This is a genomic window from Nitrobacter winogradskyi Nb-255 (genome assembly GCF_000012725.1).
Taxonomy (GTDB): Bacteria; Pseudomonadota; Alphaproteobacteria; order Rhizobiales; family Xanthobacteraceae; genus Nitrobacter; species Nitrobacter winogradskyi.
The window spans coordinates 1,505,215-1,561,117 of the sequence record NC_007406.1; the positions used below are offsets into that span (position 1 = coordinate 1,505,215).

At 61.2% G+C, this 55,903-nt stretch carries 59 protein-coding genes, 1 tRNA gene and 2 pseudogenes (2 of these 62 running past the window's edge); 47 read left to right on the forward strand and 15 right to left on the reverse strand.

The features are described 5' to 3' along the window. The 17 genes and pseudogenes from rplN to NWI_RS07205 form a co-directional block, all read left to right on the forward strand. Nucleotides 1-188, forward strand: partial view of a 50S ribosomal protein L14 gene (gene rplN, locus NWI_RS07125; RefSeq protein WP_009797128.1) — the 3' portion only. It extends 181 nt beyond the left edge of the window; the window shows 188 of its 369 coding nt (coding positions 182-369); its start codon lies beyond the left edge, outside the window; the stop codon is at nt 186-188. Beyond that, on the forward strand, nt 188-502 hold the full coding sequence (gene rplX, locus NWI_RS07130; protein WP_011314649.1) for a 50S ribosomal protein L24: 315 nt from the start codon (nt 188-190) through the stop codon (nt 500-502). Before rplN ends, rplX begins: the two co-directional genes overlap by 1 nt. Continuing rightward, a complete protein-coding gene (gene rplE / locus NWI_RS07135; RefSeq protein WP_011314650.1) occupies nt 495-1,052 on the forward strand; it encodes a 50S ribosomal protein L5 in 558 nt (185 codons plus the stop codon). Before rplX ends, rplE begins: the two co-directional genes overlap by 8 nt. Before the next feature lie 43 nt (nt 1,053-1,095). Then, complete coding sequence (gene rpsN / locus NWI_RS07140) at nt 1,096-1,401, forward strand: 30S ribosomal protein S14 (protein WP_011314651.1); 306 nt, start codon at nt 1,096-1,098, stop codon at nt 1,399-1,401. Between the two features lie 13 nt (nt 1,402-1,414). Continuing rightward, entirely contained in the window at nt 1,415-1,813 is a 399-nt protein-coding gene (gene rpsH, locus NWI_RS07145; protein ID WP_011314652.1) for a 30S ribosomal protein S8, read from the forward strand. Nucleotides 1,814-1,884: 71 nt separating this feature from the next. After that, a complete protein-coding gene (rplF, locus tag NWI_RS07150; RefSeq protein ID WP_011314653.1) occupies nt 1,885-2,418 on the forward strand; it encodes a 50S ribosomal protein L6 in 534 nt (177 codons plus the stop codon). An 11-nt stretch (nt 2,419-2,429) separates the two neighbouring features. Next, a complete protein-coding gene (gene rplR / locus NWI_RS07155; RefSeq protein ID WP_011314654.1) occupies nt 2,430-2,792 on the forward strand; it encodes a 50S ribosomal protein L18 in 363 nt (120 codons plus the stop codon). Nucleotides 2,793-2,850: 58 nt separating this feature from the next. After that, nucleotides 2,851-3,426, forward strand: a complete 576-nt coding sequence (rpsE, locus tag NWI_RS07160) for a 30S ribosomal protein S5 (protein WP_011314655.1) — start codon at nt 2,851-2,853, stop codon at nt 3,424-3,426. A 78-nt stretch (nt 3,427-3,504) separates the two neighbouring features. Then, entirely contained in the window at nt 3,505-3,699 is a 195-nt protein-coding gene (gene rpmD, locus NWI_RS07165; protein ID WP_011314656.1) for a 50S ribosomal protein L30, read from the forward strand. 119 nt (nt 3,700-3,818) lie between these two features. Then, nucleotides 3,819-4,304: a 50S ribosomal protein L15 gene (gene rplO, locus NWI_RS07170; RefSeq protein WP_011314657.1), complete on the forward strand. Its 486-nt coding sequence runs from the start codon at nt 3,819-3,821 to the stop codon at nt 4,302-4,304. A 148-nt stretch (nt 4,305-4,452) separates the two neighbouring features. After that, nucleotides 4,453-5,784, forward strand: a complete 1,332-nt coding sequence (secY, locus tag NWI_RS07175) for a preprotein translocase subunit SecY (protein ID WP_011314658.1) — start codon at nt 4,453-4,455, stop codon at nt 5,782-5,784. A 456-nt stretch (nt 5,785-6,240) separates the two neighbouring features. Beyond that, nucleotides 6,241-6,825, forward strand: a pseudogene (locus NWI_RS07180) (adenylate kinase); the annotation flags it as partial. Nucleotides 6,826-7,111: 286 nt separating this feature from the next. Then, entirely contained in the window at nt 7,112-7,480 is a 369-nt protein-coding gene (gene rpsM / locus NWI_RS07185) for a 30S ribosomal protein S13 (RefSeq protein WP_009797115.1), read from the forward strand. Between the two features lie 109 nt (nt 7,481-7,589). Then, nucleotides 7,590-7,982 (forward strand): 30S ribosomal protein S11, encoded by a 393-nt coding sequence (gene rpsK / locus NWI_RS07190; RefSeq protein WP_009797114.1) that lies wholly within the window; start codon nt 7,590-7,592, stop codon nt 7,980-7,982. Between the two features lie 96 nt (nt 7,983-8,078). Next, on the forward strand, nt 8,079-9,110 hold the full coding sequence (locus NWI_RS07195) for a DNA-directed RNA polymerase subunit alpha (protein ID WP_041344888.1): 1,032 nt from the start codon (nt 8,079-8,081) through the stop codon (nt 9,108-9,110). A 116-nt stretch (nt 9,111-9,226) separates the two neighbouring features. Further along, nucleotides 9,227-9,643, forward strand: a complete 417-nt coding sequence (gene rplQ, locus NWI_RS07200; protein ID WP_011314661.1) for a 50S ribosomal protein L17 — start codon at nt 9,227-9,229, stop codon at nt 9,641-9,643. Between the two features lie 397 nt (nt 9,644-10,040). Next, nucleotides 10,041-10,310 carry a hypothetical protein gene (locus tag NWI_RS07205; RefSeq protein WP_011314662.1) on the forward strand — a complete coding sequence of 90 codons (270 nt, stop codon included), beginning with the start codon at nt 10,041-10,043 and terminating at the stop codon, nt 10,308-10,310. A 31-nt stretch (nt 10,311-10,341) separates the two neighbouring features. Here NWI_RS07205 and NWI_RS17565 read toward each other — a convergent pair whose 3' ends face one another. Then, nucleotides 10,342-10,581, reverse strand: coding sequence for a hypothetical protein (locus tag NWI_RS17565; RefSeq protein WP_148203801.1), 240 nt, complete (start codon nt 10,579-10,581; stop codon nt 10,342-10,344). A gap of 161 nt (nt 10,582-10,742) precedes the next feature. On the opposite strand from NWI_RS17565, the gene NWI_RS07210 reads away from it, so the two are divergent. The 11 genes and pseudogenes from NWI_RS07210 to NWI_RS07270 all read left to right on the forward strand — a co-directional run bounded on the left by NWI_RS07210 (nt 10,743) and on the right by NWI_RS07270 (nt 23,367). After that, nucleotides 10,743-12,137 carry a DegQ family serine endoprotease gene (locus tag NWI_RS07210; protein WP_041345492.1) on the forward strand — a complete coding sequence of 465 codons (1,395 nt, stop codon included), beginning with the start codon at nt 10,743-10,745 and terminating at the stop codon, nt 12,135-12,137. Next, on the forward strand, nt 12,134-13,465 hold the full coding sequence (locus NWI_RS07215) for a replication-associated recombination protein A (protein ID WP_011314664.1): 1,332 nt from the start codon (nt 12,134-12,136) through the stop codon (nt 13,463-13,465). The genes NWI_RS07210 and NWI_RS07215 overlap by 4 nt, the downstream gene beginning before the upstream one ends. A 152-nt stretch (nt 13,466-13,617) precedes the next feature. After that, on the forward strand, nt 13,618-14,301 hold the full coding sequence (locus tag NWI_RS07220; RefSeq protein WP_244375000.1) for a tetratricopeptide repeat protein: 684 nt from the start codon (nt 13,618-13,620) through the stop codon (nt 14,299-14,301). A 222-nt stretch (nt 14,302-14,523) separates the two neighbouring features. Beyond that, a complete protein-coding gene (locus NWI_RS07225) occupies nt 14,524-15,762 on the forward strand; it encodes an RluA family pseudouridine synthase (protein WP_011314666.1) in 1,239 nt (412 codons plus the stop codon). 212 nt (nt 15,763-15,974) lie between these two features. Beyond that, nucleotides 15,975-16,918 (forward strand): IS630 family transposase gene (locus NWI_RS16875; protein ID WP_187147962.1). Its coding sequence is split into 2 segments (ribosomal slippage): nt 15,975-16,310 and nt 16,313-16,918, totalling 942 coding nucleotides; the frame shifts between segments, so codons are not numbered across the junction. A gap of 187 nt (nt 16,919-17,105) precedes the next feature. Continuing rightward, a pseudogene (locus NWI_RS16880) lies at nt 17,106-17,875 on the forward strand (IS5 family transposase). A 173-nt stretch (nt 17,876-18,048) separates the two neighbouring features. Beyond that, nucleotides 18,049-18,831, forward strand: a complete 783-nt coding sequence (locus NWI_RS07250; RefSeq protein WP_011314668.1) for an ATP12 family chaperone protein — start codon at nt 18,049-18,051, stop codon at nt 18,829-18,831. Between the two features lie 48 nt (nt 18,832-18,879). Continuing rightward, nucleotides 18,880-20,532: a flagellar hook-length control protein FliK gene (locus tag NWI_RS07255; protein WP_011314669.1), complete on the forward strand. Its 1,653-nt coding sequence runs from the start codon at nt 18,880-18,882 to the stop codon at nt 20,530-20,532. Then, nucleotides 20,529-20,798 carry an EscU/YscU/HrcU family type III secretion system export apparatus switch protein gene (locus NWI_RS07260; protein ID WP_011314670.1) on the forward strand — a complete coding sequence of 90 codons (270 nt, stop codon included), beginning with the start codon at nt 20,529-20,531 and terminating at the stop codon, nt 20,796-20,798. Before NWI_RS07255 ends, NWI_RS07260 begins: the two co-directional genes overlap by 4 nt. 101 nt (nt 20,799-20,899) lie before the next feature. Next, complete coding sequence (locus tag NWI_RS07265; protein WP_011314671.1) at nt 20,900-22,432, forward strand: acyl-CoA carboxylase subunit beta; 1,533 nt, start codon at nt 20,900-20,902, stop codon at nt 22,430-22,432. An 11-nt stretch (nt 22,433-22,443) separates the two neighbouring features. Further along, complete coding sequence (locus tag NWI_RS07270) at nt 22,444-23,367, forward strand: HAD family hydrolase (RefSeq protein WP_011314672.1); 924 nt, start codon at nt 22,444-22,446, stop codon at nt 23,365-23,367. Between the two features lie 88 nt (nt 23,368-23,455). On the opposite strand, the gene NWI_RS07275 is transcribed toward NWI_RS07270, so the two are convergent. Next, entirely contained in the window at nt 23,456-23,929 is a 474-nt protein-coding gene (locus NWI_RS07275; protein WP_430691783.1) for an outer membrane protein assembly factor BamE, read from the reverse strand. Nucleotides 23,930-24,036: 107 nt separating this feature from the next. Here NWI_RS07275 and NWI_RS07280 point away from each other — a divergent pair, with 107 nt between their 5' ends. The 8 genes from NWI_RS07280 (at nt 24,037) to NWI_RS07315 (ending at nt 30,161) form a co-directional block, all read left to right on the forward strand. Then, nucleotides 24,037-24,606, forward strand: coding sequence for a ubiquinol-cytochrome C chaperone family protein (locus tag NWI_RS07280; RefSeq protein ID WP_041344890.1), 570 nt, complete (start codon nt 24,037-24,039; stop codon nt 24,604-24,606). Beyond that, entirely contained in the window at nt 24,603-25,193 is a 591-nt protein-coding gene (locus tag NWI_RS07285; protein WP_011314675.1) for a YceD family protein, read from the forward strand. The genes NWI_RS07280 and NWI_RS07285 overlap by 4 nt, the downstream gene beginning before the upstream one ends. A gap of 242 nt (nt 25,194-25,435) precedes the next feature. Further along, a complete protein-coding gene (plsX, locus tag NWI_RS07290) occupies nt 25,436-26,497 on the forward strand; it encodes a phosphate acyltransferase PlsX (protein WP_011314676.1) in 1,062 nt (353 codons plus the stop codon). Next, entirely contained in the window at nt 26,494-27,471 is a 978-nt protein-coding gene (locus NWI_RS07295) for a beta-ketoacyl-ACP synthase III (RefSeq protein ID WP_011314677.1), read from the forward strand. Before plsX ends, NWI_RS07295 begins: the two co-directional genes overlap by 4 nt. Before the next feature lie 127 nt (nt 27,472-27,598). After that, the gene (locus tag NWI_RS07300; protein ID WP_011314678.1) at nt 27,599-27,919 is read left to right on the forward strand and encodes an integration host factor subunit alpha; all 321 of its coding nucleotides are present in this window, start codon (nt 27,599-27,601) and stop codon (nt 27,917-27,919) included. 36 nt (nt 27,920-27,955) lie between these two features. Further along, nucleotides 27,956-28,558, forward strand: coding sequence for a MerR family transcriptional regulator (locus tag NWI_RS07305; RefSeq protein ID WP_041344891.1), 603 nt, complete (start codon nt 27,956-27,958; stop codon nt 28,556-28,558). A gap of 82 nt (nt 28,559-28,640) precedes the next feature. Beyond that, a tRNA-Pro gene (locus NWI_RS07310) sits at nt 28,641-28,718 on the forward strand. A 261-nt stretch (nt 28,719-28,979) separates the two neighbouring features. Next, a complete protein-coding gene (locus NWI_RS07315) occupies nt 28,980-30,161 on the forward strand; it encodes a saccharopine dehydrogenase family protein (RefSeq protein ID WP_011314680.1) in 1,182 nt (393 codons plus the stop codon). 50 nt (nt 30,162-30,211) lie between these two features. Here the strand turns inward: NWI_RS07315 and NWI_RS07320 are convergent, their stop codons facing one another. From NWI_RS07320 to NWI_RS07335, 4 genes are all read right to left on the reverse strand, one after another. Beyond that, nucleotides 30,212-31,474 (reverse strand): O-antigen ligase family protein, encoded by a 1,263-nt coding sequence (locus NWI_RS07320; RefSeq protein WP_011314681.1) that lies wholly within the window; start codon nt 31,472-31,474, stop codon nt 30,212-30,214. A 33-nt stretch (nt 31,475-31,507) separates the two neighbouring features. Next, nucleotides 31,508-33,040 carry an undecaprenyl-phosphate glucose phosphotransferase gene (locus NWI_RS07325; protein ID WP_011314682.1) on the reverse strand — a complete coding sequence of 511 codons (1,533 nt, stop codon included), beginning with the start codon at nt 33,038-33,040 and terminating at the stop codon, nt 31,508-31,510. Between the two features lie 107 nt (nt 33,041-33,147). Beyond that, nucleotides 33,148-34,281 (reverse strand): glycosyltransferase, encoded by a 1,134-nt coding sequence (locus NWI_RS07330; RefSeq protein ID WP_011314683.1) that lies wholly within the window; start codon nt 34,279-34,281, stop codon nt 33,148-33,150. A 3-nt stretch (nt 34,282-34,284) separates the two neighbouring features. Beyond that, on the reverse strand, nt 34,285-34,989 hold the full coding sequence (locus tag NWI_RS07335; RefSeq protein WP_011314684.1) for a polysaccharide biosynthesis/export family protein: 705 nt from the start codon (nt 34,987-34,989) through the stop codon (nt 34,285-34,287). A gap of 247 nt (nt 34,990-35,236) precedes the next feature. Between NWI_RS07335 and NWI_RS07340 the strand changes: the two genes are divergently transcribed. Next, on the forward strand, nt 35,237-37,384 hold the full coding sequence (locus tag NWI_RS07340) for a GumC family protein (RefSeq protein WP_011314685.1): 2,148 nt from the start codon (nt 35,237-35,239) through the stop codon (nt 37,382-37,384). A gap of 22 nt (nt 37,385-37,406) precedes the next feature. On the opposite strand, the gene NWI_RS07345 is transcribed toward NWI_RS07340, so the two are convergent. Together NWI_RS07345 and NWI_RS07350 are read right to left on the reverse strand one after the other, a co-directional pair. Beyond that, nucleotides 37,407-38,600, reverse strand: coding sequence for a GNAT family N-acetyltransferase (locus NWI_RS07345; protein WP_041344892.1), 1,194 nt, complete (start codon nt 38,598-38,600; stop codon nt 37,407-37,409). Between the two features lie 121 nt (nt 38,601-38,721). Next, nucleotides 38,722-38,928, reverse strand: coding sequence for a DUF2842 domain-containing protein (locus tag NWI_RS07350; protein WP_011314687.1), 207 nt, complete (start codon nt 38,926-38,928; stop codon nt 38,722-38,724). A 97-nt stretch (nt 38,929-39,025) separates the two neighbouring features. Here NWI_RS07350 and NWI_RS07355 point away from each other — a divergent pair, with 97 nt between their 5' ends. Together NWI_RS07355 and NWI_RS07360 are read left to right on the forward strand one after the other, a co-directional pair. Next, on the forward strand, nt 39,026-40,108 hold the full coding sequence (locus tag NWI_RS07355) for a COX15/CtaA family protein (protein WP_011314688.1): 1,083 nt from the start codon (nt 39,026-39,028) through the stop codon (nt 40,106-40,108). 259 nt (nt 40,109-40,367) lie between these two features. Next, entirely contained in the window at nt 40,368-41,624 is a 1,257-nt protein-coding gene (locus tag NWI_RS07360) for an MFS transporter (RefSeq protein WP_011314689.1), read from the forward strand. Nucleotides 41,625-41,965: 341 nt separating this feature from the next. Here the strand turns inward: NWI_RS07360 and NWI_RS07365 are convergent, their stop codons facing one another. Continuing rightward, nucleotides 41,966-43,243 carry an O-acetylhomoserine aminocarboxypropyltransferase gene (locus NWI_RS07365; protein WP_011314690.1) on the reverse strand — a complete coding sequence of 426 codons (1,278 nt, stop codon included), beginning with the start codon at nt 43,241-43,243 and terminating at the stop codon, nt 41,966-41,968. A gap of 377 nt (nt 43,244-43,620) precedes the next feature. Here NWI_RS07365 and rplM point away from each other — a divergent pair, with 377 nt between their 5' ends. From rplM to tsaA, 4 genes are all read left to right on the forward strand, one after another. Beyond that, complete coding sequence (rplM, locus tag NWI_RS07370; RefSeq protein ID WP_011314691.1) at nt 43,621-44,085, forward strand: 50S ribosomal protein L13; 465 nt, start codon at nt 43,621-43,623, stop codon at nt 44,083-44,085. Nucleotides 44,086-44,087: 2 nt separating this feature from the next. Further along, nucleotides 44,088-44,564, forward strand: a complete 477-nt coding sequence (gene rpsI, locus NWI_RS07375) for a 30S ribosomal protein S9 (protein WP_011314692.1) — start codon at nt 44,088-44,090, stop codon at nt 44,562-44,564. 127 nt (nt 44,565-44,691) lie between these two features. Then, nucleotides 44,692-45,834 (forward strand): lytic transglycosylase domain-containing protein, encoded by a 1,143-nt coding sequence (locus NWI_RS07380; protein ID WP_011314693.1) that lies wholly within the window; start codon nt 44,692-44,694, stop codon nt 45,832-45,834. An 83-nt stretch (nt 45,835-45,917) separates the two neighbouring features. Continuing rightward, a complete protein-coding gene (gene tsaA / locus NWI_RS07385) occupies nt 45,918-46,400 on the forward strand; it encodes a tRNA (N6-threonylcarbamoyladenosine(37)-N6)-methyltransferase TrmO (protein WP_041345499.1) in 483 nt (160 codons plus the stop codon). Between the two features lie 14 nt (nt 46,401-46,414). Here the strand turns inward: tsaA and NWI_RS07390 are convergent, their stop codons facing one another. From NWI_RS07390 to NWI_RS07400, 3 genes are all read right to left on the reverse strand, one after another. Then, on the reverse strand, nt 46,415-47,659 hold the full coding sequence (locus tag NWI_RS07390; RefSeq protein ID WP_011314695.1) for a GNAT family N-acetyltransferase: 1,245 nt from the start codon (nt 47,657-47,659) through the stop codon (nt 46,415-46,417). 131 nt (nt 47,660-47,790) lie between these two features. Further along, the gene (locus tag NWI_RS07395; protein ID WP_011314696.1) at nt 47,791-48,543 is read right to left on the reverse strand and encodes a glycerophosphodiester phosphodiesterase; all 753 of its coding nucleotides are present in this window, start codon (nt 48,541-48,543) and stop codon (nt 47,791-47,793) included. A 6-nt stretch (nt 48,544-48,549) separates the two neighbouring features. Next, entirely contained in the window at nt 48,550-49,017 is a 468-nt protein-coding gene (locus NWI_RS07400; RefSeq protein ID WP_011314697.1) for a RidA family protein, read from the reverse strand. A 334-nt stretch (nt 49,018-49,351) separates the two neighbouring features. On the opposite strand from NWI_RS07400, the gene NWI_RS07405 reads away from it, so the two are divergent. Next, complete coding sequence (locus tag NWI_RS07405) at nt 49,352-50,239, forward strand: cell envelope integrity EipB family protein (protein WP_011314698.1); 888 nt, start codon at nt 49,352-49,354, stop codon at nt 50,237-50,239. A 50-nt stretch (nt 50,240-50,289) separates the two neighbouring features. On the opposite strand, the gene NWI_RS07410 is transcribed toward NWI_RS07405, so the two are convergent. Next, the gene (locus NWI_RS07410) at nt 50,290-51,579 is read right to left on the reverse strand and encodes a DNA polymerase IV (protein WP_011314699.1); all 1,290 of its coding nucleotides are present in this window, start codon (nt 51,577-51,579) and stop codon (nt 50,290-50,292) included. Beyond that, complete coding sequence (locus NWI_RS07415; protein WP_041345503.1) at nt 51,576-51,875, reverse strand: DUF3572 domain-containing protein; 300 nt, start codon at nt 51,873-51,875, stop codon at nt 51,576-51,578. Before NWI_RS07415 ends, NWI_RS07410 begins: the two co-directional genes overlap by 4 nt. A gap of 227 nt (nt 51,876-52,102) precedes the next feature. Here NWI_RS07415 and NWI_RS07420 point away from each other — a divergent pair, with 227 nt between their 5' ends. Continuing rightward, nucleotides 52,103-52,468, forward strand: coding sequence for a response regulator (locus tag NWI_RS07420; protein WP_011314701.1), 366 nt, complete (start codon nt 52,103-52,105; stop codon nt 52,466-52,468). Nucleotides 52,469-52,478: 10 nt separating this feature from the next. Continuing rightward, entirely contained in the window at nt 52,479-53,852 is a 1,374-nt protein-coding gene (locus NWI_RS07425; protein ID WP_011314702.1) for a PleD family two-component system response regulator, read from the forward strand. Nucleotides 53,853-54,212: 360 nt separating this feature from the next. Here NWI_RS07425 and rpmG read toward each other — a convergent pair whose 3' ends face one another. Beyond that, nucleotides 54,213-54,380 (reverse strand): 50S ribosomal protein L33, encoded by a 168-nt coding sequence (gene rpmG, locus NWI_RS07430; RefSeq protein ID WP_006611239.1) that lies wholly within the window; start codon nt 54,378-54,380, stop codon nt 54,213-54,215. A gap of 736 nt (nt 54,381-55,116) precedes the next feature. Between rpmG and NWI_RS07435 the strand changes: the two genes are divergently transcribed. Then, nucleotides 55,117-55,903 carry the 5' portion of a TolC family outer membrane protein gene (locus tag NWI_RS07435; protein WP_081431766.1) on the forward strand. Its footprint extends 623 nt past the window's final position, so the window shows 787 of its 1,410 coding nt (coding positions 1-787); the start codon lies at nt 55,117-55,119; the stop codon falls past the right edge of the window.

The window sequence follows — 55,903 nt, forward strand, 5'->3', positions numbered from 1 at the left end:
TGGTGGTGCGGGTTTCCAAGGATATCCGCCGCGCGGACGGTTCGGTGATCCGTTTCGACCGCAATGCGGCCGTTCTGATCAATAATCAGTCCGAGCCTGTCGGCACCCGTATTTTCGGGCCGGTGCCGCGTGAGCTGCGCGCCAAGAACCACATGAAGATCATATCGCTGGCGCCGGAGGTGCTGTGATGGCTGCCAAGATCCGGAAGGGTGACAAGGTTATTGTATTGTCGGGCCGCGACAAGGGTCGCACCGGCGAGGTGTTCGAGGTGCGCCCCGCGGAAGGCAGGGCGCTGGTGCGCGGCGTCAATATCGTGAAGCGCCACCAGAAGCAGACCCAGAACCAGGAAGGCGGCATTCTCTCGAAAGAGTCGCCGATCGACCTGTCCAACATCGCGATCGTCGGCAAGGACGGAAAGCCGACTCGCGTCGGTTTCAAGATTCAGGCAGACGGCACCAAGGTGCGTGTCGCCAAGCGCTCGGGAGCGGAGATCGATGGCTGAGACGGCTTACGTGCCGCGCCTGCGCGCGGAGTATGACAAGAGCATCCGGTCCCGGCTGACCGAGCAGTTCGGCTATGTCAACGTCATGCAGGTGCCTCGCCTCGACAAGGTGGTTCTCAACATGGGAATCGGCGAGGCCGTGAACGATCGTAAAAAGGCCGAGGCGGCGGCGGGCGACCTGTCTTTGATCGCGGGCCAGAAGGCGGTCGTGACTTACTCGCGTGTCGCCATTTCGACCTTCAAGTTGCGTGAGAACCAGCCGATTGGCTGCAAGGTGACGCTGCGCAAGACGAAGATGTACGAATTCATCGATCGTCTCGTGAACGTTGCGCTGCCGCGCGTCCGCGACTTCCGTGGTCTCAATCCGAAGAGCTTCGACGGTCGCGGCAATTACTCGCTCGGCATCAAGGAACACATCATTTTCCCGGAGATCGATTTCGACAAGGTCGGGGAAAGCTGGGGCATGGACGTCACGGTCTGCACGACCGCGCAGACGGACGACGAGGCCCGGGCGCTGCTGACAGCATTCAATTTTCCGTTCCGGCAGTGAGACGCTGAAAGGCGCTCAGACGCGGAAAGGTAAGGAGCCAAGCATGGCAAAGAAGAGTTCGATCGAGAAGAACAACCGGCGCAGGCGGATGAACCGCAACGCGGCTGCGAAGCGCGCGCGGCTGAAGGCCATCATCGGCGACAAGACCAAGCCGATGGAAGAACGCTTCGCCGCGACGCTGAAGCTTGCTGAGATGCCGCGCAACTCGTCCGCGACACGCATACGCAACCGCTGCGAGCTGACCGGGCGTCCGCGTTCGAACTATCGCAAGAACAAGCTGAGCCGCATCGCTTTGCGCGACCTCGGCTCCAGAGGCCTGGTTCCTGGCCTTGTGAAGTCGAGCTGGTAAGGAGGGTCGCCAGATGTCCACGCACGATCCGATCAGCGATCTCATCACCCGCATTCGCAACGCGCAGATGCGCAGCAAGCCCAAGGTTTCGACTCCGGGCTCGAAGATGCGCGCCAACGTGCTCGAGGTTCTCAAAAGCGAAGGCTATATCCGTGGTTATGCCAGTGTCGAGCATTCCTCGGGACGCAGCGAGCTTGAGATCGAGTTGAAGTATTTCGACGGGGAGCCCGTGATTCGCGAGATCGAGCGCGTTTCCAGGCCCGGCCGTCGCGTTTACGCCTCGGTGAAAAATCTACCCCGCGTCAACAACGGGTTGGGAATCTCGGTGCTGTCGACGCCGAAGGGGATCATGGCTGACCACGAGGCGCGCGACGCCAATGTGGGCGGTGAAGTTCTCTTTACGGTGTTCTAGCGCGCGTATCGCGAAAGCGGAAACCGATTTTGCGACAGGAATGCGCGCAGACTAAGATGAAGGATTGAGCCATGTCACGCATTGGCAAGAGGCCAGTCACGGTGCCGTCCGGTGTGACCGCGACCGTCGAAGGGCAGACCGTCAAGATGAAGGGGCCGAAAGGCGAGCTTCGATTTGTTGTCCATGATGACGTCGAGGTGAAGCTTGAGGACGGTGCGGTGAAGGTCGCGCCACGATACGAGACCAAGCGGGCGCAGGCGCTGTATGGCACCGCGCGCGCGCAGGTCGCGAATCTCGTCGCCGGCGTCACCAAGGGGTTCGAGAAGAAGCTCGAGATCATCGGCGTCGGCTATCGCGCGGCGTTGCAGGGCAAGTCGTTGCAGCTCGCGCTCGGCTACAGTCACGATGTCAATTACGCCGTCCCGGAGGGGATCACGATCGCTGTGCCGAAGCCGACCGAAATCACGATCACGGGCAATGACGCGCAGCGCGTCGGTCAGGTCGCGGCCGAAATCCGTGGCTATCGTCCGCCGGAGCCCTACAAGGGCAAGGGCGTGAAGTACGCCGACGAAACGATCTTCCGCAAGGAAGGCAAGAAGAAATAACGGAGCCGGTCATGTCGAAACTGAAGATTACGAATGCCCGGCGCAAGCAACGCGTGAGGCTGTCGTTGCGTCGGATTGCAAATGGCCGTCCGCGGCTGTCGGTGTTCCGCTCGTCGAAGCACATCTATGCCCAGGTCATTGACGACCTGAAAGGCGAGACGCTGGCCTCGGCATCCTCGCTGGAGAAGGCGATGCGCGACGCAGGGAACACGGGCGCCGACATCGATGCGGCCAAGGCCGTCGGCAAGCTTGTGGCGGAGCGGGCGGTGAAGAACGGCGTCAAGGAAGTTGTTTTCGATCGCGGCGGCTATCTCTATCACGGTCGCGTCAAGGCGCTGGCCGATGCCGCTCGCGAGAGCGGATTGAGCTTCTAAGCGGTATATCGAACGAGTAGGACAGGGGCGAGAGCCTCACAAGGATCGGAAAAACACCATGGCAGGTGAACGCGAACGCGGCGGACGCGAACGGAGCAGGGATCGCGAGGAGCGCGACAGCGAGTTCGTCGACAAGCTCGTCCACATCAACCGCGTGGCGAAAGTCGTCAAGGGCGGTAAGCGCTTCGGTTTCGCGGCGCTGGTCGTGATCGGCGATCAGAAGGGCCGCGTCGGATTCGGGCATGGCAAGGCGCGTGAGGTTCCGGAAGCGATCCGCAAGGCGACGGAATCGGCGAAGCGCAATCTGACGCGTGTTCCGCTGCGCGAAGGCAGGACGCTGCATCACGACATCGCAGGCCGCCACGGCGCAGGCCGCGTCTATCTGCGCGCGGCGCCGGCCGGCACGGGCATCATCGCCGGTGGCCCGATGCGCGCGGTGTTCGAGACGCTCGGCATCCAGGACGTGGTGGCGAAGTCGGTCGGCTCGTCCAACCCTTATAACATGGTCCGCGCGACCTTCGATGCGCTGAAGCATCAGGATTCACCGCGCTCGGTTTCGGCCCGCCGCAACATCAAGGTCTCCACGCTGCAATCGCGTCGTGTGGGTGGTGATGCGGAGGCTGTTGCCGAATAGGGCGGTTCGAAGTGGGGCCTGGCGGTGCGGCCGGCCTATCCGAGACCCGCAGGCGAGACAGGATTTGGAGTGACGACGATGGCCAAGGCCGCAAAAACAATCAAGGTCGAGCAGACCGGCAGCGCAATCCGCCGCCATCATTCGCAGCGCTCGACGTTGGTCGGGCTCAAGCTCAACAAGATCGGCCGGACTTCGGAGTTGCAGGATACGCCTGAAATTCGCGGCATGATCGCGAAGGTTCGGCACATCGTCCGCGTCATCGACGAGACGTAACAATTTGCTGTTTGTACCCGGCCTGCGCCGGGAAGCCACGGCTTCGAACACGAGCGGTTCGGCAAAAGACGTGGAGGCCGGGACGCCCCCGGCGTGAGGAACACGATGAGGACGCGACCATGAAACTCAGCGATATCGCCGACAACGCAGGCTCGCGCAAGAAGCGCATGCGGATCGGCCGGGGTATCGGCTCCGGCAAGGGCAAGACCGGCGGCCGTGGCGGCAAGGGACAGACCGCTCGCTCCGGTGTGCGCATCAACGGCTTCGAGGGCGGCCAGATGCCGCTGCATCGGCGGTTGCCGAAGCGCGGCTTCAACAACATCTTCCGCGTCGAGTTCGCCGAGATCAATCTCGATCGGCTTCAGGACGCGATCGATGCCGGTTCGATCGATGCCAACACGACTATCAACGCCGAGTCGCTGGTGAAATCAGGCGTGGTGCGTCGCGCCAAGGGCGGCGTCCGCCTGCTTGGCCGCGGCGAGATCAAGGCGAAGCTGACCGTTGAGGTTCATGGCGCCTCGAAGTCCGCGATCGCGGCGGTTGAGAAGGCGGGCGGCACCGTGAAAATCCTCGCGCCGAAGAAGGACGAAGGTGAGGCGGCGTAACGTTCGCGTCATCGCCCGCTTTGATGCGACAGGGGACTTGCGGATGTTGGATTCATCAAGGATCGAACATCATGAGAGGTCCGGCGGCTGCCGGCCGGCCCGTTCTGGCGGAGCGTGACGGCGCCTTTGGCGCGGGAGAGGGCTGAATATGGTCTCAGCAGCGGAACAACTGGCGGCTAACCTTAACTTCTCGGCGTTTTCAAAAGCCGACGAACTGAAGAAGCGCATCTGGTTCACGCTCGGCGCGTTGCTCGTCTATCGGCTGGGTACCTACATCCCGCTGCCGGGCATCGACCCTACGGTCTGGCAGAAGGTGTTCAATTCCCAGGCTGGCGGCATCCTCGGGATGTTCAATATGTTCTCCGGCGGTGGCATCGACCGCATGGCGATTTTCGCCTTGAACATCATGCCGTACATTTCGGCCGCGATCATCCTCCAACTCTTGACCTCCGTATCGCCCAAGCTCGAGGCTCTCAAGAAGGAGGGCGAAGCCGGCCGCAAGGTCATCAATCAATATACCCGGTATCTCACGGTGGTGCTGGCGTTCTTCCAGTCCTACGGCATCGCGGTCGGCCTCCAGGGCGCGGGCAATGTCGTCACCAATCCCGGCATGTTTTTCCTGCTCTCCACCGCGATCACATTGACCGGCGGCACCATGTTTTTGATGTGGCTCGGCGAGCAGATCACGTCACGGGGCATCGGCAACGGCATTTCCCTCATCATCATGGCGGGTATCGTCGCCGAGTTGCCGTCCGCGCTCGCCAGCATGCTCGAACTCGGCCGCCAAGGCGCGCTGTCCACGGGGATCATCCTGATCGTTCTGATCATGGTCGTCGCGGTGATTGCCTTTATCGTATTCATGGAGCGCGCCCAGCGCAGGCTGCTGATCCAGTATCCGAAGCGTCAGGTCGGCAATAAGATGTTTGATGGGCAGTCTTCCCATCTGCCGCTGAAGCTCAACACCTCGGGTGTGATTCCGCCGATCTTCGCGTCGTCGCTGTTGCTGTTGCCGACGACAGTCGCGAACTTCAACGCGGGTAGCGGGCCGGAGTGGTTCCAGTGGATCAATACCCAGCTCGGTCACGGCCGGCCGATGTTTTTGATCCTGTACATCGCGCTGATCGTGTTCTTCACCTTCTTCTACACCGCGATCGTCTTCAATCCGACCGAGACAGCCGACAATCTCAAGAAGCACGGCGGCTTTATTCCGGGCATCAGGCCGGGCGAGCGGACGGCCGAGTACATCGACTACGTTCTCTCGCGCATCACGGTGCCGGGGGCGGTCTACCTCGCGGTTGTCTGCCTTATCCCTGAGATACTGATTTCCTACGCGGCGGTACCCTTCTATTTTGGGGGCACCTCACTGCTGATCGTGGTCAGCGTCACGATGGATACGGTGTCGCAGGTGCAGGGATATCTGCTGGCCCACCAGTATGAAGGTCTGATCAAGAAATCCAAGCTGAGAGGCCGCCGTCGGTGACGGCGTTTTCTCACTGATCGCAGCGGTCAGTGATTCAGTCAGACAGGTGGCGTGTATTCAGGTTGCGATGACTTTTGCGGAAGACGTGTCACACCGGTAAGGCGCTTCGTTTTCCCGCTGGGTCATTCTTCGTGTGGAATCCTAGGCGATATCCGCCTTCACGGACGGTGTTCCGTCGCGATAGAGTATGATCCCGACCCGAAGGGCCGCGCCTGCGCAAAGTGGAAACCGGTTTTCGGATAAGATCATGCTCAAACAAGAAGATAAGCGACGAGTCTGATTCCAAGTAGTTGAATCGGGTTCAACGTAGTTGAAACAGCCTCTAGCTCGAGGCATTGATCGTCTGCGGCGGGGTGCCGTAAGTGTTGCCGGTAGGGCGCAGACCGTGTCTTGGCTGTGCCTATATCGAAGCGCGGGTGTGCGGCTGCTCGCTCACCCGGCGATGGGGCAATGTTCATGAGACTGATTCTTCTGGGGCCGCCTGGGGCGGGAAAAGGAACGCAGGCGCAACGTCTGGTTCATCATTACGGAATCATTCAGCTTTCAACAGGCGACATGCTGCGCGCCGCCGTCGCCGCCGGCACGCCGGTCGGTCTCAAGGCCAAGGACATCATGGCGAGCGGGGGGCTGGTCCCGGATGATGTCGTTATCGGCATCATTTCCGATCGGCTGGAACAGGCGGACGCGAAGGACGGTTTCATTCTCGACGGCTTTCCGCGCACCGTTCCGCAGGCCGAGGCGCTGGATATTCTGCTCCAATCCAAGAATCTTGCACTTGATGCCGTGATCGAGCTGCGCGTCGATGAAAGCGCATTGCTGCAACGTGTAGAAAACCGCGTCGCGGAGACGACCGCGCGGGGCGAGCAGGTAAGGGCCGATGACAACCCGGAGGTGCTCTCGCAGCGGTTGGCCAGCTATCGCGCGCTGACCGAGCCGCTGATTCGCTACTATTCGGAGCGCGGCAGGCTGCTGACAGTTGACGGCATGATGGCGATCGATGATGTGACACGGGATATCCGCCGGGTTCTGAGGCGATCGGGAGTTCCGATGTCGAAGTTCGGGGTCCGCAGGTGGTAAGCAGGCCGGAATCCCCGCAATAGGGCGAGAAATGACGGCCCAAAAGTCACGAAAAAGCGAGCGAAAGCGGAGGAGCGGTTGACGGAATGCCGCCGAGTCCTTAATAAACCATCATCCAGCGGATCGTTTCAGACGATGCCGGACCCCAAGCTTACGGAGGGTCGGGCGTCGTTCTTGTGGTTGAGGATACCCGCCTGAAATATCGAAGGAACAGCCGGCTCGGCGCGAGTCGGCAACAGGAGAGAAGTCTGTGGCCCGTATTGCCGGCGTGAATATCCCGACCAACAAGCGCGTCGTTATCGCGCTTCAGTATATCCATGGCATTGGTCAAAAGAATGCCGCCGAGATCATCGAAAAGGTCAAGATTCCGGCTGATCGCCGGGTTTCGCAACTGACCGATCAGGAAGTGCTTCAGATCCGGGAAGTGATCGACCGCGATTATCTCGTCGAAGGCGATCTTCGTCGTGAAGTCGGCATCAATATCAAGCGGCTGATGGATCTCGGCTGCTATCGCGGTCTGCGTCATCGCCGCGGACTGCCGGTGCGCGGCCAGCGCACCCACACCAATGCGCGCACCCGCAAGGGGCCGGCCAAGTCGATCGCCGGCAAGAAGAAGTAAGAGCGCGGACCAGCAAACGGCGCGTAGCGGATAGATTCGGGTCGCTGCTCGCTTCGTCGGTGTAGCCGCTGGCATTACGGCGGCGTTGAGATCACAGGAAAGGCTGACAATGGGTAAGGAAGCTACGACACGCGTTCGCCGCCGCGAGCGCAAGAACATCGCGTCCGGCATCGCGCATGTGAATTCGTCGTTCAACAACACCACCATCACCATCACCGATGCGCAGGGCAATACGATCGCCTGGTCATCGGCGGGGACGATGGGTTTCAAGGGCTCGCGCAAGTCGACGCCTTATGCCGCTCAGGTGGCGGCGGAAGACGTTTCCAAAAAGGCGCAGGAGCACGGTATGCGTACCCTCGAAGTCGAGGTGGCCGGCCCGGGTTCGGGTCGCGAATCGGCGCTGCGCGCGCTGCAGGCCGCGGGTTTTACCGTTACCTCGATCCGCGATGTGACCGCGATTCCTCATAATGGTTGCCGTCCGCGCAAGCGCCGGCGCGTCTGATATTCGACAGCGGTGGTTCGTTGTTCCGCCGACTGCGATTTTTTATCTGACTGCGCGGATTGATCCGCGTCCTCCAACGCCAACGATGTTGATGGCATGGGTGAAACAGTGACGATCCAGAAAAATTGGCAAGAGCTTATCCGGCCGAACAAGCTGCAGGTCGTTCCCGGCAGCGATCCCTCGCGCTTTGCGACCCTGATAGCCGAGCCGCTTGAACGGGGTTTCGGCCAGACGCTCGGCAACGCGTTGCGCCGCATCCTGCTGTCCTCGCTGCAAGGCGCGGCGGTGCAGTCGGTGCACATCGATGGCGTCCTGCACGAATTCTCCTCCATCGCGGGCGTTCGCGAGGACGTCACCGACATCGTGCTGAACATCAAGGACATCGCGATCAGGATGCAGGGCGAAGGCCCCAAGCGCATGGTCGTGAAGAAGCAGGGTCCCGGCACCGTCACCGCGGGCGATATCCAGACCGTCGGCGACGTCGTGGTGCTCAACCCCGACCTTCAGATCTGCACCCTCGACGATGGCGCTGAAATTCGCATGGAGTTCACCGTCGCTTCCGGCAAGGGCTATGTCGCCGCCGAGCGTAATCGGCCGGAGGATGCGCCGATCGGATTGATCCCGGTCGACAGCCTGTATTCGCCGGTGCGAAAGGTTTCGTACAAGGTCGAAAACACGCGTGAGGGTCAGATTCTCGACTACGACAAGCTTACCATGACCATCGAAACCAATGGCGGGGTGACGCCCGAGGATGCCGTGGCTTTCGCCGCGCGCATTCTTCAGGACCAGCTCAACGTTTTCGTCAACTTCGAGGAACCGCGCAAGGAAGTCACCACCGAGATCATTCCGGACCTGGCGTTCAATCCGGCTTTCCTCAAGAAGGTCGACGAACTGGAATTGTCGGTACGCTCCGCGAACTGCCTGAAGAACGACAACATCGTTTATATCGGCGATCTGGTGCAGAAGTCGGAAGCGGAGATGCTGCGCACCCCGAACTTCGGACGCAAGTCGCTGAACGAGATCAAGGAAGTGCTGGCCCAGATGGGGTTGCACCTCGGCATGGAAGTGCCGGGCTGGCCGCCGGAAAATATCGACGAACTGGCGAAGCGTTTCGAGGACCATTACTGAGCTTTGATTTCCTCCCCGGAGGAGACGGGGAACCAGAGCGGGGCGAACGCAGGCAGCCCACCTGAGCAGCGCGACCGGCGATCGGTCGGTGTCGGACAAGACTGAGGATCACATCTATGCGTCATGGCAAGGTTCACCGGAAGCTCAATCGCACTGCTGAGCACCGCAAGGCGATGTTCGCCAACATGTCGGCATCGCTTATCAAGCACGAGCAGATCGTCACCACGTTGCCGAAGGCAAAAGAACTGCGTCCGATCGTCGAAAAATTGGTGACCCTGGGCAAGAAGGGCGGTCTCGCCAAGCGCCGCCAGGCGATCAGCGAGATGCGTGACATCGATCAGGTGAAGAAGCTGTTCGACGTGCTGGCGCCGCGCTACAAGGACCGTCATGGCGGATATACCCGCATCATCAAGGCTGGTTTTCGCTATGGCGACAACGCGCCGATGGCCGTGATCGAGTTTGTCGATCGCGACGTGGAGGCCAAGGGTCAGGACTCCGGGCCGGTGCAGAATGAGGCCTCGGAAGCCGCCTGAGCGTGATATCTTTGAAGCTGAAAAAGGCGGCGCCGCGGAGCGCCGCCTTTTTTGTTGCTTCAAGTTCGCGCTGTAAGGTGCTTCAAACGAAGCATATCCTCGGAGTTCGCGTTCGAGGAATGAAATCCGGGTTCACTTGAGAAACCGCGTCAGATCAATTCATGGGAGCCAATATCTGGCCTGAAGATGCTATCGCCTGCTGATTGCAAGGGAGCTTATAGCGTTTTCGAGCGAAGTGGATACCGGTTCGCGTGAAGAAAACGCGTCAAAACAAGATCATAGAGCCTCGCTTCTGATTCCATCAAAAGCGAAAAGGCTCTAAACGGGTGCAGGTCTTGTACCTCGTGGTTTTTCCGCAGAGTTCTTCGGTGACATTCCTTCCCTGGAGATTGGAAAAATGAACTTTGAGATGGTTTTTGCCGCCGCCTTGCTGACCGACGACATACTTGCCGCCATTCATGATCTGCACGCCTACTCAAACGGGGGTGGCACGGCCATTAGTCGAGAGAAGCTCCGCGAAATTGTCGACAAGTATGTGACGTTCGACGAGAAGGATTTTCCCGAGCTTCGCAGCGATGTGGACTGGAGCGCTGTTGTGGCGTATTGGCGCGAAGCGGTTGAGGATATGGAAGAAGCCATCAAGGGAGAAGTTCCCGTTTACAAGTAGGATCAGGAGCAACTCGGAAGCGACAGACAGTTCACGGATTCGAAGCCGTAGCTGGAATGCGATAGCGGCCATCGCTAGCGATAGGGACGCCGTTTACTTCTCGAAATTGGCTGCTGACGATATTGAGCGCGTCCTGTCCTTCATTCGTGTGACGGTTGGTTCTGACTGCAAATTTTGAAGTGATGCGGTCAGGCAAGAGGCAGGCTGCGCGCACGGGCAACCAAGCTGCGCGGGAGAATCCGGAAACAGCCCGGTAATCGTCAAAAGCCAAGTCTTTCGCTTCTCCTGGAGGTTCGCGAAACCAGAGCCTCGCTTCTGATTCAGACGCGGGACTCTATGAGTTTGTTTTGGCGCGTTTTCTTCACGCGAGCCGGTATCCACTTCGCTCCAAAACACTATATATCTGCGATCCTGATCCCGGGAATCAAATTCATGACGCTGCTCCGCCTGTCCGCCGCTCTGCTCCTCTCTCTGACGATGCTGGCGCCTGCTCATGCCCAGGACCGTCGCGTCCCGGCCTCCCAGGCCGAACTGCGGCTTTCCTATGCGCCGATCGTGCAGCGGGTGGTCCCGGCCGTGGTCAACGTCTACGCCGCTAAAATGATTCAGCATCGCCATCCGCTGCTGGATGATCCGATATTTCGTCGTTTCTTCGGCGTTCCGGGCGGGCAGCCGGAACAGATGCAGCGCTCGCTCGGCTCCGGCGTGATGGTCGATCCGTCCGGCCTCGTCGTGACGAACAATCATGTGATCGAGGGCGCGGATCAGGTCAAGATCGCGCTGCCGGACAAGCGTGAGTTCGAGGCGGAGATCGTGCTCAAGGATACGCGCACTGATCTTGCGGTCCTGCGGTTGAAGAATGTGCATGAGAAGTTTCCGACGCTCGATTTCGCGAATTCGGATGAGTTGCAGGTCGGCGATGTCGTCATGGCGATCGGAAATCCGTTCGGCGTCGGGCAGACGGTGACGCAAGGCATCGTTTCGGCGCTGGCGCGCACGCAGGTCGGGATTACGGATTATCAATTCTTCATCCAGACCGATGCGGCGATCAATCCCGGAAACTCGGGCGGGGCGCTGGTTGACATGACGGGCCATCTCGTCGGCATCAACACCGCGATTTTCTCGCGCACCGGCGGGTCGCTTGGCATCGGCTTCGCCATTCCGGCCAACATGGTGCGGGTGGTGGTGGCGTCGGCCAAGAGCGGCGGCAAGGCGGTGCGCCGGCCCTGGCTCGGAGCCCGGCTGCAGGCGGTAACCCCGGAGATTGCCGAAACCATTGGCCTCAAGGCGCCGGCCGGTGCGCTGGTGGCCAGCGTTGCGGCTGGAAGTCCGGCGGCGCGCGCCGGTCTCAAACTGTCCGACCTGATCGTCTCGATCGACGGTCAGCCTGTCGATGACCCCAATGCGTTTGACTATCGGTTCGCAACGCGTCCGCTCGGCGGGACCTCGCAGCTGGAAGTCCAGCGCAACGGAAAGCCGCTCAAGCTCACTGTTCCGCTCGAAACAGCGCCGGATACCAGTCGCGACGAGGTCGTGATTACCGCACCATCACCGTTCCAGGGCGCCAAGGTGGTGAATGTCTCGCCGGGGCTGGCCGATGAGCTTCATCTCGATTACGGCGCCGAAGGGGTCGTGATCGTCGCATTGGCGGAGAGTGGAATGGCCGCGAATGTCGGGTTCAGGAAGGGCGACATCATCCTCGCGGTCAACAACAAGAAGATTGTCAAGACCACCGATCTCGAACAAGCCGTTCGCGAAGCGAGGCGGCTCTGGCGGATCACGCTGATGCGCAGCGGCCAGCAGATTCAAGTCATGCTGGGCGGATGAGCCCGAAGCGCCAGCACGACTCCAGGAGCCTGTTCGCCGCGGCGGGCCTGGAGCGTGATGCGCCGCATCCGCTGCCGGACAGGCTGCGGCCGCAGATGCTTTCGGACGTCGTCGGGCAGGATCACATTCTGGGGCCGGACGGCGCGCTGACCCGGATGCTGGAAACCCGCACGCTGGGCTCGCTCATCTTCTGGGGACCGCCGGGGACCGGCAAGACCACGGTGGCGCGGCTGCTGGCGGACGCGACCGCGCTGCATTTCGAGCAACTGTCGGCGGTGTTCTCCGGCGTCAATGATCTGAAGAAGGCATTCGAGGCCGCCCGCGCGCGCCGCGAGTCGGGGACGGGTACGCTTCTGTTTGTCGACGAGGTGCATCGCTTCAATCGCGCGCAACAGGATTCGTTTCTGCCTGTCATGGAGGACGGAACCGTCGTTCTGGTTGGCGCGACCACCGAGAACCCGTCGTTCGAACTCAACGCGGCGCTGTTGTCGCGGGCGCGCGTGCTGGTGTTTCGTTCGCTTGACGCGCTGGCGGTCGAGAAATTGTTCGTCCGCGCCGAAGAGGTCGAGGGCAAGCCGCTGCCGCTTGATGCAGAAGCGCGCGCGGCGCTGGTGCGCATGGCCGACGGGGATGGGCGAGCGGCGCTCACGCTGGTCGAGGAAGTCTGGCGGTCGGCGCGCGAGGGCGAGGTCTTCGATGCCGGTCAGTTACAGGGCGTGCTGCAACGCCGCGCGCCGATCTACGACAAATCCGCCGACGGCCACTACAACCTGATTTCCGCCTTGCACAAGTCGGTGCGGGGCTCCGATCCCGATGCGGCGCTGTACTATCTGGCGCGGATGATCGAGGCGGGCGAGGACCCGTTGTTTCTCGCGCGCCGCGTGGTGCGGATGGCGGTGGAGGATATCGGGCTTGCGGATCCTCAGGCGCTGGTGATCTGCAACGCGGCCAAGGATGCCTATGATTTCCTCGGCTCGCCGGAAGGCGAACTCGCAATCGCGCAGGCGGTGATCTATCTCGCGACCGCGCCGAAGTCCAACGCCGCCTACAAGGCGTTCGGCGCGGCGATGCGCGTCGCGAAGGACGCCGGCTCTCTCTTGCCGCCGAAGCACATCCTGAACGCGCCGACCAAACTGATGAAATCCGAAGGTTATGGCGGCGGCTATCAATACGATCACGATATGCCGGACGCGTTTTCCGGACAGGATTACTTTCCGGAGACGCTCGGCCGCCAGACCTTTTATGATCCGCCGGATCGTGGGTTCGAGCGCGAAATCCGCAAGCGAATGGATTACTGGGCGAAACTGCGGCGGGAGCGCGCGTCATGACGGGCTTGATCGACGCCATGGTCAGACTGCCGATCCACGATCCCGACAAATTTGCGCGACGGCGTACGTTCAAGGACTGTTTCAGGACGGAGCGGCTTATGATGCTCCGGCAAGGAGCGAGGCGTAATCAGGTGCAGACGATGCGAAGACATATGACCCGATGGCTGTTGGCGCTGGCGCTGCTTGGCATCACGAACGCCGCGCGCGCGGAGATGGCGGAAGTTGCTCCGGGCGTGACCGTCACGAAGAAGACGTTCCAGGCGCGGATGGATGAACAGCCGTTCTACGGTTTCGCGGAAAAAACGGCCGAACAACAAAAGGCCGATACCGACTTTCTGGCGGCGGCGGACAGGAAGGGCACGCGCGAGGCGGTTTCCGCCGCAGCCATTGAGCGCGGATGGGGGCATCTGGATCGCGGTAACTTTCCGGAAGCGATCAAACGGTTCAATCAGGCGTGGCTGCTGGCTCCGGAGCGGAGCGCGATCTACCAGGGTTTCGCGGTGGTCACCGCGGCGCGCTTCGGCGATCTCGATTATGCCGAAGAACTGTTCAAGGTTGCATTGCGGCAGCCGAAGCAGCGGCGAACGCTGAAAGCTGATTACGGACGCCTGCTGCTGAAAGCCAAGCGTCCGGCCGAGGCAAAGACGATTCTGGAGGAAGGCGTGCGCGAGGCGCCGGACTTCGCCGACGGGTGGGTCAGCCTTGGGCTTGCACGGTTGCAGACGGATGACGCCGCGGGCGCATGCGCGGCCGCGACCGAAGCCAACAAGCTCAAGCTTTCGCGCGGAGCGATGATCGACCTGTTGTTGCTGAAAAGGCAGGGGGCTTGCCCTTAGGATCGGATGTCTTCGGGCTGCCTGATATCATCTGCACGCTTGCCTGGAGAGCCTCTCCGCTTCCGATAGATCGGAAGCGGGGCTCCCACGAATTGATTGACGCGTTTTCTTCACGCGAAACGGCATCCATCCTGGGCCAAACCCAGAGGACATGCTCCACTCGAAAACGCTATAGGGTTTGAAGTTGGGTCTACGACGAAGAACTGAATTCCAGGGGAACCGATGAGCCGGCGCGACAAGCGATCTTCTGCGGAATCCGGCAGCCGCGGGAGCGAGCGTCATACAAATGCCGTGGCCAAAGCAGCCCGTCCCGGAAAAGCGGCACGTTCGAAAGGCCGTGGGGAGGTGGAGCGATCAGCGGGCGAGCGGTGGCAGGGGGTTCGGCCTGGCAGGCCGCAGCGCGCGGGTGCTCCCCGCAACTCCGTCCATTCCGCCGAAAAGCCCCCCGAGCCCGTGCCGGCGCCGCTGCCGACGAAGGTGCAGACCGTCGCGGTGACGGCGGATGAAGCCAACATGCGAGTCGATCGCTTTCTTGAAGCACGCTTTCCCGGCCTGTCGTTTTCCCACATTCAGCGCGTCGTCCGCAAAGGCGAGTTGCGCGTGAACGGCAGGCGCGCCGACAGCAAGGATCGCGTAAGCGAAGGCGACAAGGTCCGCATTCCGCCGCTCAAGCTCGACACGCCTAAGGCTGCGGTCGGTCTCTCGGACGCCGAGACGAAAATCCGCGACGAATTGCGGAAGATGGTGCTGTTCGAGGACGCGGACGTCATGGTGCTGAACAAGCCGGCGGGCCTTGCGGTGCAGGGCGGCTCCGGCCTGTCCCGGCACATCGATGGAATGCTGGAAACAATGCGCGACGCCAAAGGGCAGCGGCCGCGCCTCGTGCATCGGCTGGATCGCGAGACGGCGGGCTGCCTGCTGATCGCCAAGACGCGTTTCGCCGCCACGGCGCTGACGGGCGCGTTCCGCCATCGTTCGGCGCGCAAGATTTACTGGGCGCTGGTCGCAGGGGTGCCGAAGCCGAAGCAGGGCCGCATCTCGACCTATCTCGCCAAGGAAGAGAATGAAGAGGAGTCGATCATGCGGATCGCCGCGCATGGCGACGAGGGGGCCAGTCACGCCGTGACCTACTATGCGGTGGTGGAGACCTCCGCCCAGAAGCTGGCGTGGGTGTCGCTGAAGCCGGTGACGGGGCGAACGCATCAACTGCGCGCGCACATGGCGCATATCGGTCATGCCATCATTGGCGATCCCAAGTATTTCAACAAGGAAAACTGGCAGTTGCCTGGAGGTCTTCAGAATCGTCTGCATCTGCTGGCGCGCCGTATCGTGATTCCGCATCCGCGCGGCGGCGTTATCGATGCGAGCGCGCCGCTGCCGCCGCATATGCTGCAGTCCTGGAATCTGCTCGGCCTTGAAGCGGACCGTTTCGATCCCATCGAAAACGCGCCGGAAGAATAGCTTGGCGACATAACATCAGAAATTGCTTTATAGCGTTTTCGAGCGAAGCATGCCCTCGGGCTTGACCCGAGGATGGATGACCTGTTCGCGTGAAGAAAACGCGTTAAATCAAAAAGATTCTAGAGCGGGATGGGTTTATTTTGAATCGATTGAGATTCCCAAATCAGAATTCATCTGATTCAACATGCTGACTGGGAAGGAGGCCAGCATGGATGGGACGAGCCTATTCGAACGACCTTCGTGAGCGGGTAGTGCGTGCTGTCGTTAAAGGCGGCCTGTCGCGGCATCAGGCTGCGGCCCAGTTTGGGGTGGGCATCAGCACGGCGATCAACTGGGTACAACGCTTCCACGAGACCGGCAGCGTCGCGCCAAGCCAGATCGGCGGCTATAGGCCAAAGAAGATTGCGGGGCCGCACCGCGAATGGCTGCTGCAACGGTGCCGAAAGGACTTTACCGTGCGCGGGCTGGTGGCCGAACTTGCCGAGCGTGGCCTTAAGGTCGATTACCGCACGATGTGGGAGTTCGTTCACGCTGTGAAGCTCAGTTACAAAAAAAGACGCTGATTGCTGCAGAGCAGGATCGTCCCGATGTCGCCCGTCGGCGAGCGCAATGGACCAAGTATCGAGATCGGATTGATCCCACTCGGCTGGTGTTCATCGATGAGACCTGGACCAAAACCAATATGGCGCCGCTGCGGGGCTGGGCGCCGCGCGGTCAACGCATCAGAGCCAAGGTGCCGCATGGCCGCTGGCAGACCATGACCTTTATGGCCGCTCTGCGCCACGATCGCATCACCGCGCCGTGGTTCATCGAGGGGCCGATCAACGGCGAAGCCTTCCTTCTCTACATCGAGAAGGTTCTGGTCCCGACCCTGCGGCACGGCGACATCGTCATTATGGACAACCTCGGCTCGCACAAGGCCAGCGCCGTGCGTCGCGTCATCCGTGCCGCCGGTGCCCGGCTCTTCTACCTGCCGAAATACTCGCCTGATCTGAACCCGATCGAGCAGTTCTTTGCCAAGTTCAAACACTGGCTACGCAAAGCCGCGCAGCGGACCACCGAGGCCGTCTACAATGCTATCGCTCCGATCCTCGAAACCGTTGCACCGGCTGAATGCGCCAACTACTTCGTCAATGCAGGATACAACCAAATCTAAACTCATCATGCTCTAGAGCTTCGCTTCTGATGTGATCAGAAGCGAGGCTCTATATTGTTGTTTTGACGCGTTTTCTTCACGCGAACCGGTATCCACTTCGCCGGAAAATGCTCTAGGTCACGAACCCATAAACGGGATTCCGTTTGGACGGGATGCGTGATTCAATCTCCAGAGGTGGGAGGATTGAATGGCACGTTTTGATCTGACGGATTTCGAATGGTCTGTGATCCAGCCGCTGTTGCCGAAAAAGTCGCGCGGCGTTGCACGGGTGGATGATCGGCGGGTGCTGAACGGGATTTTCTGGCGGCTGCGCACCGGTGCGCCGTGGGCGGACATTCCAGCGCGCTACGGCCCGCACACCACTTGCGTGAACCGCTTCAACCGGTGGCGCAAGGCAGGCGTGTGGGATCGCATTCTGTCGGCTGTTTCAAAGGCTTACGATGGCGGCATCCAAATGATCGATTCGTCGTCGATCCGCGTGCATCAACATGCGGCCAACGGTCAAAAAAACAGACGCGATCCCGTTGCATGGGTCGCTCGCGCGGCGGGCTGACCACCAAAATCCACGCGCTGGTGGATGCCTGCGGCCTGCCGATCGTCCTCAAGATCACCGAAGGCCAGGCCCATGACGGGCGTAGCGCGCAGGACATGATCGACACCGTCGAACGCGGCGACGTGCTGCTGGCCGACCGGGCCTACGACTCCAACGCCCTGCGTCAAACGCTGGCCGCGCGCGGCGCGAGAGCCAATGTGAAGCCGATGCCAAATCGCGTTGCGGCCTTGCAATTCAACAGACGGCTCTATCGCAAGCGCAATCTGGTCGAACGCTTCTTCAACAAAATCAAGCACTATCGCGCCGTCGCCACCAGATATGACAAACGTGACGACAACTTCCTCACCTCCATCAAGCTCGCCTCAATCCGCATCTGGTTGCGATTTAATGAGTCGATGACCTAGATCGCGATGGTTTTGGATCGAATCGATCCAAAACCATAAACGTGATCGATTCCATTATTTTAGAGCGGATGCGGGCGGAAAACCGCTACACACTTTTCCTCATCCCGCTCTAGGGGCTCAGCCGCTGTCGGCGAGCAAGATCGTCATAAGCAAGAGTGTCATAAGAGTGCGCCATGCGTGAATCAGATGAAGGCTCCGGCAAGGCGACGCCGGACCGGGAGGAAACGGCGCGCAGCTCCGCGCCGGCCGGGCCGCGCAAGCGCTTCTATGCCCGCGTGGGCGTCAACGAGACGCCGGAAGGATTCGCTATCCTGCTCGACGACAGGCCGGTTCGCACGCCGTCGCGTAACGTGCTGGCGGCGCCTGTACGCGAGATTGCCGAGACCATCGCAGCGGAATGGGACGCGCAACATGACCTCATCAACCCCATGACCATGCCGCTGACGCGGCTCGCCAACAGCATCATCGATGGCGTGACCGTTCGCGTCGACGCCGTTGTCGAGGACATCGCCAAGTATCTCGAAACGGACCTCCTGTTCTATCGCGCCAGCCATCCCGATGCGCTGGTGGCCCGCGAAGCCACGCAATGGGACCCCGTGCTGCAATGGGCCGCTGAAGCGCTGGGAGCGCGGTTCATCCCGGCCGAGGGCATCGTGCATGTCCGTCAGCCGGATCAGGCCGTTACGGCCGTCCGCAAGGCACTGCCGACGGACCCTTGGGTGGTGGGGGCGCTGCATGTCGTGACGACGCTGACCGGCTCCGCGCTGCTTGCGATCGCTTTGATGCGCGGACGGCTGGATGCGGACGAAGTCTGGGCGGCTGCCTGCGTCGATGAGGATTGGAACAGCGAGCAATGGGGGGTCGATGAAGAGGCGGCCGTCCAGAGGGCGGTACGCCTGGTCGATTTCCGGGCAGCGGCCACCGTCCTCCGGGCGCGGGTTGAACCAGCCGGTTAAGGAGAGGTTTAGATACCGAAGTTAGCCTGACGGGTGAAACGAGGCTTCATGGCGATCTCGATCAACCCGATTTTCCCGGTTATCGCGGCGCAGGACGCTGCGTCCGAAGCCGTGCTGCAACCCGGCAGAGTGGTCGATGCGAAGGTTCAGGGAATCCTTGCCGACAACCTTGTCCGTATCGCCATCGCCAATCTGACGATCGAGGCGTTGTCGGAAATTCCGGTTCAGGTCGGCCAGAGCCTGCGGCTTGCGGTCTCGCAGACCGGGCAAGGAATTCGGCTTGCGGTTGTGGGGGCGGGCTCTTCGGGTACGCTTGCCGCCGGGCCGGCGGATGCGCTGACGCTGACGCCGGATATCGCGCTGGCTATGACAAGCGCCAGGGCTGCTCCGGCTCCCGTTTTGACGGCGTTGGAGGCTCTCTCCGTTTCGGTCGCGGCGCAAGCGGCGGCGGCCCGGCAAGGCAGCCTCTCGCCGCTCTATGCCAATATGCTGGTCGCCGCCGGGTCCGGTAGTCTGCCCCCCGACGTGCGACAGGCCCTGCACCGGCTGCTGGCTCTGCGGCCCGGTCTCGATCCGGGCCTTTCAGGAAGCGATATCAAGACCGCGTTCCGGACTTCCGGCCTCTTTCTCGAAGCCTCGCTGGCGGCCGGCTTAGAGACGGGGCAGCCCGCGGCATCGGCCAATAGGCAACTTCCCGATATGAAGGCCGCGCTGCTCGTGCTTCGCGAGGCGCTTTCGATCTCGGTCGGGGACGTCTCTCGCGCCGCGCCGCCTGCCGCGAGCGCGGGATCGCAGCAGACGGCTTCGCCGATAGCGACGGGCGCGCCGCCGTTGTCACCGGATATCGACGCACAGGATGTCTATCTGCTGCAGGCGCGACCGGCCGGGATCGATGATCCGGATTTGCCTGCGAACCAGACATTGTTTCCCCGAGCATCAGATGCAGGGCTTCGGGCCGCCGTCACCGGCGCGGCCCTGAACGCCTTGCAGGAGGTGCTTCAGAACAGAGGCAATAACGGACTCGGCGCGGAATCCGGACAAGGCGGAGATCCGGACGCCGCTCCGCCGCTCAGGACCGGGCCGGCGAGCGGACCCGCCGGGGACAATGTTTTTATCGTGCGCACCAGCACGCCGCCGCCGCCCTTTGGCGGGGCGCTGCCGGCCGCGCAGCCCGTGGCACTGCCGGGCCTGTCACCGGCTGCATCGCCGGAGGAGATCGCGCGGCGATTGCTTGATGATACGGGCGCGGCGATTTCCCGTCAGGTGTTGTTACAGATCGCCTCGCTTCCGGATCGCGCCGATGCCATGGGAACGCGGTTCGATCAGATGATGCCGCGCTGGAATTTCGAGATTCCGTTTGTTGTCCCGGCCGGCACGGCCGTTGCGCAGTTCGAGATTTCGCGCGATGCCGCCGGCCACGATACAGAGACAGTCACGCGAGTCTGGCGCGCTCGTTTTTCAATCGATGTCGAACCTGCCGGGCCCGTCCACGCGCTGGTGTCGCTGACCGGCGATACCGCGGCGGTGCGGCTCTGGGCCGAGCGGCCCTCCACCGCGAGCCGGTTGCGCGCCGGCGCTTCGCAGCTCACTCAGGCATTGAGCCGCGCCGAATTGCAGCCGGGAGATATCATCATCGGCGAGGGCGCGCCGCCGCAGCCGATTCCCGCGCCTGCCGGCCACTTTCTGGATCGCGCCCTATGAGTGTGGAGACCAGGGATCAGGTCGCCGTCGCCCTCCACTATGACAAGGGCAGCGGCGCACCGCGCGTGGTCGCCAAGGGCAGGGGATCACTCGGCGCGAAGATCATCGAGGTGGCCAACGAGCACGACATCCCGATCGAGCAGAACGAGGTGCTGGCCGACGCGCTGTCGCATGTCGAGCTTGGCGATGAGATTCCGGCCGAGCTGTACAAGGCCGTCGCGGAGGTATTGGTGTTCGTGCTGCGGATGTCGGGGCGCGCGCCCTGATCAGGTGACGGCGCCGCCTCCGCGCCGCGCCTGTTGGTGACAGCCTCAAAAACGGCGGTTAGGGTCTAATCCAAGTTCATTGAACCAGACCAGGCACGGCCATGAAGAACATTCGCGAAGCGCTCGATGCCCGGCGGGCGGCCGCGAAGCTTGGCGGCGGCGAGAAGCGCATCGAGGCGCAGCACAGGCGCGGCAAGCTGACCGCTCGCGAACGCATCGAGATCCTGCTCGACAAAGGTTCGTTCGAGGAGTTCGACATGTTCGTCGAGCATCGCTCGGTCGAATTCGGCATGGAAAAATCGAAGGTGCCGGGCGACGGCGTGGTGACCGGATGGGGCACCGTCAACGGTCGCACGATTTTCGTCTTCGCGAAGGACTTCACCGTGTTCGGCGGTTCGCTGTCGGAAACGCATGCGTTGAAGATCACGAAAATCCAGGACCTGGCGCTGAAGGCGAGGGCGCCGATCATCGGTCTCTATGATGCCGGCGGCGCGCGCATTCAGGAAGGCGTGGCGGCGCTGGCCGGTTACTCCTATGTCTTCCGCCGCAACGTGCAGGCCTCGGGCGTGATCCCGCAGATCAGCGTCATCATGGGGCCGTGCGCCGGCGGCGATGTCTATTCGCCCGCGATGACCGATTTCATCTTCATGGTGAAGAACACGAGCTACATGTTCGTCACCGGGCCCGACGTGGTGAAAACCGTCACAGGCGAGGCGGTGACTTCGGAAGAACTCGGCGGCGCCAGCGTGCACACGACGAAATCGTCGATTGCCGACGGCGCGTTCGAAAACGATGTCGAGGCGCTCTTGCAGATGCGTCGCCTGATCGACTTCCTGCCGGGCAACAACACAGATGGCGTGCCGGAATGGCCGAGCTTCGATGAGGTCGAGCGGACCGATGACTCGCTCGACACGCTGGTGCCGGACAATCCCAACAAGCCCTACGATATTAAGGAACTGATCCTGAAGGTCGTGGACGAAGGCGATTTCTTCGAGATCGCGGAAACGTTCGCTAAGAACATCGTCACCGGCTTCGGCCGCATCGCCGGACGCACCGTCGGTTTCGTCGCCAACCAGCCGATGGTGCTGGCCGGCGTGCTCGACTCCGATGCGTCACGCAAGGCAGCGCGCTTCGTTCGCTTTTGCGACGCCTTCAACATTCCGATTGTCACCTTCGTGGACGTGCCGGGCTTCTTGCCGGGCACAGCGCAGGAATATGGCGGGCTGATCAAGCATGGCGCGAAGCTCCTGTTCGCGTATTCGCAATGCACGGTGCCGCTTGTGACCGTCATCACGCGCAAGGCCTATGGCGGCGCGTTCGACGTGATGGCGTCCAAGGAGATTGGCGCGGATATCAATTACGCCTGGCCGACGGCGCAGATCGCGGTGATGGGCGCGAAGGGCGCGGTGGAGATCATCTTTCGCAACGATATCGGCGACGAGGAGAAGATCGCCGCGCGCACCAGGGAATACGAGGATCGTTTCCTGTCACCGTTCGTCGCCGCCGAACGCGGCTACATCGACGACGTTATTTTGCCGTCCTCGACGCGTCGGCGCATTGCGAGAGCACTTGCGATGTTGAGGGACAAGCATGTAGAGGTGTTAGCAAAAAAACACGACAATTTGCCGTTGTGAGATATGCCAGTATGTCGAGGGATTTAGCTCAAACTCCGGGACGAAAATCCGCAGCATTTCGTGCATATAGGGAGTATCCGCATCGTACAATCGCGATAATTTATGACTTTGACGGTACGCTATCGCCGTTGTCTATGCAGGAGTATACGGTATTTCCAGAGCTTAGTATTGATCCAAGAACATTTTGGTCCGAGGTCAAGCGCGTCACTAAGGAGAATGAAGCTTCGGAAGTTCTAACGTATATGCGGATGATGGCTGAGAGGATTGTGCAGGGAAAACTAGCAATCAATCGAGAAAGGTTGGGTGCCCTTGGATCGCATATTGAATATTTCCCAGGGGTCGAAACTTGGTTTGATAGAATGAATGGCTTCGTCCGAAATCAGACGCTCGGATACGTGAGGTTAAATCACTACATTGTTTCATCAGGACTTCGAGAAATTCTTCAAGGTACGTCGATTGCTAAACACTTTCGTTCAATTTTTGCTTCTCAGTACCATTATGATTCGTTTGGAAGACCGGTATTCGTAGACCGAGTGATCACGGACGTTTCAAAGACGCAGTACATTTTCAGAATCAACAAGGGCGTTGAGAATCTAGCGGAGTCCGTCAATGATCATATGGCTGAGGATGAAAGACCGATTCCCTTCTCCAATATGATTTATCTAGGAGATGGAGATACTGACGTGCCCTCGATGGCTGTTACGAGAAAAAATGGCGGCCATGCGTTTGCAGTATACTCCCGCGGGGAGGATCCCCAAAAGTGTGAAATCCTGTTCAAGGCAAATCGTGTAGACGCTTATTTTGAGGCAAACTATTCTCCCAATAGTCGATTGGAAATTTTCGTAAAGAACCTGCTTAAAAAGATGATTGCAGAGATTCGCTATAAGGCGATGCTTCATCTCTTTAAGGAGGAAAGATCGACACAAGGCCTTTGATCATACCTTTCCGTCCGTATGCTGTTTTTTCCAGCGTCCAGGCCATTTGTGGCAGTCCCGCATGCTGCCTGAACGAAGCTTGTAGCAACTACTTCGCGCTCAATAGCTTGAACAGCGGCTGGAGATAGCTGATCTCCTGGCCCGATGTCGGCGTGGTGCGGCTGATGAAATCGAAGATCTTGCCGTCCTTCAATCCGTAGTTGGCGAGCCGGGTCACCTGGCGGTTATTGTCGAAGTAAATCGCGATCACGCGCTGATCGATGACCTTCTGTGGCATGAAGGCGACCTTCCGCTCCGCGCGCTGCGAGATGTAATAAAACACCTCGCCGTTCAGCGTCGCGACGGTGGACGGGGTGCCCATCACGATCAGCACCTGATCCTGGCTTGCGCCGATCTGGATCTGCTCAAGCGCGCCGGGGGGCAGGATATAACCTTTCTGGAAGGTCTCGCCGGTGCAGCCGGCCATCACCGCGCACACCAGCGTGGCGGCGAGCGCCGCGCGCAGGCGATGCCGTCGCGTCGCGGGGTTTCCGGGCGCCTTGTTAAGGACCGATACTGTCATTCGCGGGCCGCCTTCATCCTCTTGCATCGCGCGCGCGGTTGACGTACCCGGCAATGATCCCCGAGTGCAACAACGGATCGCCCTTGCGGGTTGTCTTCGGTACCCACATGCGCTGGCCGTTCAATCGCTTCAAAAAACAGTCCCCCGCTCCGTCGCGCCGCACCATTGAAGCGATCTATGGCATGATCGTGACGCAAGCGCGAGAGCCCGCGTTTTACCAGGTCTACGGGGTGCCGGACACCGTGGACGGACGATTCGATATGGTCCTGCTGCATCTGTGGATGGTCCTTCGGCGGTTGAGATCGGGGCCGGACAAAGCGCTTCCGCAGGCGCTGTTCGATCATTTCTGCAGCGACATGGATGCCAACCTGCGCGAGATGGGCGTCGGTGATCTGAGCGTTCCAAAGCGCATGCAGGCGTTCGGAGAGGCCTTCTACGGTCGCTCGGCCGCCTACGATCGTGCCCTGGACGAGGGTCTTGAGCCGCTGGCGCGGGCGCTTGACAAGAATATTTACAATGGCGGGAACGCCGAAAGCGCGCGACGGCTTGCAGACTATGCGACGGAGGCGCTCGCTGCGCTCGCCTGTGACGATCGCGCCGGGCCGACGGAAGACTTAACCTTTGGAAGGTTTGCTTTTCCAGACCTCGCGCAACGGGAGCAAAAGAGCGGGCCATGACTGCCAAGGACAGGCCGGACACGATTCCAAATCCCTGGATCTCGCGGGCCGTGGTCGCGCAGATTCCGGAAACCGGCCTTCATCGCGATATCGAGGCCGATGAGGGCGTGCTAATGGCGCTGGCGGAAATCGCCGGCGTGCGCGGCATCGCTTACGCCCGCGCATCCTTCGATCTGATGCCAGGGCGTGACGACCGCGTGCATGTGCGGGGCAGGGTATCGGCGCGCGTCGCACAAACCTGCGTGGTGTCCCTCGATCCGATCGAGAATGATGTTCTCGAGGACATCGATCTCGTCTTCGTGCCGGAAGGCCGGATTCGGGAGTTCGTCGTGCCTATCAATGACGAAGGCGGTGTCGGCGGGGAAGTGCCGGAGGCCCCGGAACCCATCGTCAACGGTGTCATTGACCTTGGACGGCTCGCCACCGACGTGCTGTTCCTGGGAATTGATCCGTATCCGCGAAAGCCCAACGCGGTGTTCGCCCCGCCTGCGAGCGCGACCGATCCGGAGGATCATCCTTTCGCCGCCCTTAAGGACCTGAAAGTCCATCCGAGCCCGCCGGAAAAGAAGAAACCGGGGCGAGATTGAGGATAACATATTGAACTTAATCAATAGAAAATGTCGACAAGGTGTTGATACCAGAAGAATTTTGACTGATAGACCATGTTGCCTTATCTCATCCCGGATCGGCCTCGATCGGGGGCTCGGATATTGTATCAAGGCGGGGACACGTTATTGTCGCGGCTGCACTGATAGAAGCAATGTGCTCAGCCGCCATATCTTGTGGCCGTGCGCTTGAGGATTTCACACAATCAAGGTTTCCGGGACTTATGCCGCAGAAGGTTCGAATCGCGCTTGACGCCATGGGTGGCGATGTCGGCGCATCGGTGGTCATTCCCGGAGCCGCGATTTCACTGAACCGTCATCCCGACACCGAGTTTCTGCTCTACGGTAACGGCGCTTTGATCGAAGCGCAGCTCGCCGCTCATCCGGCGATGAAAGCGGTGTCCCGGGTGATCCACACCGACGTCGCCGTCGGCATGGACGACAAGCCGAGCCAGGCATTGCGTCGCGGCCGCAAGACGTCGTCGATGTGGCTTGCGATCGATGCGGTGAAGAAAGGCGAAGCCGATGTCGCGGTGTCGGCCGGCAATACCGGCGCACTGATGGCGATGGCGCGGTTCAACCTGCGGACGCTACCGGGAATCGATCGTCCCGCGATCGCGGCCGTATGGCCCACCTTGCGCGGCGATTCCGTTGTGCTCGATCTTGGCGCGACGATCGGCGGAGACGCACATCACCTCGCGGCTCTCGCCATCATGGGCAGCGCGATGGCGCGTGTCCTGTTTGATCTGGAACGGCCGACTGTCGGCCTTCTCAACATCGGCGTCGAGGAGGTCAAGGGCGGAGAGGAAATCCGCGAGGCGGCGGAATTGTTGCGGTCGTTAAATCTGCCGCAGCTCGACTTCATCGGTTTCGTCGAGGGCGACGGGATCGGCAGGGGGGCCGCCGACGTCATCGTCACCGAGGGCTTCAGCGGCAATATCGCGCTGAAGGCGGCCGAGGGAACCGCGCGCCAGATCGCCGAATATCTGCGCAGCGCGATGTCGCGGACCCTTCTGTCGCGGATCGGGTATCTGTTTGCGCGGGGCGCTTTCAATGCGCTGCGCGGCAAGATGGATCCTCGGAAGTCCAATGGAGGCGTATTCCTCGGACTGAACGGTATCGTGGTCAAAAGCCACGGCGGAACCGATGCCGAAGGCTTTGCCTACGCGGTCGATGTTGGCTATGACATGGTTCGATACGATCTCCTCACCAAGATCAACCAAACGCTCAACCGCCACGGCCACACCCTAGCTCCGGCGTCGGCAGTGCAGGAGGCTCTCTCTTGACTGCGATACGTTCGGTCGTGCTCGGCTGCGGCTCCTATCTTCCGCAAAGGGTGCTGACGAATTCCGAGCTGGCGACCAAAGTCGATACCTCTGACGAGTGGATCGTCCAGCGCACCGGTATTCGTCAGCGCCACATTGCCGCGGAAGGAGAGTTCACGTCGCATCTCGCCATCCATGCGGCGAATGCGGCTCTTGCGCATGCCGGTATTGATGCGCAGTCGATCGACCTGATCGTGGTGGCGACCTCGACGCCGGACCACACGTTTCCGGCGACGGCGGTTGCGGTTCAGAACGGACTCGGCATCCATCACGGCGCCGCCTTTGATCTTCAGGCGGTTTGTTCAGGCTTCGTGTTTGCTTTGGCCACCGCTGACAATTTTCTTCGTTCCGGGGCCTTCAAGCGCGCGCTGGTGATCGGCGCCGAAACCTTCTCGCGCATTCTGGACTGGACGGACCGCTCGACCTGCGTGCTGTTCGGCGACGGGGCCGGCGCGGTCGTGCTGGAAGCCCAGGAGCAGCCCGGCACGCCCCTGGATCGCGGAATTCTGACGACACACCTGCGTTCCGACGGTCGTCATCAGTCAAAGCTTTACGTCGATGGCGGGCCGTCTTCCACAAGGACCGTCGGTCATCTCCGGATGGAAGGCCGCGAAGTATTCAAGCACGCGGTTGGCATGATTACGGACGTCATTGTCGACGCATTCAATGCATCCGGCACCAACGCAAACGATATCAAGTGGTTCGTGCCACATCAGGCCAACAAGCGAATCATTGATGCGTCAGCCCATAAGCTGCATATCGCGCCGGAAAAAGTGGTGCTGACCGTCGATCGGCACGGCAACACTTCCGCGGCTTCAATCCCGCTGGCATTGTCGGTCGCGGTCGCGGACGGGCGCATCAAAAGCGGCGATCTGGTCCTGCTCGAAGCGATGGGCGGCGGCTTCACCTGGGGGTCGGCTCTCGTCCGCTGGTGAGATCTGAATCAAATGCGCGGCCGCTTGCCGTCGCCTATCATCCGAAAGCATCATGTGATAGGTTGACCCTGGGCCGTTAAACTCTTAATTTCAGTTACAAATTGTTGCCGGGAGCTTGGGGCAGGCGATGACCGGAACCGGAAAAACAGTTACTCGCGTCGATCTCTGCGAAGCGGTCTACAAAAAAGTAGGACTGTCGCGCACGGAGTCGTCCGCGTTTGTAGAACTCGTTCTGAAGGAGATCACCGACTGCCTTGAGAAAGGCGAGACGGTGAAGTTGTCATCCTTCGGATCGTTCATGGTGCGCAAGAAAGGCCAGCGTATCGGCCGAAATCCCAAGACCGGCACCGAGGTGCCGATCTCTCCGCGTCGCGTGATGGTCTTCAAGCCATCGGCTATTCTGAAGCAGCGGATCAACAGCAACGGCGCCGGCGGCAAAACCGACTGATCCGGTGTCGCCGCGCGATTGGCACAGGAGCGGCATTTGGACAAGGCACCGGATGCTTTTCGGACGATTAGCGAGGTCGCCGCCGACCTCGATATTCCTCAGCATGTCCTGCGGTTCTGGGAGACCCGGTTTTCGCAGATCAAGCCGATGAAGCGCAGCGGTGGCCGGCGCTACTATCGCCCGGATGACGTCGATCTGCTCCGCGGCATTCGCCATCTGTTGTACAGCGAGGGTTACACGATCCGCGGCGTGCAACGGATTCTGAAAGAGCACGGCATCAAATCGGTCCAGGGTCTGACCGAGGGATCGTCCGCCGCCGCGTTCGGCGCGATCGAGGATGACATCCGCAACACTCTCGGCGAAATCGATGAGGAAGAGTCCGGCTATGAGACCGAGGACACGGAGGACGATGAGGATGACGGCGACGACGGCGACAACGGGCCTCGCGAGCGGGAGCCGGGCGTGCATCGGCCGCTGCGGCACGACCTCGACGAGGTGCTCTGGTCCGGCCCGGACAGTGGTGCGATACCGGGGGTGGCCGCCGCTGCGATCGATCTTACGAAACTGAAGGATGTGCTGGCTGAGCTTGTCGCGTGCAAGCAACTGCTGGACGAGGCGCTTCGTGATGGCGAACCGTAGCTTTCACTTGGTGCATTTTCTTTGCAGGAACCCGTATCGCTTCGCTTGAAAACGCTATAATGGAAACGGGGCCGTAACGGCTCGGAGCGTAGCGCAGCCCGGTTAGCGCACTAGTCTGGGAGACTAGGGGTCGGAGGTTCAAATCCTCTCGCTCCGACCAAAAACCATCAATATAATCAACATTTAACGTCTATAAGCCCCTTGACCGCGAATGGCGGGTTGAGAACGAAACGGCGTCAAAGTGCAGGGATCGGCACGAAAAGTCCCGAAAAAGTCCCGAACTACGTTTCAGGATCATGCCTGTAGCGGTTTCAAGAAGTGGAACCGGTTCGCGTGAAGAAGTTACGTCAGATCAAAGTGATAGAGTCCGTTTCTCCGTGAAACGGTGAAGGACTCTCAGCAGGACATTCTCGGGAAGGTCATGACATCGTCGCCAGCGGAGTTCGATATCGTTGTCTATGGTGCCAGCGGATTCACCGGCCGGCTGGTCGCCGAATACCTAGCCGCCAGATATGGTGGCGGCGACCTGAAGTGGGCCATCGCGGGACGCGATCTCGACAAACTGGCGTCGGTGCGCGAGGCCATCGGCGCGCCCCGTGATCTCCCGCTGGTCGCCGCCGACGCCGGAAACCCGGCGTCGCTCAGGTCCATGGCCGCACGGACGGCCTCGGTGCTGAGCACGGTTGGACCTTATCAACTCTACGGCTCCGATCTCATCGCCGTCTGCGCGGCGAGTGGCACGGACTATCTTGATCTCTGCGGCGAGCCGATATGGATGCGGCAGATGATCGACGCGCACGAGGCGGAGGCGCGCAGGAGCGGCGCGCGGATCGTGTTCTCCTGCGGCTACGATTCGCTTCCGTTTGAACTCGGTGTGTTCTTTCTTCAGCAGGCGGCAAAGGACAGGTTCGGATCGGCCCTCTCTCGGGTCAAGGGCCGCGTGCGCAAGATGAAGGGTACGTTTTCCGGCGGCACCGCCGCGAGCATGAAGGCGATCTTTTCCGCGGCCGCCAACGATCCCAGTCTGTTGCCCAAACTACGCGATTCCTTCGTGCTGACGCCGGGGTTTGAAGGGCCGAAACAGCCGCCGGGCAACAAGCCGTTGTTCGATGAAGACCTCGGGATGTGGGTGGCGCCGTTCGTGATGGCGAACATCAACACCCGCAACGTGCACCGGTCGAATTTCCTGCTCGGTTTCCCTTACGGCCAGGATTTCGTCTATGACGAGATGGTGGTCGCGGGGCCGAAGGAGACGGGTGAGGCGACCGCGAAGGCGATCATCGCCGCCAACAACAAGCTCGGTGCGCAGGGCGGGCCCAAACCAGGCGAGGGACCGTCGAAGGAAGAGCGCGAGAGCGGGCATTACGATCTTCTGTTCCTCGGCATTGGTTCCGACGGGCGGCAGTTGAAGGCAATCGTAACCGGCGATCGCGATCCCGGCTATGGATCGACTTCGAAGATGATCGCGGAATGCGCAATCTGCCTGCGTCACGACACGCCGGACGTCGCCGGCGGTTTCTGGACGCCGGGCGCTGCGATGAAGGACGCGCTGATCAAGCGGCTCACCAACCACGCCGGGTTGACGTTCACGATCGAGCCGTAACCAAGCATTGTCCCGGCGCTCGGAAAATTTCCGGAACGGCAGGTCAGATTCTAGCGCGCTGGCTGATCCGGAGCGTGCCGCAGGTCGGCCCTGTACTGGTGGGTTGCCGCGAACATGCCCCACATCATTCCGAGCATCAGCCAGAAATGGCGCCAGTGATCGGTGTCGATGACGAAGCTCTCGCCCACGGTCCCCAGAAAGGCCGCGAAGACTGCCAGGTAGGTGCGCTGCCAGGGAACGCGCACGAAAATGTAGCGGAAGCCCAGGATCACGGTGGTGAAAATCAGCACGGGATAGGAAATCCCGGAAATCCACCCGCCCGACATAAAGGCGTTCAGATACGAATTGTGGGTATCTTCCGGAAAGAACCGCGTGAACTGTAGCGGGCCGATCCCGAGCGGCTGTTCCAGCGCCATCTGAAAGCCGAGGATGTGTCGGCCGAAGCGGCCAAAGCGGCCCCCGTCGTAGCTCTGGTCAAAACTAGCGCGTTCCTTGAACAGGCTCTCGACCGAGTCGAGGGACAGCAGAACGGCCAGCAGCAATGCGATCGCGGCGGCTGCGATCACGGCGGTGAGAACCAGCCGCGACCGCTGTTTGCCTGACGGGCTGGTCAGGAACATCAGGACCAGCACGAAAGCCGACGTGAGCACGAACTGGCCCCAGGCCGCGCGCGAAAACGCCAGCAGCACGGCAAGACTGATGATCCCGAGTGCGAGTGCGCTGCGAAAAGCCTTTCCGAAACGATCCGTGACGACGCTTTGCAGCACGAACAATCCGGGCAGGATCAGAAAGGCGGAGAGCACGTTCGGGTCCTTGAAGGTTCCCCGCGCGCGGCCATAAAGGGTCAGCACGTCATGCTCGCCGGGCACCAGGTGGAAATAGCCGGCGACGCCGGCCACCGACGCGATGACGGCTCCGACGATCAGGCCCCGGCGCATCAGGTCCAGCCGCGTCTCGGTATCTTCCGAGAATACCAGCGCGAAGAAAATGACCGTCACCGCCATGTACCATGAGGTCATGATCCAGTTCACGATCTGGGTCTTGTCCATCAGGTGCACGGCGCCAATTGTATAGCCGAAGTTGATGAGAAACAGTAGCAGGAGCAGGGGAACGAAGGCGAGCCGCATTCGCAAGCCGGTCGCGAAGAACACGACGATTGCCGCCAGCGTCGCAAACTCATAGGGGCTGGGCTCGATGTAGACGATCGCGCCGCCGGCCCCCACCGCCCACAGCAGCGCGCGCTGGAGCGCGGCAATGCCCGGTGCCTGCGTCGATGGCCGGAGCCAGCTGTCAACTGCTGCGGGATACGCCATTACACACTTTCGCAGTCTCAACGCCCAGGCTGATCAATAAGCGTTTTCGGATTTCAGCAGCGCCAGCGGCGTCCTGAACAGGATATAAAGATCGAACAGCACCGACCAGTTCTCGATGTAGTAAAGGTCGAACTCGACACGCTTCTGGATCTTCTCCTCGTTGTCGATCTCCCCCCGCCAGCCATTGATCTGGGCCCAGCCCGTGATGCCAGGCTTCACGCGGTGACGTGCGAAATAGCCGTCGACCGCTTCATCGAACAGCCGGGTTTGCAGTTTACCCTGCACGGCGTGAGGACGTGGCCCAACGAGGGAGAGGTTGCCCTTGAAGACGACGTTGAATAGTTGCGGCAACTCGTCGAGGCTGGTTTTGCGGATGAATCGTCCGACCCGCGTGACACGACTGTCATTCTTGGTCACGACCTTCGCGGCCATGGGATCGGCCTGATCGTGAAACAGCGAGCGGAACTTGAAGACCTCGATGCGCTCGTTGTTGAAGCCGAAGCGTTTCTGGCGAAACAGCACCGGGCCTGGACTGTCGAGCTTGATCGCGAGTGCGACCAGCGCCATCACCGGCGAGGCGAGCAGCAGAATGACACCGCCGAAGATCCTGTCGAACAGCCATTTCATCACCAGATCCCAGTCGGTGATCGGGGCTTCGACGACGTCGATCGTCGGAACTTTGCCGAGATAGGAATAGGCGCGGGGACGAAAGCGCAACTGGTTGGTATGCGCGGACAACCGGATATCGACCGGCAGCACCCACAGCTTCTTCAACATCGAGAGGATCCGCGTTTCCGCCGAGATCGGAAGAGCGAACAGCACCAGATCGAGCCGGGTACGCCGCGCGAATTCGAGCACGTCGTCGACCTTGCCGAGCTTGGGGGTTCCGGCGCAGGTGTCGAGCGCGCGGGAGTCGTTGCGGTCATCGAACACGCCGAGAATTTCGATGTCGGAGTCTTCCTGCGCTTTCAACGCGTTGATAAGGTTTTCTCCGTTCTTGTCCGAGCCAATGATAACGGTGCGGCGTTCCAGCCGGCCGTCCCGCGCCCAGCGGCGGATCATCGCGCGCAGCAGAACCCGCCCGGCAATGAGACCGGCCAGGCCAACAAAGAAGAACGAGGCCAGCCAGAGCCGCGAGACGGAATTGCCGAGCTTGACGAAAAACGAGACGCAAATGAACAGCAGGAAGACGAACGCCCAGGATGAAATCATCCGCGTCATCTGCCGCAACGGGCCGCGGAAAACCTGGATGTCATAAATGTCCGCAGCCTGGAAACACACGACCGCGCTGGCGGATACCGCAAGGATCGCCGCGATGTAGCTCAGGCTAAATCCGTCGATGCGGGCGACGTATCCGAGGTAAAGCGCGACGCCGACCAGGCTCAGCAGCAGGAAGTCCGCGGCACGGACGATACCCATGATGACGACGGGCGAGTAGGCCGGTTGTACCTTTTGATTGGTGACGGCAAGCGCCGCGGGCGACAGCCGTCGGCGACGCTCAACGGGTACCACGGGGCTGCTGCTCGCCGCCGCATCAGTTCTTGAGCGAGCGTTGATAGGGTCCATGTCCTCAAGTCCACATCGCGCGGCATCACCAGGGGCGTTTTCAGTTCGACTTAAGGTCTAAATCGGGAAGATTTGGTTTCGCGCAACTCCCGGCATTTCAAAAATGGTTAACTTCGCGCAAACGTCTCGCGATAGCCCGCCATGATGCCTTCGACCATCGCGGTCTGCGAGAAATGCATGAGAATGCGCTCGCGTAACGATTTTGCGCGCGCGGCTGCCGCCGCAGGGTCATCCAACGCGGCCGCGACGGCGTCCGCCAGGGCCGTGACGTTACCGGGAACGAACAACGCGTCGGTGTGCTGGTCGAAAATTTCCGGGATACCGCCGACGTTCGCCGCGATCATGGGAACACCCGCCGCCGCCGCTTCGATCACGACATATGGCATGGAGTCGCCGCGCGACGGCACGATGAGCAACCGGCCTTTCGAGAATCCGTGGCGCGCCTTGACGTGCCCGATGAAGCGGACACTCTCTCCAAGGCTGAGGCGCTGGACCTGCGCTTTCAGCGCTTCTGTTTCCTCGCCGTCGCCCGCGAGCGTGAGCGTGAGATGCCGACCGCCTTCCCGCAATCGCGCCATCGCGTCGATCAGAAGGTCGGCGCCCTTGATGTGCCTGAACTCGCCGACATAGACGACGTCGGTGGCATCGGCGGCGAGCGGAACAGGATCGAATTCGCCCGCCGTCACGCCGTTGAAGACGCATTTCACCAGCCCGGCCGGATTGCCGACGATTCGCTGATAGGTATTCCGCGCGAATGCGCTCTCGAACAGGAACAGGTCGGTGCGGTTCATCAGCGCGCGTTCGAGGCGGCTGTAGAACATGCCCTTCATTGTCGTCGGCGGAAAGTGCAGGGATCCGCCGTGCGGTGTGTAGACGCGGATCCTGTCTTTCGATGAGGTCTTGAGCCGCACGAAGGCGCCGGCCTTGGCGCCGTGTCCGTGAAGGACCTGCGGCTTCAGCTTCCCGACCAGCGCAGCGAACCGCATCCACGCAAACAGGTCGCTGGGATGAGGGTTCCGGCGGATCGGAATGCGGTGGATGCCGAGTTTCATTCGCGGGGCGATCTCCGCGAAAGCCGTGTCCGCACGTTCGCCGCCGGTGAGGCTGTCGGCGACGATGCCGACGAGATGTCCGCGATCGGCCTGTCCGTTCGCGACATCGAGAATATGACGGATGATTCCGCCGACCGGCGCGCGCACGGCGTGAAGAATGCGAAGCGGTGGATCGGGCGGTCCCGTCATGCCTTAGAACCAGCGTTCGTCGACGACGACGGTATCGCCGGGGCTGAGCGGCGCGACGGGTGGCAGCATGAGGCGGACGGTTCCGCGGTCGTCGGTGTGGGTGACGATGACGCGGTCGCGTCTGGCGCGGGGGGAGAAACCGCCGGCGATGGCGACGGCGCTTTCCACCGTCATGTTGGGCACGAACGGATACTGGCCGGGAGCCGCCACCTCGCCGAGAATGAAGAACGGCCGGTAGGCCTCGATCTCGACGGCGACGTAGGGCTGGCGGATGTAGCCGTTGCGCAGCCGGGCGGCGATGGTGGCGGACAGTTCAGCCGGCGTGCGGCCGCGCGCGGTGACGGCGCCGATCAGCGGCATGGTGATGCTGCCGCCGGCGTCGACCAGATAGGTGTTGGTGAGGCCCTCCTGGCCGTAGACCACGATGCGCAGCCGGTCGCCTGCATCGAGCCGATAGGCGGGATCGTGGATGACGGGCGGGGGCGGTGCGGCGGCATAGACAACAGGCGCCGCGGCGGTGGTGAAGGCCGGCGTGTGCCACAGGCCGCGGCGGCGCGGGACCGGTGCGGGCGCCTTCGGGCCCGCATAGGCCATCGCATCGAGATCGTTATGCGGGCGAACCATCACCGCCGGAGCCGGGTGCTGCATGCATCCCGACAACGCCAGCGTGGTCAGCAGGCCCAAGGTGACGGCGCGCAGGTTTCGCATCAGGCATCCATGAAAATATCAAATCCATTAAAGGCTTTTGTGGTTAATAAACCGTAATCGAAGGTGTCTCGCCGCACCGGCTGCTTTTCCGGCTGACGCGGGATTAACCCGGCGGCAACTATAATCGGTTGTAATCATCCCGTTCGGCTGAGCGGTTCCATTCAAGGCTCCGGCGTTTGCCTCGGGTTCAACGCGCGAATGTCAAGTTCACCCGAAAGTGCTACGATGCGTTGAGCGGGAGTAAGCAATGCGGTTTGCGTTCTGGCGTGCCGGCAAGAAGACGATGTCGGATCCGGAGACTAAATCCGAGCAGATGGTGTCACCTGCGCCGGTGTCCGAGGTCCTGCCGAATCCGGAACTCGGTGACATCGATCTGCGCTCTATCGGACGGGTGCTGCTGCGCAAGAAGCGTTTTATCATCATTCCGACGATACTCGCCTTCGCGCTTTCGCTTCTTATCGTCAACCTGATCACCCCCAGATACAAGTCTGAAGCCCGAATCCTGATCGATGGACGAGAGAACGTTTTCCTGCGCCCCACCGGCGAACGAAACGACGAGCGCAACGTGGTCGATCCGGAAGCTGTCGCCAGCCAGGTGCAGCTGGTGCTGTCACGCGATCTCGCCCGCGAGGTCATAAGAAAGAACAAGCTCGCGGAGAATCCGGAATTCGATCCGGTGTTGAATGGCGTATCGCCGCTCAAGTCGCTGCTCGCGTTATTCGGAATCGGCCGCGACCCGCTTCGGATGACGCCCGAGGAGCGCGTGCTGGAAGCCTACTACGACCGGCTGACCGCTTACGCCGTCGAAAAATCCCGCGTGATCGTCATTGAATTCCAGTCGGGCGATCCGGAACTCGCCGCTTCCATCGCCAATTCGATCGCGGACGGTTATCTTGTCCTGCAACTCAACGCGCGTCAGGAGCAGGCGAAGGCCGCGGGTCAATGGTTGTCCGGAGAAATCGATAACCTGCGCAAGAAGGTCGCCGACGCCGAGTCACGGGTAGAGGAATTCCGGTCGAAATCCAGCCTTTTCATCGGCATCAACAACACGTCGCTGTCGAACCAGCAACTGGGTGAAATCAATACTCAACTGAACAACGCGCGCGCGCTCAAGTCCGATGCGGAATCGAAAGCGCGGCTGATCCGCGGAATGCTTCAGACCGGCAAGCCGATCGAAGCGTCTGAAGTTCTCAATTCGGAATTGATCCGCCGCCTTTCCGAACAGCGCGTGACGTTGCGTGCGCAACTGGCGGAACAGTCGTCGACCCTGCTCGACCGGCATCCCCGGATCAGGGAGTTGAAGGCCCAGCTCGCAGACCTCGATCGTCAGTTGCGAGAGGAGGCGGGCAAGATCTCGCGGTCGCTGGAGAATGACGCCCGCATCGCCAGCGGCCGGGTTGAAAGTCTCAGCAATAATCTCGAACAGTTGAAGAAGCTGGCGACATCCTCCAACGGCGACGACGTCAAGCTGCGAGCGCTGGAGCGCGAAGCCAGGGCACAGCGCGATCTGCTGGAATCCTATCTCGCGAAATACCGAGAAGCCACCACGCGTGAAAACATCGATGCGGCGCCGTCCGATGGCCGCATCATCTCGCGCGCGATCGTCTCGAACACGCCGGCCTATCCAAAGAAGCTGCCCATCGTCCTGATCGCGACGCTGGCGACCCTGATGCTGTCGACCGGCACGATCGTGACCGGCGAATTGCTGCGCATCACGTCGCCGCGGAGTCTGGCTGCCCTTCAGCCCGCCGCGCCGGGGATGCGCGGGTTTCGCGTTGATCCCGCGCCGGCAGCGGACCTGACTGATATCGCTCATCTCGCGGATGACCTGCGCGCTGCGGGCAAAGCGGCGCACAAGATCACGGTCATGGGCACTGGCCAGAACGAGAGCATCATGCTCGCGGCGCTCGCGCTGGCGCGCCTGTTGACAGACGGCGCCAGGGTTGTGCTCGTCGATCTATCGCCGTCGTCGCAGGCGCTGACGGCGACTTCGGTCGATCCGGGGGCGCCGGGACTGGCCGACCTGATGCTGGGCGAGGTGTCTTTCGGACAGGTGATCACCCGCGATAGGCTCTCGCCGCTCCACCTTGTCGGCACCGGACGTTCTGACGCCGATCGCTCGCTGCTGCAATCACCGCGCCTCGCGATTGCGCTCGATGCTTTTCTTCGCGTCTATGATCATGTGCTGCTGGTCGCGGGCACCGCCACCGATCTGCCGGCGAAGATCCTGACGGAGCAGGCGCGCGCGATCGTCGTTCCCAACCCGTCGATGAACGCGGATGCGCGGACGCGGATGAGCAGCCAGTTCAAGGCTATCGGCTTTACGACAGTGACGATGCTCGATCCGGCATCGATCCGCCCGGATATGCAGATCGGTCCTCGCGAGGCGGCTTGACGGTTCGCCCGCGCGGGGGTGGTCAGCGATGCAGCATCCCGCGCAGCATCTGGGCCGTCCGCTTCAGCGCCGGCGTCTGCTTCACCAGGCGTTTGGCGCGGGCCAACGACGACATGCCGATGGCGGCCATTCTGCCGCGCGTGGTGAGCGGCAGGTAGCTGTCGAAAATGGGCTCGTCGCTTTTGCAGAACAGGCGCTTGTAGTCGTCCGATCCTATCCCGAGGTCGAGAGAGGTGTAACCGTTCTCCGCATAGTGATCGATGATATCGCGCATCAGGATCAGGCCGGGACTATAGCGGGCGCTTTCCGACATCGTGTAGGTGTTGAACATCATCGAGAAGCGGTGCCCGTCCGCCACGCCGGCGAAGATCGCGATCACTTCGGCATCGCATTCAAGGCCGTGGATTTCGATGACGCGCCCGCCGCCTGTCAGCGGCGTCAGGCAAGCCGAGCGCAGGAAGTCCTCGACGCCAGCCTCGGCGAACACGTTCGGCAGCTTTTGCGCGGCCATCCGTAGCGGCTTGATCGCGAAGAACGCATCACACATCCGCTTGATCTCGGTATCCGTCGTGGCCACGCAATAGCGATAGCCGGGCAGCGCCTGGAGCTTGCGTTCCTTGCCCTTGAGCCGGCGTCGGAACGAATTGCTGATGCGCTCAGACGGCGATGAGGCGGGCGATAATATCATCAACGGACAGCCGTTGGCTGAGGGCTGGTTGGGCAGGAGCGCCATCGGATTTTGTTGATCACGCCAGCGCCGCGGCTGCTGCGTGAAAGCGAGCACGTCAATTCGGGCCGGAAGCGCGCTGATTCCCTGAACCAGCGCGTCAAGATCCCCACGCGTCGCGGAGGCCGCGAATTCCCGCTGCCAGAGCGCCATGTTGAAGGTCGTATGCTTGCCGCCCATGAAGCGTGCGACACGGACGCCGCTTTCCGTGCCGATTGCGAGCGGGAGCAGCAGCAGCGGCTGCCGCTGGGCGTCGAAGGCGACGATGATGCCGGGCTGAAGCTGTTCGCCGGTTCCGACGTGCCGTTGCCATGCCGACAGGAGGTCAAATCGCTGATAGGGCGTCGAAAACTGCGATACCTCGAGGTTTCGCCAGATTGGCTCGGCTTCGCGCAAATCCTGAAGGATTTCGAGATGCGCGATGCGCCGTCCGTCTGATCGTTCCTGCGCCTTCACGGTCGGACTTCCGATCAGAGCCGTCATGGTCATTTCCCAGCCTGTTATGTTCTCTTTTGTTTTTGGTCAGGAGGACCTTCGCACGAGAAGCATCAATAAACAGTAACGGCAATAATCCGGTGACGAAGCGGCGGGTTGCGAAGGGAAAGCCGCTTCAAGCGTCGGGTTTCGCCATCCAGCTCACGATCGGCATCGCCGGCAAGACCCAGCCGAGCCCTGCGACAACATAGAAGATCGCCTGGTAAAGGCGCGAATCCGCGAGCCACGGCGTTTGGGCGATCGTCATGCCGAGCAATGACCAGACCACGACCAGCACCAGAAGGGCGATCGTGCCAAGGAACTTTCGAGTACGTATCCGCATACCTTAAAATGAAACTCGCGACTGAGACGGAGGCTTGCGCCGGGGCTGCGGTGGACTATAAAGAGCACGAAAAATACCTTCAACCGCGGCTTTTTTGATGACCCGTCCGATTGCACAAAAGGAATCCCATCTGCGCGCCGTGCGCTGGTGGCTGGTGTTCATGGCGCTGCTGATTGCCGCCATGGTGCTGGTCGGCGGAGCGACGCGGCTGACTGAATCCGGCCTTTCGATCGTCGAGTGGAAACCCGTGACGGGCTCGCTTCCTCCGCTTTCTCAGGCGGAATGGATTCAGGCTTTTGAGGGCTACAAAGCGATACCGCAGTATCGCGAGATGAACGCGGGCATGACGCTCGATCAGTTCAAGACCATCTTCTGGTGGGAGTGGAGCCATCGCCTGCTCGGACGCTTCATCGGTATCGCGTTCCTGTTGCCGTTCCTCTGGTTCATGTGGCGCGGCGCGCTGCCGTCGGATCTGAAGCGGCGGCTCTGGATTATTTTCGGCCTGGGTGGCCTTCAGGGCGCGGTCGGCTGGTGGATGGTCGCCTCCGGTCTTACCGAGCGCACCGAGGTGTCGCAGTATCGTCTGGCGACGCATCTGGTGCTGGCGTTGCTGATTTTCACGGCGATCGTCTGGACCCTGCGGCGGCTGTCGGATCGGCCGCCGACGCTGGCGTCAATTCGATTGCGGGTAACGAGCGGCGTTCTGCTGGTGCTGGTGTTTGTGCAGCTTTATTTTGGAGCGCTGGTCGCCGGGCTGCGGGCAGGGCGCGTCTTCAACACATGGCCGGACATCGACGGATCGTTCATTCCATCCGCGGACAGGCTGTTCTTCGAGCAGCCATGGTGGCGCAATCTGTTCGACAACACGCTCACGGTTCAGTTCCAGCATCGCATGATGGCGTATGCGCTGTTTGCGGTTGCGGTTCTCCATCTGATCGATGCTCTCGTATCGCGCGCGAACCCCGCTATTGTTCGCGGAGCTCTTTGGCTCGCCCTCGCGATGACGCTACAGGCGACGCTTGGCATCCTGACCCTCCTGTACGAGGTTCCCATCATGCTCGCCCTGGTGCATCAAGGGGTCGCGATTGTGGTGCTGACGCTTGCGATCGTTCAGGCTGAGCGGATGACCGAGGGCCAATCCGCCCGGCAACGCCAGGAACTGGGCGTGGCGGCCGGATAGTTTTCTATCGGCGCGGGGGCCGAGCGGCTTTGCTTGGATTCGATACCGCAGTGTTGATACCGCGCAGGAGTGGCATCGGATCGGACCGGGCCTGAGGCTGCGTTCCCGTTCTGCGACGCATAACCCTCCCGACATCGGTCCTCGCCGTCTATACAGATTCCCGAGCCTGCTTATGATGTGACACGGTCGTGAGCCGGGCGGGAAAGGCAGGAACAGCCGAACCCCCGGTTGATCGCGAGTCAGCATCGGGGCGAACAATATGGCGAGATCCGGCAACCTCTCCGTCCTGCTCATCACGACCTGGGCATTCACCGTTTGCTTCGCTGTGTGGATGATGTTCGGTGTGATCGGCATTCCGATCCGCGAACAGCTTGGGCTCGGTTCGACGGAATTCGGTCTGCTCACGGCGACGCCTGTCCTTACCGGCGCATTGTTTCGCTTGCCGCTGGGCATCTGGACCGACCGCTTCGGCGGACGGATCATCATGCTGCTGCTGCTGGTCGGCTGCGCGGTCCCGGTGTGGCTGTCCGCCTATGCGACCACGCTCTGGCAGTTCCTGCTGCTAGGACTGGCGCTGGGTCTGGTCGGCGCGTCCTTTTCGGTCGGCACGCCCTATGTCGCGCGCTTCTTTCCCAGGGAACGCCGGGGCTTCGCGATGGGTTTCTTCGGCGCCGGCACGATCGGCGCCGCCCTGAACATGTTCGTATCTCCCTGGCTCATAGAGGCCTATGGCTGGCAGATGGTGCCCAAGGTATATGCCGTCGTGCTGCTGGTCACCGCGCTTCTCTTTTGGGCGTTGTCCGCGCGTGATCCCGGCGTCGGCAGTCAGGCGCCTTCGATGTGGCGACAATTGTCGGTGCTGCGCGATCCTCGCGTCTGGAAGTATTGCCAGTACTATTCGATCGTGTTCGGCGGTTTCACCGCGCTGTCGATCTGGATGCCGCAATACTTCAAGACCGAGTACGGTTTCACCATCGCGCAGGCGTCGCTGCTGGCGGCGTGCTTCTCGCTTCCCGGCGGGGCCTTTCGCGCCTTGGGCGGCTGGCTTTCGGATCGCTTCGGCGCCCATAACGTCACCTGGTGGGTGCTGTGGGTTGCCTGGGTCTGCCTGTTTCTGCTGTCCTATCCCAGGACGGACCTGATCGTGCACACGGTCCGTGATCCGCTGAGTTTCAGCATCGCCCTGCCGTCGTGGTTCTTCACCATGCTTCTCTTCACGCTCGGCATCGCCTTTGCCTGCGGCATGGCCTCGACGTTCAAATACATCGGCGACGACTTTCCCGACAGCATGGGAGCGGTATCCGGCGTCGTCGGCATGGCGGGCGGCTTCGGCGGCTTCCTGCTGCCGATCACGTTCGGGGTGATCCTTGACTGGCTCGGCTTCAACTCGAGCTGCTTCATGCTGCTCTACGGCATCATCTGGGTATCGCTGACGCTCAACTACCTCACCGAAGTCAGGCAGGCGCCGGTCATGGGAGAGCAAGTTCGATCGCCTGCGGCGGAGCAGTCACGTTAGGGTGTTTTCGAGCGACGTGGAAACCGCTTCGCGTGAAGAAAACGCGTCAAAACAATAATCTCTATAGCGTTTTCGAGCGAAGTGGGTACCGGTTCGCGTGAAGAAAACGCGTCAAAACAATAATTTAGAACCGCTTCTGATTTAATCAGAAGCGAACATGCTCTAGTTTCTGGACGCCGTCGTCGCATAATGCGGACGATACTCAGTCCAGACGTCATGCCCCGCTTTATGCCGGGCATCGACGTCTTCGTCTTCGCGGAATTGCAGCATCCAAGACGTGGACGGCCGGGACGAAGCCCGGCCATGACCGTGGCGCACTTATCATTGATGCACGTTCCGTTCTACGCCATCGCCTGCTCGAGGTCGGCCATGAGGTCTTCCTTGTCCTCGATGCCGATCGCCAGGCGAACAATATCGGGGGCGGCGCCGGCTTTGATCTTCGCCGCATCGTCGAGCTGGCTGTGCGTGGTCGATGCCGGGTGGATCACGAGCGATCGGGTATCGCCGATATTGGCGAGGTGCGAGAACAGCTTGAGTTTCGACACCAGCTTGACGCCGGCGTCGTATCCGCCTTTCAGGCTGAACGTGAACACCGCGCCGGCGCCCTTCGGCGAATATTTGCGGGCGAGGGCGTTGTACGGGTCGCCGGGCAACCCGGCGTAGTTGACCGCCGCGACGGCGGGATGGGCCGCCAGCCATTCGGCGATCGCCTGTGTGTTCTCGCAATGCTTCTGCATCCGCAGCGGCAGTGTTTCGATGCCCGTCAGGATCATGAAGGCGTTGAACGGCGACAGCGCCGAGCCGAGATCGCGCAGTCCAAGCGCGCGGCATGCGATCGCGAAGGCGAAGTTGCCGAACGTCTCCTGTAACCGGATTCCGTTATATTCCGGGCGCGGTTCGCTCAGGATCGGATACTTGTTATCCTTCGACCAGTCGAACGTGCCCGCATCGACTATGATGCCGCCGAGCGAGTTGCCGTGGCCGCCGAGGAATTTCGTGAGCGAGTGAAGCACGATATCGGCGCCGTGCTCGATCGGTCGAATGAGATAGGGGCTCGCCATCGTATTATCGACGATCAGGGGGACGCCCGCCTTGCGCGCGATCGCCGCGATCGCTTCGATATCGGTGATGGCTCCCCTGGGATTGGCGACCGATTCGATGAAGATCGCCCGTGTTCGCGGCGTCACGGCCTGCTCGAAGGTGTCGATATCGTCCGGGTCCGCCCACGCCACGTTCCAGCCGAAGCTCTTGAAAGCGTGCGTGAACTGATTGATCGTTCCGCCATAGAGCTTGCGGGCGGCGATGACCTCATCGCCGGGTTTCATGAGTTGCTGGAGCGTGATGACCTGCGCGGCATGCCCCGACGCCACCGCAAGCGCCGCGGTGCCGCCCTCGAGCGCGGCGACGCGCTCTTCCAGCACCGCGTTGGTCGGATTGCCGATGCGGGTATAGATGTTGCCGAACGCCTGCAATCCGAACAGCGAGGCCGCGTGGTCGGCATCGTTGAACACGAAGGAGGTAGTCTGATAGATCGGCGTCGCGCGCGCGCCGGTGGTCGGATCAGGCTGGGCGCCGGCGTGGACGGCAAGCGTTGCGAAGCCCGGAGTGCGATCGGTCATCTCGTATCCTGTCTGCTCGGTCGGATGTGACGCTGATGATGCTGATGGGATCGCGCGTTGACGTCAAGGCGCTGCCGGACAACCCTGGATTATGCCGCGCAGGTCCGTGACGGCGGACGCGTTCCTTCAACCAGATCCGGCGCTCACGCCGGGCCGTCCTTGTCCCGCAAAAGTGACACGGGGATCGTGCACGGAACAACGACCTACTCTATTCCGAATCCTTGTAGTTTTTTCAGGTAATATAGAACCATTTTCATAAGCCAATGATTATTCTACAGAAAGATCACCTGAATGGCGTTGACGCGGAAAGGTCGCGCCTCTAGAAACCTCAACAGTTCGGCGCGTGCGCGTCGAGGTCTCTTTCACGGATGTCTCACATGAAAACGTTTTCGGCAAAGCCCGCCGAAGTGACGAAGAAATGGGTGTTGATCGACGCCAGCGGACTGGTGGTCGGACGGCTCGCCACCCTCGTTGCGATGCGGCTGCGCGGCAAGCATCTGCCGACCTACACCCCGCATGTCGATTGCGGCGACAATGTCATCATCATCAATGCGGCCAAGGTGGTTTTCACCGGCCGCAAGCGGGACGACAAGATCTATTACAACCACACCGGATACATCGGCGGCATCAAGCAGCGCACGGCGAAGTCAATTCTCGAAGGGCGCTTTCCGGAGCGCGTTCTCGAAAAGGCCGTTGAGCGCATGATCCCGCGCGGCCCGCTCGGGCGCGTACAACTCGGCAACCTCCGGGTCTATGCCGGCGCCGAGCATCCGCACGAGGCGCAGCAGCCGGAAGTCATCAATGTCGGTGCGATGAACCGTAAGAACATGAGGGCCGCATAATCATGGCCGATACCATTCAGTCTCTCGACCAGTTGTCCGCGCTCAAGCCGGCCGAGTCGGAAGCGCCGAAGCACACCAAGAAGGTCGACAAATACGGCCGCGCTTACGCCACCGGCAAGCGCAAGGATGCGGTTGCCCGCGTCTGGATCAAGCCGGGCGCTGGCAAAATCCTGGTTAATGCCCGCGAGGTTGACGTTTACTTCGCGCGTCCCGTGCTGCGAATGATGATCCAGCAGCCGCTCGTTGCTGCCGCGCGCGCCGGTCAATATGACGTCGTCTGCACCGTTGCCGGCGGCGGCCTGTCCGGCCAGGCGGGGGCTGTCCGCCACGGCCTGTCTAAGGCACTGACGCACTTCGAGCCCGAATTGCGTGGCGTGCTCAAGAAGGGCGGCTTCCTGACCCGCGACTCGCGCGTGGTCGAACGCAAGAAGTACGGCAAGGCGAAAGCCCGCCGCTCGTTCCAGTTCTCGAAGCGCTGATCGAATTCGACCTTCGCCGCAGCCAGCGGCGAAGGTCGAGCTTCGAACCTCGGAACTTTAGCTCAATTTTTCCTGCCAGAGCAGGGAGCTATGGAAGGTTTCTGCAGAAGTCTGTTATCTTTGCGGAATGCATCCGGCTTCGCTGCCGTCGCGGAAAAGAACTATAGCGTTTTCGAGCGAAGCGGAATCCGGTTCGCGTCAAGAAAACGCGTCAAAACATAAAGATAAAGTCTTTCACCATTTCCATAAAACGGTGAAAGACTCTGGTATCGCCCAGCGCCTGTCGGGTCGCATACGCTGCGCATTGGCTGCGTTTCTGATTGTCGTGGTGCCCGGTCCGGCCTCTGCGCAAGTGGGCGCGGAGACGGCGGCCGCCCCCGAACACGCCAAACCGGATAAGACAGACAAGCCCGATAAAGCAGTCGAGCCGGATAAGGTAGACAAGTCCGACAAGGTCGATCTCGACACACGCGAGGCGATCTGCCTGATGGTCGAATCCGCGGCCAGGGCCGAGAGCTTACCGCTGGAGTTTTTCGCGCGCGTGATCTGGCAGGAGAGCCGGTTTCAGCCCGATGCGGTGGGACCCATGACGCGCAGCGGTCAGCATGCGCAGGGTATCGCGCAGTTCATGCCGGGGACGGCGAACGAGCGACGGCTGCTTGATCCTTTCGATCCGGTGCAGGCCCTGCCCAAGTCGGCGGAATATCTGAACGAGCTGCGTGGGCGCTTCGGCAATCTGGGACTGGCGGCCGCGGCCTATAACGCCGGTCCTCGCCGTTTGCAGGACTGGCTTGATGGCAAGGGATCGATGCCCGCCGAGACGCGCAACTATGTTGTCGCCATCACGGGATCGCCCATCGAGGACTGGGCGGCCGCCGGCAAGAGCGGGAAACCGCCAGCCCCTTCAGACACGACGAGTTGCCGCGAACTGATGGCGTTGTTGAAACGGGCACCCAATCCGTTTGTCACGGGCCTCGAACAGCACGTCAAGCTCGGTGCGGACAAGCCGTGGGGGGTACAGCTCGCGGCGGGCTTCAACCGCGCCGGCGCGATGGCGATGTACGCACGAGCCATTAGACACCTTGGCGCTGTGATCGGCGATCGCGATCCGAGCCTGCTGGGCTCGCTATGGCGCAGTCGTGGCACGCGGACATTCTATCAGGTGCGGATCGGGGCCGATTCGCGTATGGAGGCCGACGATCTCTGCAACCGGATCCGGCGCGCTGGCGGCGCCTGCCTCGTGCTGCGAAACCCGCGCGTGAAAGGGTAGGATCAGGGGCGTGCGGCCGTGCAGGCTGTTCTGATCGAGGCGGGATGACAGGCCCGGACAAGGAAAAAAGAGGACCGAGGGCGATGGGACAAGAAAACGAAGTCCGGGCGGGAGAGGTCGTGGTCGAGCCGCCGTCGCCGACGGATGCGGGGCTGGTGTTCGTCGGCCGCGTTCGGACGCCATGGAGAACCCGTGCGGAAGCGCCGCGTCAAGGGCAGCCTGACGGACCGGTCTGCCGCCTCGAGATATTCGATCCCTGGAAGCCGGCATTGCAGGGCCTGGAGAGATACGAGAGCATCGAGGTCATTTACTGGCTTCATCTGTCGCGTCGCGACATCGTGCGGCAGGTTCCCAAAAGCAGCGGCTCGTCCCATGGCACGTTTGCGCTCCGGTCGCCGGTGCGGCCTAATCCGATCGGGACGTCGATCGTGAAGCTGGTGGGTATCGAGGGCTCCACGGTTCTGGTGCGTGGACTGGATTGCCTCGACGAGACGCCGCTGCTCGACATCAAGCCGATCCGCTGCCAATTTGCGTCAGCGCCGAAGGGCGATGGCGAAACCGGCTGAACGCGTCCGCAGCATCAGGCGACGCCGTCTCCGGTCTTGCGAAAAGGGCCGGCTTCCGTGAGTTCCCGGGCCGCTTCGGCGACGTAGTGACGTTCGCGATTGAGGAAGTCACCCACCGCGCGTCGCAACCCCGGATCGGCGATATAGTGTGCCGAGTAGGTGGTTTGCGGAAGATAGCCCCGCGCGATCTTGTGCTCGCCCTGTGCGCCGGCCTCCACCGTTCTCAGGCGATGCTGGATCGCAAAATCGATCGCCTGATAATAACAGACCTCGAAATGCAGGAAGGGATGATGCTCGATGGCGCCCCAGTGCCGCCCGAACAGCGTATCCGACCCGATGAAGTTGATGGCGCCCGCGATCCAGCGGCCGTCGCGCCGGGCCATGATCAGGGCGATATCCCGGCTCATGCTCTGGCCGATCAGCGAATAGAACGACCGGGTCAAATAGGGCCGGCCCCATTTGCGCGTCCCCGTTTCCATATAAAACTGAAAAAAGGCGTCCCAGATCTCCTCGGTAAGGTCGCCGCCGGTGAGGACGTGGATGGTGATGCCGTTGGCCAGCGCATCGCGACGTTCACGCCGGATCGCCTTGCGGTGCCGCGAGTTGAGGCTGGCGAGGAAGTCCTCGAAGCACGAATAGCCGTCGTTTCGCCAATGAAACTGCTGGTCGGTGCGCCGGAGGAATCCCTTCTCCGCGAGGAACGCCCATTCATCCTTGCGAGCAAAAGTGACGTGGACCGATGATGCGCGGGTCGCGTCACACAGGCCGACGAGGCCGCCGGCCAGCGCGGCGCGGACATCCGCTTCGTCGTTGCCGGGTCGGATCAGAAGCCGGGGGCCGGTGGCGGGTGTGAACGGAACCGACACCAGAAGCTTGGGATAATAGCGCCCGCCTGCGCTCTCATAGGCATTGGCCCAGCCGTGATCGAAGACATACTCACCCTGCGAGTGGGATTTCAGATAGCAGGGGACGATGCCGACGATCGAGCCGTCTTGGCGCGCGATCAGATGGCGCGGTCCCCAGCCGGTCCGGGAACAGGCCGAGTTCGACGATTCGAGAGCGATGAAAAAAGCATGTGAAACGAAAGGATTATAACGGCATTTTGAACTTTGGGATGAATCCGGGAGAGGCGCGGGGACTGCACTATCGGATCCTCCGCCCGGACCGGAGGCCGGATTAGCGCAGGCGTCCCAGTCCGCAGCCGGAATTTCGCTGACGGATCCGACAGCTTCGAGCGATATTTCAGATGGTGGTATCAAGGAGTTGAACCGGTCCGGCTTGAGAATTCAGCCACTGCACGCAGTGACTCTTGCGGTGTGGCGGTGCGATGTTTGATCCGCATCCGCCCAGAGATTGGACACGATGCCTGGCGACATCAAGGGTCGCGTGATCATGCGTTCGGGTAGAAACCTTCGAAGATCATCTGGTCGGCATGTCTTGCGGCACGGGCACGCTGTTCCGCGCTGCGCACCGTCCATGTCAGCAACGGACAACCTAAAATGTTTCTTGCAATCCAAGGCGCGAGAGCAGGGAGTTCGTTCACGTTATAAGCGACAAAATGCGGCCGGGTGCGGAAGCCGTGACGCAGATGGGTCATCGCGGCGCGCTGGCGCGACGTCGCTTCCGGCCAGTCGGCCTTCGAATAGCGGCGCTCGGCGACGATGCCGCGCGGGAGCGACGGCATCAACTCGCGCATCGCCATGACCTGATCCGGATCGAATGACATCCCGGCCGCCGGCCCGTCATAGCCGGACAGCACCTCCGCCATGCGGCGCACGAGATCTGTACCGCCATCAAAGTGACTTTTGACCTCGATCACCAGCGGTACGCGGCCCGCGACCAGCGCGCAGAGATCCGCAAGCGACATCATTTTTTCGGGCGTGCTCTTGAAAATGACGCGCTTGAGCTCGGCCGCGGTCACGGTTCGCAACGCCCCCGATCCTTCCGTCAGCCGGCCGAGTTCATCGTCATGGTAGACCATGGCCTCATTGTCGGCGGTCAGCTGGATGTCCACCTCGATGGCGAAATTCCCGGCGATGGCGGCCCGGATCGCTCCGGGCATATTCTCCATGATCCCGCGAGCGTGGTCATGCAGGCCGCGGTGGGCGATCGGGCGTGCTGTCAGCCAGTCGGGCGCGCGCATTCGGGGTCAGGCGACTTCGAAAAGGCCTTCGATCTCGACCGCCGCATTCGCGGGAAGGGCGGCGACGCCGACCGTGCTGCGCGAGTGGCGGCCCTTCTCGCCGAACGCCGCAACCATCAGGTCCGATGCGCCGTTCAATACCTTGGGACCGTCGGCGAAATCGGGAGCGGAGTTGACGAAGCCGCCAAGCCTGACGACACGGGCGACCTTGTCGAGATCGCCGAGCGCGGCCTTGACCTGTGCCAGCAGATTGATGGCGCAGCCGCGCGCGGCCGCGTTACCTTCTTCAACGGTGACATCCGCGCCCAGCTTGCCTTTTGCGATCAGGTTACCCTCCGGGTCCAGGCAGAGTTGTCCGGACACGAACAGCAGGTTGCCGGTACGAACGAAGCCGACGTAATTCGCCACGGGCGATGCCGGTTCATGCAGGATGATGCCCTGCGCGGCCAGATTTTGCTCGATCACTCCTGCCATGTTAGTCCCCTATAGCGTTTTCGAGCGAAGCGGGTGTCGGTTCGCGTGAAGAAAACGCGTCAAATCAAAATCTGAGAGCCCGTTTCTGATTCTATCAGAAGCGGAAAGGCTCTTATAGACGTTCCACTCGAAATCCGTTGAGGAGTCTATCTCGCCTATCGTCTTGCGACATGCAAGCAAATGCCGGATTGGAGCGGGTTCTCCAAGCGGCCCGACAGGCAGCCGATCAAACTTTCGAGACAGACAGCAAATAATCGGGGCTGCGGCGGGCCTCCCCAATTGCGGCGCAATTGAGCGGTGACTATGGTCGGATTCAATCCCGTCGAGAGATGATATGCGCCACTATTCTCGTTGCTCCGCTTCGCGCCTTTTGCCCTGGTTTCTGACGACAATTGTCGCCGCCGCGTCCCTGCCGGCACTAAGTGGTGCGGCGTATGCCGCCGCCGGAGTTTCGTTTCTCTCTCATCAGGCGCTGTACAATCTGAGCCTGGTGAAATCTCGAGGCAGCTCGTCGATCAACGGCGCGCGCGGGCGAATCCTCTACAAGTTTTCCGGAAGCGCCTGCGAAGGTTACACGTCGGACTTCAGGCAGGTCTCGGAAATGGACAACGGGGAAGGCGAGACGACGCTCAGCGACATGCGTTCCACGAGCTGGGAGGATGCGGAAGGAAAGGCATACCGTTTCAAGATCGTGACCCGCGCGAACGACAGCGATCAGAGCGAGGTCGACGGAATCGCCGAACGCAAGGGTGGCAAAATCACGGTGAAACTGAAACGGCCGGTCGCCAAAACGGTCACCATCGACGGCAAGGCGGTGTTTCCGACCGAACAGATCCAGCGCATCATTGCGGCCGCGAAGGCAGGAAAGTCGGTGCTCGAACTGACCGTGTATGACGGATCGGACAACGGCGAGAAAGTCTACAACACGTTTTCGGTGATCGGGAAACCCATTCGAGGGGAGGCGACGGGATCAACGCCTGATCCATCGACCGCCAATGATCAGATGAAAACCTTGACGCGATGGCCGGTCACCGTCAGTTACTACGAACGCGGCGCCCCACATACCAGCGGTGAACAGACCCCGAACTACTCCATATCGTTCGAGCTGTTCGAGGATGGCGTCTCGCGCGCGTTGGTGCTCGACTACAATGACTTCGTGATTTCCGGGAAGATGGACAAGTTCGACCTCAGCGATGTCAGGAGCGCCAAGCCCTGCAAGTGATGTCAGCCTGATATACTTCGGAATGCGGGTCCTTTGACCGCGCTCCCGGATTACCTGGGTGGCTTTTCCGGCCCGTCATAGACAAGGCCCCGGATGACGGCCGCGCTCCCGAACTTCTTGCGCAGGTCGTCCATCGCCCGTTCAGCATGAGCTGAGCGGAGATCCAGCATATCGGCCTCGCCGGCTTGCGATGCCGCCCGAAGCGCGCTGACGCCCGTTCCCATCAGGCGGAAAGCGGTGCCATCGACTTCCTTCGTCAGCATTTCCCGGCACGTTGCGAAAATCTTGGATGCGAGCTGGGTCGAACCGGAGATCGATCGCGACCGCGTTCTTTGCCGGAAATCGGTGGTCTTGAGCTTCAGCGTGATGGTCGATCCCGCCAGTTCACTTGCCTTCAGTCGCGAGGAGACCTTCTCCGACAGCCGCCACAGGAGGCGTTCGAGCGTGGCGAAATCGCGGATATCGGACTCGAACGTCGTCTCGCTCGAAATGGTCCTGGCGCCGCGATCCGCGATCACCCGCCGGTCATCGATGCCCTGCGCCAGCCGCCACAACCGGCGCCCGTCGGCAGGAAACTGCTTCATCATTTCGATCTCGCCGGCATGTTGCAGATCGCCGATGGCCCGAAAGCCACGCTCCGACAGTCGCTGCTGGGTGGCCGGGCCGACGCCGAAAATGAAACCGACCGGCTTGTCCGCGAGCATGATGCGCGCTTCGTCCTGGTCGAGTGCCGCGAAACCGCGCGGCTTGTCGAGGTCCGAGGCGATCTTCGCGAGGAATTTATTGCACGACAGCCCGACCGACACCGTGATGCCGAGCTGGCGTTCGATGCCTGTTGCGAACCTCGCCAGCACCTTGGCGGGAATCATGCCGTGAACGCGTCGGGTACCGCTGAGGTCAAGGAAGGCTTCGTCGATCGACAGCGGCTCGACCAGCGGCGTCAGCGCCTGCATGGCGGTGCGCACATCCCGACCGATCCTGACATATTTCGCCATGTCGGGAGGGACCACCGCTGCGAAGGGGCAAAGCGCGAGGGCTTTGAACATCGGCATCGCGGAATGCACGCCGTAGGTCCGGGCGGTATAGCAGGCGGCCAATACCACGCCGCGCCTGCCGCCGCCCACGATGACAGGCTTGTCCGCCAGCGCCGGATTATCCCGCTTCTCGACCGTGGCGTAGAACGCGTCGCAATCGATGTGGGCGATGGCAAGCGCCGGCAATGCGCGATGTCGCACCAGCCGGGGCGAGCCGCACGCGCTGCAACGGGGCGCCGTAAAGCTGAGGTCGGCGAGACAATCCCGGCAAAAGCACAACGGACCATCCGACGAACCTGCGGTCACGGGAGGTCGCGTTCCGGAAAAACATCGCCGAACGCCTGTCGGGCGGCCGCGATCGTGGTCGGGTGATGCCCCGAGGACTCCGAGAACGCTTTCACGGTTGCGTCGTCGCGCAGCACGAAATCCAGCACGGCGGTCAAAAAATGCGGATCGGAGGCGGAACTGCGCAGAGTCTCCGGACCGATGCCGGTCTCGGCCAGAAACCGGCCTAGAACCTCCGCGTCGGCCGCGACAAATGAAAGGGCCTGAATGGCCACAAACTCAGCGGCTTCGCGCGGGTTATGCACACGCTTTGTCATCTCGACCATTTGCCTTTCCGTAACCTATCGATTTTACTTTGGACCAGAATGCCCGAGTCCTGGAACCTTCAACCAATTACTAATCCGCTCGCATAAAGATCGTCTTATGTCTTAACGACTTAGAGCGAATTCTGGTGCAAATCTAACTCCAGTTTGCGGATAAGTGTCGCGGTGCCGGCATATTATCGCTCAGGGCGGACGAGCACCGAGTCGACTGGAGGGCCGAAGTGGCCAAGACGGTCCTGATCGTGGAAGACAACGAGCTCAACATGAAGCTCTTCCGCGATCTGTTGGAGGCTCATGGTTATCACACGTCCGGGACCAGCAACGGGTTCGAGGCGCTTGATCTGGTTCGCAAGCTTCGTCCCGATCTGGTCCTCATGGATATTCAGTTGCCGCAGGTATCCGGCCTGGATGTCACGCGCTGGATCAAGGACGATCCCGAACTGCGCGCGATTCCCGTGGTTGCGGTGACGGCGTTTGCTATGAAGGGCGACGAGGAACGCATCCGCGAGGGCGGCTGCGAGGCTTACCTGTCGAAGCCCATTTCGGTCGGCAAGTTCATCGAGACCGTTCGCCGGTTCGTGGGTTGAGGAGATAAGAGTGTCCGCGCGTGTTCTGGTCGTCGACGATGTCCCCGCCAATGTCCGGCTCCTGGAAGCGCGCTTGTCGGCGGAATATTTCGACGTTTTGACCGCGTCCAATGGCGCGCAGGCATTGGAGACCTGCGCCCGCGCCGAGTGCGACATCATCCTCCTCGACGTGATGATGCCTGACATGGACGGTTTTGAGGTCTGCCGCCGGCTGAAGGCCAACCCGGCAACCCATTTTATTCCGGTGGTGATGATCACCGCGCTGGACAATCCGTCCGACCGTGTGCGCGGCCTTGAGGCCGGCGCCGATGATTTCCTGACCAAGCCGGTATCGGATGTCGTGTTGACCGCGCGGGTTCGTTCGTTGACGCGTCTGAAGATGATGACCGACGAACTCCGCCTGCGGGCCATGACTTCGCTCGAAATCGGCATGCAGGCGCCGGAGCGCGAGGCGGTCTGCGATAGCGGGAAGGGCGGGCGCATCCTGCTGGTCGATGACCGTCCCTCGTCGTATGAGCGGCTGGCGTCGATGCTGAGCGCCGAACATGCCGTCGACGTCGAAGCCGACCCCTCCGAGGCGCTGTTTCGTGCCGCCGAAAGCAATTACGATCTCCTTATCGTCTCGCTCGGGCTGGAAAATTTCGACGGCCTGCGGCTGTGCAGCCAGGCGCGCTCGCTGGAGCGGACGCGACACGTTCCGATTCTCGCCGTTGCCGACGCCGACGGCAGCCCGCGATTGCTGCGTGGTCTCGAGATCGGCATCAATGATTATCTGCTGCGGCCGATCGACAGGAACGAACTGCTCGCCCGCGCGCGCACGCAAATCCGCCGCCGTCGCTATACCGTTCACCTGCGTGACAACGTGGCGAGTTCGATCGAAATGGCCGTCACGGACGGACTGACCGGGCTGCACAACCGGCGTTACATGGAAAGCCATCTGACGACGCTGGCCGAGCAGGCCTCGCTGCGCGGCCAGTCATTGGCGCTCATGATGCTTGATATAGACTACTTCAAGGCGATCAATGACAATTACGGCCATGACGCCGGTGACGATGTTCTACGGGAGTTCGCGCTGCGTATCCGCAAAGCTATTCGAGGAATCGATCTGGCCTGCCGTTACGGCGGCGAGGAGTTCGTGATCGTGATGCCGGAGACCGACCTGCATGTCGCCGGCATGGTGGCCGAGCGCCTGCGCCGCGCGATTGCTGGCGAACCGTTCTCCATCCACAAGGGGACGAAGCTGATCAAGGTGACCATCTCGATCGGATTGTCGACCCTGGAGCGGAAGGGGGAGCCTATCTCTGACGTCGTGAAGCGCGCCGATGTCGCGCTTTACCGCGCCAAGCATGACGGCCGAAACCGCGTCGTGGCGGAGGCGGCTTGATCTCCGCCGCCTGACTCTCGCCGAGGAATGAGAGCCTTCTCGCGTCTGATGGAATCAGAAGCGAAGCCCCATGATCTGGTGTGTTTTTCTCACGCGAACCTGTGTCGGTCCGTGGTCAAGCCCAAGAACAAAACGTGGCTTCGATCGCAAATGCCATCGTGTATTTGCAGCGCTGATATGCGCGAGCGCATTCCACGTCCTATAGCGTTTTCGCGCGAAGCATGTCCTCGGGCTTGACCCGAGGACGGAATCCGGTTCGCGTGAAGAAAACGCGTCAAACGTTGCCATAAGACGCGCAAAATAAAACGGAGCGCGAAAGCTCCGCACCGGTTGCGCAGGCCAGATCTTACCTGCTCTTGCTTACTTGATCTTGGCTTCGCGGAATTCGACGTGTTTGCGCGCAACCGGATCGTATTTTTTCTTGACCATCTTGTCGGTCATGGTGCGCGAGTTCTTCTTGGCGACGTAGTAGAAGCCCGTGTCAGCGCTGGAAACCAGCTTGACCTTGATGGTGACGGCCTTGGCCATGTGCAAACCCTTGATGTCGGAAAAGGAAAGCCGGCCACATCAGGCCTGCATCTGGCCGGCAAACTAGCCGCGAAACGTCGAAAGTCAAGGATTTCAAGGCCAACGACGCCAGAATCAGTCCATGATGGCGCGGATCGTCGGCGGCAGGCGTTGCGGTTTCCAAAGCCGTTCAACGTGATCCTTCGGATGCAAGGCTATAGCTCTTTTGACGAAGCTGATTGTCACATTAGGCAAGAAACATCGTCATAGTATTGTCTGCTTTTATGTATTTTTCGGATGGTTCATCCGCTGGCTCCGTGAAAGGCAAGGAAGTTGCGGGATGAGCTTGCCCGCTGCTGGCTATGGCGTTTTCGAGCGAAGCATGTCGTTGGGGAAGCATGTCGTTGGGCTTGACCCGAGGATGGATACCGGTTCGCGTTAAGAAGGCGCGTCAAAACAACAATCTGGAGCTTCGCTTCTGATTCGGTCAGAAGCGATAATGCTTTAGAGTTCTTCAAGTATGATCGAATCGGCAAGTGTGGCTTCAACGCTTCAACTTCAGAGTTTCCGCCAAGACTGCTCGCAAGGGGTTCCTTAGCGCCCCGGCGGCGAATATGTTCGCGTGGGGCAAGTGACTTGGTGGGGAAAGTGACTCGGTGGGGAAAGTGACTCGGTTGGGCAAGTGGCTCGGGGGATGATCCGGCGTAGAGGCTCGGCCTTGTTTACGTCTTGTGATATGAAGAATGGAATTCTGCGGATGGGTGGTGTGAGACTGGCGGCGGCGGCCGCCGTGTTGGCTTTTATGACTGCGTGGCCGGGGACGGCGACACGGGTCTCCGCCGACACCATCGAATCTGCATTGGTGCGTGCCTACCAGAGCAACCCTCAGCTCAATGCCCAGCGCGCCGCTGTTCGTGCGACCGACGAGAGCGTGCCCCAGGCCCTTTCGGGCTATCGGCCCAGAGTCGCCGTAACCACGAGCGGCGGCTTTCAGCATACCGACATGACATTTAGCCAGGGTCTGCCGGGTCAGGGAAACGTCCTAGGGAGGATCAAGGGTAATCAGACACCGGTAGCTATCGGCGCCACGGTTTCACAGACGCTGTTCGACGGATTCCAGGCCGCCAACAGGACCCGTGCGGCGGAAGGACAGGTTTCGGCGGCGCGCGAGGGGCTAAGGGTCCTCGAGCAGACCGTACTGCTCGCTGCTGCGACCATCTATATGGATTATCTGCGGGATGCCGCCATTGTGGAGGTTCAGCGCAGCAATGTTCGCGTCCTCGAGGAGACGCTCAAGCAGACGCGTGATCGTTTCAATGTCGGCGAGGTGACCCGCACCGACGTGGCGCAGTCCGAGGCCCAACTCGCCGCCGGACGCACCCAGCTTATGGCCACTGAATCCACCCTCATAACCACGCGCGCGAATTATCGGCGCATTGTCGGCAACGAACCGGGGCAGTTGGCGCCGGGCTCGCCCGTTGATCGCTTTCTGCCGTCAACGCTCGCGCGTTCCGTGGATCTCGCCCTTACCCAAAATCCCAATG

Bases quoted from the DNA above. Each gene is read 5' to 3' on its own strand.
- rplX (WP_011314649.1), top strand. From the start codon at position 188: ATGGCTGCCAAGATCCGGAAGGGTGACAAGGTTATTGTATTGTCGGGC.
- rplE (WP_011314650.1), top strand. From the start codon at position 495: ATGGCTGAGACGGCTTACGTGCCGCGCCTGCGCGCGGAGTATGACAAG.
- rpsN (WP_011314651.1), top strand. From the start codon at position 1,096: ATGGCAAAGAAGAGTTCGATCGAGAAGAACAACCGGCGCAGGCGGATG.
- rpsH (WP_011314652.1), top strand. From the start codon at position 1,415: ATGTCCACGCACGATCCGATCAGCGATCTCATCACCCGCATTCGCAAC.
- rplF (WP_011314653.1), top strand. From the start codon at position 1,885: ATGTCACGCATTGGCAAGAGGCCAGTCACGGTGCCGTCCGGTGTGACC.
- rplR (WP_011314654.1), top strand. From the start codon at position 2,430: ATGTCGAAACTGAAGATTACGAATGCCCGGCGCAAGCAACGCGTGAGG.
- rpsE (WP_011314655.1), top strand. From the start codon at position 2,851: ATGGCAGGTGAACGCGAACGCGGCGGACGCGAACGGAGCAGGGATCGC.
- rpmD (WP_011314656.1), top strand. From the start codon at position 3,505: ATGGCCAAGGCCGCAAAAACAATCAAGGTCGAGCAGACCGGCAGCGCA.
- rplO (WP_011314657.1), top strand. From the start codon at position 3,819: ATGAAACTCAGCGATATCGCCGACAACGCAGGCTCGCGCAAGAAGCGC.
- secY (WP_011314658.1), top strand. From the start codon at position 4,453: ATGGTCTCAGCAGCGGAACAACTGGCGGCTAACCTTAACTTCTCGGCG.
- rpsK (WP_009797114.1), top strand. From the start codon at position 7,590: ATGGGTAAGGAAGCTACGACACGCGTTCGCCGCCGCGAGCGCAAGAAC.
- NWI_RS07195 (WP_041344888.1), top strand. From the start codon at position 8,079: ATGGGTGAAACAGTGACGATCCAGAAAAATTGGCAAGAGCTTATCCGG.
- rplQ (WP_011314661.1), top strand. From the start codon at position 9,227: ATGCGTCATGGCAAGGTTCACCGGAAGCTCAATCGCACTGCTGAGCAC.
- NWI_RS07205 (WP_011314662.1), top strand. From the start codon at position 10,041: ATGAACTTTGAGATGGTTTTTGCCGCCGCCTTGCTGACCGACGACATA.
- NWI_RS07210 (WP_041345492.1), top strand. From the start codon at position 10,743: ATGACGCTGCTCCGCCTGTCCGCCGCTCTGCTCCTCTCTCTGACGATG.
- NWI_RS07215 (WP_011314664.1), top strand. From the start codon at position 12,134: ATGAGCCCGAAGCGCCAGCACGACTCCAGGAGCCTGTTCGCCGCGGCG.
- NWI_RS07220 (WP_244375000.1), top strand. From the start codon at position 13,618: ATGACCCGATGGCTGTTGGCGCTGGCGCTGCTTGGCATCACGAACGCC.
- NWI_RS07225 (WP_011314666.1), top strand. From the start codon at position 14,524: ATGAGCCGGCGCGACAAGCGATCTTCTGCGGAATCCGGCAGCCGCGGG.
- NWI_RS07250 (WP_011314668.1), top strand. From the start codon at position 18,049: ATGCGTGAATCAGATGAAGGCTCCGGCAAGGCGACGCCGGACCGGGAG.
- NWI_RS07255 (WP_011314669.1), top strand. From the start codon at position 18,880: ATGGCGATCTCGATCAACCCGATTTTCCCGGTTATCGCGGCGCAGGAC.
- NWI_RS07260 (WP_011314670.1), top strand. From the start codon at position 20,529: ATGAGTGTGGAGACCAGGGATCAGGTCGCCGTCGCCCTCCACTATGAC.
- NWI_RS07265 (WP_011314671.1), top strand. From the start codon at position 20,900: ATGAAGAACATTCGCGAAGCGCTCGATGCCCGGCGGGCGGCCGCGAAG.
- NWI_RS07270 (WP_011314672.1), top strand. From the start codon at position 22,444: ATGTCGAGGGATTTAGCTCAAACTCCGGGACGAAAATCCGCAGCATTT.
- NWI_RS07275 (WP_430691783.1), bottom strand. From the start codon at position 23,929: ATGACAGTATCGGTCCTTAACAAGGCGCCCGGAAACCCCGCGACGCGA.
- NWI_RS07280 (WP_041344890.1), top strand. From the start codon at position 24,037: ATGCGCTGGCCGTTCAATCGCTTCAAAAAACAGTCCCCCGCTCCGTCG.
- NWI_RS07285 (WP_011314675.1), top strand. From the start codon at position 24,603: ATGACTGCCAAGGACAGGCCGGACACGATTCCAAATCCCTGGATCTCG.
- plsX (WP_011314676.1), top strand. From the start codon at position 25,436: ATGCCGCAGAAGGTTCGAATCGCGCTTGACGCCATGGGTGGCGATGTC.
- NWI_RS07300 (WP_011314678.1), top strand. From the start codon at position 27,599: ATGACCGGAACCGGAAAAACAGTTACTCGCGTCGATCTCTGCGAAGCG.
- NWI_RS07315 (WP_011314680.1), top strand. From the start codon at position 28,980: ATGACATCGTCGCCAGCGGAGTTCGATATCGTTGTCTATGGTGCCAGC.
- NWI_RS07320 (WP_011314681.1), bottom strand. From the start codon at position 31,474: ATGGCGTATCCCGCAGCAGTTGACAGCTGGCTCCGGCCATCGACGCAG.
- NWI_RS07325 (WP_011314682.1), bottom strand. From the start codon at position 33,040: ATGGACCCTATCAACGCTCGCTCAAGAACTGATGCGGCGGCGAGCAGC.
- NWI_RS07330 (WP_011314683.1), bottom strand. From the start codon at position 34,281: ATGACGGGACCGCCCGATCCACCGCTTCGCATTCTTCACGCCGTGCGC.
- NWI_RS07335 (WP_011314684.1), bottom strand. From the start codon at position 34,989: ATGCGAAACCTGCGCGCCGTCACCTTGGGCCTGCTGACCACGCTGGCG.
- NWI_RS07340 (WP_011314685.1), top strand. From the start codon at position 35,237: ATGCGGTTTGCGTTCTGGCGTGCCGGCAAGAAGACGATGTCGGATCCG.
- NWI_RS07345 (WP_041344892.1), bottom strand. From the start codon at position 38,600: ATGACCATGACGGCTCTGATCGGAAGTCCGACCGTGAAGGCGCAGGAA.
- NWI_RS07350 (WP_011314687.1), bottom strand. From the start codon at position 38,928: ATGCGGATACGTACTCGAAAGTTCCTTGGCACGATCGCCCTTCTGGTG.
- NWI_RS07355 (WP_011314688.1), top strand. From the start codon at position 39,026: ATGACCCGTCCGATTGCACAAAAGGAATCCCATCTGCGCGCCGTGCGC.
- NWI_RS07360 (WP_011314689.1), top strand. From the start codon at position 40,368: ATGGCGAGATCCGGCAACCTCTCCGTCCTGCTCATCACGACCTGGGCA.
- NWI_RS07365 (WP_011314690.1), bottom strand. From the start codon at position 43,243: ATGACCGATCGCACTCCGGGCTTCGCAACGCTTGCCGTCCACGCCGGC.
- rplM (WP_011314691.1), top strand. From the start codon at position 43,621: ATGAAAACGTTTTCGGCAAAGCCCGCCGAAGTGACGAAGAAATGGGTG.
- rpsI (WP_011314692.1), top strand. From the start codon at position 44,088: ATGGCCGATACCATTCAGTCTCTCGACCAGTTGTCCGCGCTCAAGCCG.
- NWI_RS07380 (WP_011314693.1), top strand. From the start codon at position 44,692: ATGCATCCGGCTTCGCTGCCGTCGCGGAAAAGAACTATAGCGTTTTCG.
- tsaA (WP_041345499.1), top strand. From the start codon at position 45,918: ATGGGACAAGAAAACGAAGTCCGGGCGGGAGAGGTCGTGGTCGAGCCG.
- NWI_RS07395 (WP_011314696.1), bottom strand. From the start codon at position 48,543: ATGCGCGCGCCCGACTGGCTGACAGCACGCCCGATCGCCCACCGCGGC.
- NWI_RS07400 (WP_011314697.1), bottom strand. From the start codon at position 49,017: ATGGCAGGAGTGATCGAGCAAAATCTGGCCGCGCAGGGCATCATCCTG.
- NWI_RS07405 (WP_011314698.1), top strand. From the start codon at position 49,352: ATGCGCCACTATTCTCGTTGCTCCGCTTCGCGCCTTTTGCCCTGGTTT.
- NWI_RS07415 (WP_041345503.1), bottom strand. From the start codon at position 51,875: ATGACAAAGCGTGTGCATAACCCGCGCGAAGCCGCTGAGTTTGTGGCC.
- rpmG (WP_006611239.1), bottom strand. From the start codon at position 54,380: ATGGCCAAGGCCGTCACCATCAAGGTCAAGCTGGTTTCCAGCGCTGAC.